Source organism: Halodesulfovibrio sp., assembly GCF_015482765.1.
In the GTDB taxonomy this organism is placed as follows: domain Bacteria; phylum Desulfobacterota; class Desulfovibrionia; order Desulfovibrionales; family Desulfovibrionaceae; genus Halodesulfovibrio.
In genome coordinates this window covers 1-57,671 of sequence record NZ_JADMLB010000039.1, presented here as the reverse complement: position 1 = coordinate 57,671, position 57,671 = coordinate 1, and the positions used below count along the sequence as shown (strand labels likewise).

Genomic DNA, 57,671 nt, shown 5'->3' with positions numbered 1-57,671 from the left:
CGATCCTGTGGCATGCGTTAACTGTGGCCAGTGTCTTGCAAACTGTCCATTCGGGGCAATTCATGAAGAGGTCTCCTTTGTGGGAGAGCTCCTTGAAAAGCTTAAAGATCCTGAAACTATTGTTGTTTCTATGCCAGCTCCAGCCGTACGCTATGCTCTTGGTGAATGTTTTGGCGGCTCCACAGGCACATATTCAGGTGGGAAAATGCACGCGGCTCTACGCCGTCTCGGTTTCGATCACATATGGGATACTGAGTTTGCAGCTGACGTAACAATCATGGAAGAAGGCACTGAGCTTATTGAACGCGTAAAGCACGGCAAAAAGCCACTTCCTCAGTTTACCTCCTGTTGTCCGGGATGGGTTAAATTTGCAGAAACTTTCTATCCGGACTTAAATGAACACCTTTCTACATGCCGTTCTCCTATCGGCATGCTTGGCTCTCTCGCAAAAACCTACGGTTCTCAGGAAACAGGCGTTCTTTCTAAAAAGATCTACACTGTTTCCATCATGCCTTGTATCGCAAAGAAATTTGAGGGACTGCGTCCTGAACTACAGTCCAGTGGATTTAAAGATATTGATGCTACAATCAACACCCGCGAACTGGCATGGCTCATCAAAGAAGCGGGCATCGACTTTAATGCCCTTCCAGATGAAGAAGCTGATCCTGCATTAGGCATGTCCACAGGTGCAGGCACCATCTTTGGAACTTCTGGCGGTGTTATGGAAGCAGCACTTCGTCTTGCATATGAAGAACTTTCCGGTGAAAAACTTGCTGATCCAGACATCAAAATGGTGCGCGCAAATAACGGCTTGAAAACAGCTGATATTCCGGTGCCGAATTTCGGTACGGTTAAAGTTGCTGTTGTCAGCGGATTAGAACAAGCCGCAGAATTGTGTGAACAAGTACGTGAAGGCAAATCCCCATACCACTTCATTGAAGTTATGACTTGTCCGGGCGGTTGCGTTAACGGTGGCGGTCAACCGTTGGAACCAGGTATTCTTGAAGCTTCTCTTTTCAAGTCTACCATCGCTAAAATTAACCGTCGCTTCACCAAACGCAAAATCGCTTAACGGGGGAAAGCATGAAGAAAAAAAGCATCGGCACAATCAGTCGTCGCGGTTTCATCAAACTTGCCGGTATCACATGTGGGTACGCTGTTCTCGGATTAAATGTAGCTAAAGAAGCAACCGCTGCCACACTGGAATTCATCGGTATACGTCAGGCTTCTGTCTACAATGCAGACAAAAACATCTACAAGCTACGTAAATCCCAAGATAACCCGATGATTAAAAAATTATACTCTCCTAAAGACGGCTTTCTTAAAGAAGGCCCTTGCAGCCATAAGTCTGAGACACTCCTGCATACACACTTTGCAGACCGCAGTGCGCGACTGGCAGCCTTAAAAGAAAAAGGCGTTGAACTGTCTTTGTAAGGTACACTTACTAAACAACCAAGAAGGCACCTCTGTAAAATACAGGGGTGCCTGTTCTCCATGAAACTTTCCGTACAAAACAGCAAACGGGACCCGTATGCGGCATGACACCTCAGAGCTCACAAATTTTATAGATGAACAAGCAATAAACAATACTCTGGCACTGGCTGCCAAACCGGAACGCGCCAACGTTCTGGATATCCTGAATAAAGCTCGTCTGGCTAAAGGGCTTACGCTTGAAGAAACGGCAACATTGCTTCAAGTTACAGATCCTGAACTTGATGAAAAACTTTTTGAAACAGCTCGCCATGTAAAAAAAGCAATCTACGGTAACAGGCTTGTACTATTTGCTCCAATGTACATCACAAACGAGTGCGGCAACAGTTGCTTGTATTGCGGCTTCAATGTAACCAATAAAGATCTTACACGCCGAACTCTCTCACATGAAGAGATCAAAAGTGATGTCATAGCACTTGAAGAACAAGGACATAAAAGACTTCTTCTTGTGTATGGTGAGCATCCAAAGCTTGATGCTGATTGGATTGCAGAAACTGTCCAGACTGTTTACGACACAGTTTCTGAAAAAAGTGGTGAAATTCGACGCGCCAACGTCAATTGTGCACCACTTTCTGTAGAGGGATTCCGAAAATTACAGGAAGTAGGTATTGGAACCTACCAATGTTTTCAGGAAACCTATCATCAAAAAACATACAGCTCAGTTCACACCGGCGGAGTAAAAAAAGATTTCCTGTGGCGTCTGCACGCACTGCACAGGGCAATGGAAGCTGGAATTGAAGATGTCGGTATGGGAGCGCTGTTCGGTTTATACGATTATAAATTCGAACTGCTGGCGCTGCTAACCCATGCACAGGAATTGGAAAAAGCATTCGGCGTAGGGCCGCATACAATTTCTTTCCCACGGCTTGAACCTGCGCTTAACGCAGAGATGGCGTACAATCCGCCATGCCCGATTGATGATACGACCTTCAAACGAATAGTTGCCATCCTGCGCCTTGCCGTGCCATACACGGGTTTGATCCTGAGTACCCGCGAATCAGCAACGTTACGCCGAGAATTACTTGATATCGGTGTATCGCAAATTAGTGCCGGTTCGCGCACCTATCCTGGCGCGTATAGTGATCCTGAATACGACCGTCCGGAAGTGCAACAATTTTGCATTAGTGACAACCGCAGTTTAGACGAAGTTATCCGAGACATTGTAGATGCCGGATATCTTCCTTCGTGGTGCACAGCATGCTATCGCCTTGGCAGAACTGGCGAGCACTTCATGGATTTGGCGAAAAAAGGATTTATTCAGCAATATTGTCTGCCGAATTCACTCTTTACCTTCCAGGAATATTTAGAGGACTACGCTTCAGAATCCACCAGAAAAGCAGGTAAACACTGCATCACCAACGAGGTGGAAAACTGTCCCGAGGACAGACGTTCTGTTGTCGAGTCCCGCCTAAAGCGCATTGAACAGGGAGAACGTGACCTCTACCTGTAGCTGATTCTACTGCCGTCATCCAACGTAAAGCACGGCACGTTATTGCTCTACGTACGCAGTATTTCAGTCACATGCTTTCGCCGTCACCTTACTCTTAAGGTGACGGCAATCCTAGCAGCGCGCAACTGCTATTCTTTAAGGAAGTTTTGTACATGTCTTTAACACGTAATGAGATTATTGAAGTTTTGAAAAGCCCTGTCGCTTATGAAGGCACATCCTTCAGCGACGCTGACAACTCCCTGTTTACAGCTGCAACAGCTACTGCTCGAGCGTTGTTCAATAACACCGTGTATCAACGGGGAGTCATTGAGTTTTCATCGCACTGCAGAAAAAATTGTCACTATTGCGGATTACGTAATAGCAACACCGATCTTCTGCGATATAGGCTGACCCATGATGAAATTATGCAAGCTGTAGAAATTGCAGCAGGAATGGGGATGGGCACAATTGTCCTGCAAGCCGGAGAAGATGAAGACGTTAACCCTCATTTTATCTACACAATTGTCCGCGCCATCAAAGAGAAATACAATCTGGCAGTTACACTTTCTCTTGGCGATCATCCGGACGATGTCTACAGGCTATGGCGCGACAGCGGTGCTGACAGATACCTCCTCAAGATAGAAACAACAGACACAGATCTGCACAGCCTCTATCGACCGGGGCAACATCTTTATGACAGGCTGAACCGCATTGAATCGCTACAAAGGCTGGGATATGAAACCGGCTCGGGAATAATTGTCGGGTTACCGGGGATGACAGAGGAAACTCTGACTGATGATTTACTGCTCCTCAGAACCATGGGATTGGATATGATAGCCTGCGGGCCGTTTATCCCTCACCCCCAGACGCCGTTACGACACGCTGCTCAAGGTACACTCGTGGAAAGCCTTCGCGTTACTGCTCTACTTCGTCTGCTCAATCCTGCTACAAATATTCCCGCGACAAGCGCTTTGGACTCTCTGCGCTCTGTCCGCAATAATGATGGTCGTATTCATGCTCTCAATGCTGGTGCAAACGTCATTATGCCTTCCATCACTCCTGATGAAGTCCGAAGCCAATACTCAATTTACCCCGGTAAAAATGATCCTGCTTTAACTCAAAATTCCGCCGTTAAACTGCTCCAATCTAAAGTCCAGCAAGCAGGTTTTACCCTCAGTTCTCAAGCTGGCTCCAGTATGCGACGCACATTCCGAGCTCAACCGGCTATTTAGTATGAATACAACAACTGCTCCAAGAGGCGTACGCCTCATTATTACACTCACCGGTCGTCGTAATGCCGGTAAGTCTTCTCTTATTAATGCATTAGTCGATCAGGAAGTGGCTATTGTTTCCGGTCATCCGGGAACCACCACCGACCCTGTCGGTAAACATTACGAACTGCATCCTATCGGCCCTGTAACTTTTTTTGATACAGCAGGGCTTGATGACTACGGAACCGTTGGCCTGCAACGTATGGCTGCAACACGCAAAGTGCTGCGTCGTACTGATATTGCTATGCTTGTTGTTACAGAACAGGGCATGCAGCAGGAAGAAAAACGTCTGCTTAAAGAACTTTCTGACATGAATCTTCCTGTCATTGTTGTCTTTAACAAAACCGATATCACAACGCCGTCTCAAGAAGATCTGGAGGCTTGTTCCGGTCATTCCATCGTTACTGTATCTGCTACAACAGGTGAAAATATCGAAGAACTTAAGCGCTTTATCATTGCAACTGCACCGAAAGAAATGATCGAAGATCCTCTTCTTGTCAGTGATATGGTTAAGCCGAAACAGACAGTTCTTCTTGTTGCACCTATTGACGGAGCCGCTCCCAAAGGGCGTCTTATTCTTCCACAAGTTCAAGTTTTACGGGATGTTCTGGACGCTAACGCCCTTGCATTAACCGTTAAAGAAACAGAACTTGAAGCTGCGCTCAGTGCGTTGAAAGAACCGCCGGCTCTGGTTGTGACAGATTCTCAGGTTATTCATCAGGTTGCTGAAATTGTGCCGGACTCAGTTCCGCTCACAACATTTTCCACCATTTTTGCAAGATATAAAGGCGACTTACCAAAACTTGTTCATGGTGCTTCTTCCATTGATGACCTTGAAGACGGCGACACTGTGCTGATGTACGAATCGTGTTCGCACCATGCGGTAGATGATGATATCGGTCGGGTAAAAATTCCGAACTGGATTAAAAAATACACAGGAAAAGACCTTACATTCGAACTGTTTGCAGGCCATGATCTTCCTGAACATCTTGAAAAATACAGCCTCGCTATTATGTGCGGCGGCTGCATGTCCAACAGGTCTGAAATGATGCGCCGCATCCGTGACCTGAACGCGCACAATGTTCCGGCAACCAACTATGGTGTTGCTATCTCAAAGGTTCAGGGTGTGCTTGATCGGGTAATTCAACCGTTGGGCATGTAAAAAACGCCCATAAAATCCCCTGTGATGTTTCTGCTTCACAGGGGATTTTCTTTTGTGCAAATTATGCTCTTTTTGATCATGATGCTGTCTGCATTTATTTGCATAAGACATCGTTTATGCCGCATCGCATCCTCATTTTTCCTTTTCCTACGCTTTTTTTCTGAATTGTTACGCAAAATGAATTGTGTACTGAGTTCCTCGTCTTTTCATCTCATCGTTTTTTAGCTTTTTTATGCCGAATGTGATATGTTCTGCCAAACTTCAACACAGCTGGAGAGTATTGCTCATTTTTTTGACGCAATACAACAGTTAGTGGTTTACCTAACTAATCGAACATCCTGCAAAGAGGAGCATTCATGAAAAAGGCGACTCTTATTAATTCGGAAGTGTCCTACGTCATCGCAAAACTGGGTCATTTTGATGCAGTGACAATTTGTGATGCCGGTTTACCCGTTCCTAAAAACGTTCAACGCATCGACCTTGCCCTGTCCGAAGGCATCCCTTCGTTTATGGACACCCTTGCTGCGGTCATTTCTGAAATGGAAATTGAATCCGTAGAACTTGCCGAAGAGTTCCCTAAAATCAGCCCTGCCCTGCACGCCACAACTACAGAATATCTTTCTATGATTGCAGCACAGCGTGAAAAAGAAATTTCGATCTCATACGTTCCTCACACAGAATATAAAGCCAACACGCAAAAAAGCGTTGCCATTATCCGCACTGGTGAGTTTACTCCTTATGCAAATATCACACTGAAATCCGGTGTTGTTTTTTAACGGAGCGAACATGGGTAACGAGCTGCTGAAACTGGAAGGAATCGAGAAAAGCTTCCCGGGGGTCAAAGCGCTGGACGGTGTTAATCTCACCGTTACAGCAGGACGTGTTATGGCTCTTGTGGGTGAAAACGGTGCAGGGAAATCGACCCTCATGAAAGTACTTACCGGAATCTACAAGCGTGATGCCGGAACCATGACCTACCTAGGGAAAAAAGTGACATTCAAAGGCCCTGCTCAATCTCAAAAAGCAGGAATTTCCATCATCCATCAAGAACTCAATCTCCTGCCCGAACTTTCCATTGCCGAGAACATCTTTCTTGGCAGAGAACAAGTGGGATCACTGGGGAATATTCTCTGGAACCGCATGTATACGGAAGCAGATAATTTGCTTAAGCGACTCGGTATTTCCCGTTCATCCAAGACACGACTTGGTGAATTAGGGATAGGCGAACAACAGATGGTCGAAATTGCCAAAGCCCTTTCGTTTGAATCCCGTGTCATTATTATGGATGAACCGACTGATGCCCTCACTGATACCGAAACGCAGGCATTGTTCACCGTTATCAATGAACTGCGTGATGCAGATTACGGCGTTGTCTACATCTCCCACAGACTGAAAGAAATTTTTGATATCTGTGATGACGTTACCATCCTTCGCGACGGCAAATTTATCGCAGAAATGCCTGTGGCGGAACTTACTGAAGAGACCATGATTGAACTGATGGTCGGACGCAAACTGGAGGAGCAGTATCCACGGATCGCTGTTGCCAAGGGTAATGTGCAACTTAAGACCGACAACCTGAGTGCCGACGGTGTGAACGAAGTATGTCTGGAAGTTTGTGAGGGCGAAATTGTCGGCGTTGCCGGATTAATGGGTGCCGGACGAACAGAGCTTATGAAGGCTATTTTCGGAGCCAACCCAGTTACTGGCGGATGCATTATTATTAACGGGAAAAAAGTTCACATCAGTACGCCGAAGGATGCACTTGAAGCCGGCATTGCCTTTATCAGTGAAGACCGTAAAGCCGACGGTCTGATTCTCGGACTTTCTGTCAAAGAAAACATGACATTGGCTGCACTCAAACATTTCAGTCATGCAGCCGGTCAAGTGTACCATGCTAAAGAACGGGATGCGGTGAACCAGTACATTGAAACGTTCAACATCAAAACTCCAAGCAGAAAACAGGCTGTAGGGAATCTCTCCGGCGGGAATCAGCAAAAAGTAGCCATTGCCAAGGGACTCATGACTCGCCCTAAAGTTCTGATTCTGGATGAACCGACACGCGGCGTTGATGTCGGGGCGAAAAAAGAAATTTACCAGCTTATTAACACATTCAAAAAGGAAGGCATGAGCATCATTCTTGTTTCTTCCGACATGCCGGAGATTCTGGGCATGAGTGATCGAATCGTTGTTATGCATGAAGGTCGCATCAGTGGCGAATTTACTGCTGCCGAAGCTGATCAGGAAACAATTATGGCCTGCGCTGTAGGCAAGACGCGTTAGGATGACACACCTATGACAATCCAGAAAAAATCTCTCTCCACCCGGCTGATTGAGCAGAAAACCCTTATCGCACTTCTTGCGATGATTCTTGTGGTATCACTGTTAAATCCCAACTTCTTTACCACCGGAAACATCCTGAATATTTTGCGGCAGACTGCGGTTAATGCTGTTATCGCCGTGGGCATGACCATGGTTATTCTGACCGCGGGAATCGACTTATCAGTCGGTTCAATCCTTGCTCTATGCGGTGCAATAGGTGCTTCGCTTATTGCCGCAGAACTGCCTGTTGCTGTGGCTGTGGGGACGTCTCTTGCCGCCGGTGCCATTGTGGGCGGCGTTACCGGCATCATTATCGCAAAAGGCAAGGTACAAGCCTTTATTGCCACCCTTGTTGCCATGACACTGGTACGCGGCCTGACGCTGGTCTACACAGACGGACGCCCTATCTCTACCGGCTTTACCGATGTGGCAGACAGCTTTGCGGTCATAGGTACCGGCTATCTCTTCGGTGTGCCTGTTCCGGTATGGATTATGGCTGTCACCTTTCTTGGTGCCTGGTACTTACTGAATCATACGCGGCTCGGACGGTACATATACGCCCTCGGAGGGAACGAAACAGCCACACGTCTGTCAGGCATCAACGTCGACCGCATTAAAATTTATGTCTACGCCATCTCCGGTGTTCTTTCAGCCCTTGCCGGACTCATTGTCACATCCCGCCTCTCCTCTGCCCAGCCTACTGCGGGTGCAGGATACGAACTGGATGCCATTGCGGCTGTTGTTCTCGGCGGCACCAGTCTTATGGGTGGTAAAGGGACAATTATCGGCACGCTGCTCGGAGCACTGATTATCGGGTTCCTTAACAATGCTTTAAACCTGCTTGATGTTTCATCCTACTACCAGATGATTGCCAAAGCTCTGGTTATTCTTCTGGCGGTGTTGATTGATACAAAAAGCAAATAAGATCCTCATTTCAAGGAGAAGTTACAATGAAAAGACTGTTGGGTTTAACTGCGACGTTGGTACTTACATTGGCTCTTTGTATTCCTGCTCAGGCAAAGGACACCATTGCACTGGTTGTATCCACGCTGAACAACCCGTTCTTTGTGTCCCTTAAAGACGGTGCAGTTGATAAGGCTAAAGAAATGGGACTGGAGCTGATTGTGCTCGATTCCCAGAATGACCCGAGCAAAGAACTTGCGAATGCTGAAGACCTTACTGTCCGAGGGGTAAAAGCTATTCTCATTAATCCGACTGATTCTGACGCTGTTTCCAATGCTATCCGTATGATTAACGGCGCGAACATTCCTGTCATCACTCTCGACCGCGGCGCAACACGCGGCAAGGTAGCCAGCCACATTGCTTCTGACAACGTTGCCGGCGGTAAAATGGCAGGCGATTACATGGCTTCGCTGCTGGGCAAAGGCGCAAAAGTTATTCAGCTTGAAGGCCTTGCAGGTACATCCGCTGCCCGTGATCGCGGTGCCGGATTTGCTGAAGCTGTTAAAGCAAACGATTTCAAAGTCCTTGCCAGTCAGCCGGCAGATTTTGACCGCACCAAGGGGCTGAACGTTATGGAAAACCTGCTTGCAGCTCAGCCGGAAGTTCAAGGCGTATTTGCCCAGAATGATGAGATGGCTCTCGGCGCTGTACAGGCTGTGAAGGCCGCAGGGAAAAAAGTAGTTATCATCGGTTTTGACGGAACCAAAGACGGCATCGCAGCAGTAAAACGCGGTGACATGGCTGCAACAATCGCGCAGCAGCCTGCTCTTATCGGCGCGCTTGGTGTTGAAACCGCTGCAAAAATTCTGAAAGGTGAAAAAGTAGAAGCAAACATTCCTGTTCCGCTTCAAGTTATTAAGTAGGCTGCTCATTTCCGGCGGCGGGCTGTTTTGCATTACCTCGCTGGCAAGAAGTCTGTCCGCCGGAAATCAGATACGGAGAGCATATGGCACACAAAAAACTTATTGTTCTCGGCAGTGTTAATGCCGACCATATTTTGCAGGTTGAAGCGTTTCCACGTCCGGGGGAAACCGTATCCGGTCACGGATACAAAGTTGTTTCCGGCGGCAAAGGAGCAAATCAGGCTGTTGCTGCGGGAAGATTAGGCGCTGATATTTCTCTTATTGCCTGCGTCGGTGATGATGCGTTCGGCAAAAAAAGCATCACCTCCTTTGAGGTAGACGGTATTCATACCGACGGCGTCACGATGATGCCGGACACTCCCACCGGAGTTGCTATCATTTATGTAAACGCTGAAGGCGAAAACACCATCGGTATTTCTCCTGAAGCAAACGCACGGTTGTTACCGGAAATAGTAGAGCCGCATCTTGGCCTGCTTGAAGAAGCAGATGCCCTACTGATGCAGTTGGAAACCCCGCTTATTACCATTGAATTAATGGCAAAAATTGCGCATCTTGCCGGAAAAAGAGTCATTTTGAATCCGGCTCCTGCCCACCCGCTTCCAGATTCTTTGTTGGCGCATGTCACCATGATTACACCGAACGAAACCGAAACAGAAGTGCTTACCGGTATTGCGGTAAACACAGAAGAAGATGCCCGCAAAGCTGCTGCTGTGTTCCATGAAAAAGGCGTAGAGCAAGTTGTTATTACTCTCGGCAGCAAAGGAGCCTTTATCAGCGACAGTTCAGGCATGCGAATTCTTGAAGGGTTCGTAGTTCGCCCGATCGATACAACTGCTGCCGGTGATGTATTTAACGGTGCTCTTGTTACGGCATTACTGGAGGGGAAAGAAATGGATGACGCTGTCCGCTTTGCTCACGGTGCAGCAGCAATCGCGGTAACGCGGTTAGGAGCGCAGCCCTCCATACCCACCAGAAAAGAAGTGGATCAATTTTTGAAAAAAGAATGATGTTTTGCAATACATCTGCGAGTATTACAGCAATTTCTTATGTAATTGCTATTTTACTGTCAGCGTTATGCATCAAAAAACTGTGCCTCATACAGTAACCACGGGCACAGTTTTTCTTTTTATGAACTACGCAATTGCCATATTCTTTCCTGCGCTATCACGTTGAAATAAATAGTAGTCAATATTCTTCCAGACGGCTTGCCAACGACGAAACTGTATGACAAAATCCGGCATATTTTGGTGTGAATAAAATGACCCTAACTCAAGCAGAGACTCTATGACCCGAGTATCAAATACCTTACGCACATTCCTGCTCTCCGCTGTGGCACTTTGCCTGCTGTGTGCAACCCTGCCTGCTCCTGCTTATGCTTCATCACAGGAAATGCGCCTTACATCTTTTCGTCTTTCTGAAACCGACGGCGCTCTGCTGCTCAACTTCGGTGTCGGCGTTACGCAACTTGATCAACTTCGTGTTCTGCTTACCGAAGGTGTTCAGGTTGAACTGACCTGCCGTGTGGATTTATCCCGACCGCGTTCGTACTGGTTCAGAAAAAACCTTGCTGAAACAACCCTGAACAGTCGCCTGTATTACGACACACTGACTAAAGATTTTTACATTACCATGCCGGACAACAAAGCTCCGCACAGGAACAAGAGTCTGCGCAAGCTGCTTGAAGGTACATGGAAAACCATGTCTATGCCTGTAGGCAGCACAACGCTTATGACCTCCGGTAATGACTACCGAGTGACACTGAATGTTGAGATGGTTAATACGGATATTCCGGAATGGCTTACGAAATCCTTCTTTTTCTGGTCATGGGATCCGGCTCCTCCGATTCAATACTCAACGGACTTTACGTACTGATAGTACGCAGGATTTTTTATGACCCCTAATGATCAGGGCACGATTATAGTAAACGCAATTGATGCTCACGAAAAAAAACGACGGAAACGCGAGCTGGTAGTCGCTGCTGTCATTTTTCTCGTTATCATCACCCTTACATGGATTGAGCTTAAGTACCTTGGTGTAGACTCGTACTTATTTCTTGCCCTGTTTAACTTAAACTTTATCCTCGTATTACTTATCCTGTTCATTGTTCTGCGTAACGGGATCAAGCTGATTCTTGAACGACGACGTAAAGTACTCGGTTCTCATCTGCGTACTCGCCTTGTTCTTGTCTTCATGTGTCTTTCGCTGATTCCTACAGCACTCATGTTTTTTATCAGCACCCAGTTTGTGCAGACCTCCGTGGATTACTGGTTTAAAAATCAGGTTGAAACGTCCATGGAAACCGCCCTTGATATCGGACAAACGTTCTATGCCGATTCTCTGAACGATCTTGAACACTTCAGCAAGAACATCATCGGCCAGATCCGCAAACGCAAATTTGCGTGGGGCGGTAAAGGCATGGACAGCTTCCTTGAAGAAAAACGTTCCGAATACAACCTGACAGTTGTCGGCGTAATGACGCCCAAGCGTACTGAGCAGAACTGGCACGGAGAAAAAAACATTGAGAAGGTTTGGGATGAAACCAAGAGCCGCATTAACTGGGGCAACCTTGAAAAAAATCCCCGCTTCTGGTCTCTCATCTGGCCTGGTGGTGCGTCTGACTATGCTGTAGGCGTTATGCCGGTTGATGAAGGCAAGACCGGTTATCTCGTGCTCGTGCGCAGTATCGGCAAGGATACCATGTTCAAGCTTGACCGCATTGTTCGCGGTCTTGATGAATACAAAAAGCTGCGTACCCTCAAGCGTCCGCTCAAAATTACGCTCTACTTCATTCTGGGCGTTGTGACCCTGCTTATTATTCTCGGTGCCATGTGGTTCGGCTTCCGACTTGCAAAAGAGCTTGTCGAACCTATTCTTGCGCTTGGAAAAGCGACTGAACGAATTTCCAAAGGCGACCTTTCTGTTCGTCTTGAAGACAGATCAACCGATGAACTGGGTGTTCTTGTAGGCTCCTTTAACCGCATGGCGGAAGATTTAGAGCAAAGCCGTAACAGCATTACTGATGCAAACACCAAACTTGAGAAGCAGAATCTCGAAAAAGAGCAACGTAACCGATACATTGAGGCTGTTCTTGATAACACGGCTGCGGGCGTGGTTTCGGTCGATTCTCTCGGCCAGATTTCTACTATCAACAAAGCTGCCGCCAGCATGTTCGGTGTTTCCGCACAATCTCTTATTGGCTGGAATGTACGCACACTTCTGCGCTCACGTGTTGAAGGTGAGCTGGTTGGAGAGCTGGTTACACATTTCCAGACCACCCCTGAATCACCTTGGAAGCGTGAAGTAGCTGTAAACATCGGCGGCAGAGAACTTAAGCTGTTACTCAGTGCCATCGGTCTGCCTGCTCACGACACCAACCAGTTCGGTTTTGTTGCAGTGATTGAAGATATTACTGAACTGGAAAAAATGCAGCGCATGGCTGCGTGGCGTGAAGTTGCCCGACGAATTGCACACGAAATCAAAAACCCGCTCACTCCGATCAAGCTTTCCGCACAGCGCTTGCAACGTAAATACGGCAAGCAGATTGATGAACCTGCGTTCAGCCAGTGCACAAACTTGATTGTTAAGGAAGTTGAAGAGTTACAGAACATGGTTCAGGAATTCTCTGCATTTGCAAAATTACCTGAAGTTATGCTTGCTCCGGGTGAAATTGATCCGTTGCTGCAGGAACTGGTTACGCTGTACAAAAACTCGCACAGTACCATCAGCTGGAACTACCAGCGTATGAACGATATTCCTACAATCCAGATGGACAGCTCTGCTCTGAAACGTGTGTTCATGAACATCATGTCCAACGCTGCTGAGATTCTGACAGGAAAAGACAATGCCACGGTAACCGTGACACTGGAATACAAACAAAGTCTCGGGCTTGTGCGTATTGATGTGGAAGACAATGGTCCGGGGCTGACTCAGGAAGAGCGTTCCCGTCTGTTTGAGCCATATTTCTCCCACAAAAAGGGCGGCACCGGACTGGGCTTGACCATCGTAAAATCTATCATCAGTGATCATCGGGGCTACGTGCGGGCGAACACTCCTGAACATGGAGGAACCATTGTCACAGTAGAGCTTCCTGTGGTATAACAATAGCGCACTAAATATAAAAAATGTTCCAACCCCAGAACAAGAGGGAGCCTGAAACTATGCGTGCTGTACTTCTTGGTGGTTCGGGTTTTATAGGTCGGGCGCTCACCAGCCGACTGCTTGAAAATGATGTTCACGTTGTCGTTACCTCGCGTAATCCGGAACATGGCCGCTTCCTTATTCCGGAAGGGCATTCTTTCCATGTGGATTTTGCGTTATGGGACGGGAAAAATCCTGAACAGCTGGCTACCCATTTAAAAGGTGCCGACGTTGTCATCAACCTTGTCGGTTCTAATATTGCCGCCGGACGCTGGACGGATGAACGCAAAGCCGACATACGTGATTCGCGTATTGTGGCAGGCACTGCCATGTGCAAGGCTATGGACATGGTTGAAGAAAAGCCGCGGGTTGTTATCCAAAGCTCTGCAATCGGTTTTTACGGTTCGCACCCTACATCCCCTGAAGAGAGTCATGTGACTGAAGACAGTCCGGCCGGTCAGGGGTTTCTTGCCTCTGTATGCAGAGAATGGGAAGCTTCCACAAGTTGTATGGATGTTACCGGAACCAGACGCGTTATCATTCGCACCGGAATGGTGCTCGGACACGGCGGTGCGCTGGACAAATTTCTTACGCCATTCCGCATGGGAGTCGGCGGTCCGCTTGGCAGCGGCAAGCAGGTGATGTCATGGATCCATATTCAGGATCAGGTGGATGCAATTATCCACATCATCAACACACCTACATGCACCGGAGAATTCAACCTTACGTCACCGTATCCTGAAACAATGGATGCTTTTTGCAATACGTTAGGAAAAGTACTTAACAAGCCTTCATGGCTTCGGGTTCCGGCTCCTGTTTTACGTATGGCACTTGGTGAAATGGCTGAAGAACTCATTCTGCAAGGCCAACGCGTACTGCCGGAAAAACTGCTGGAATCCGGATACTGCTTCTCGTATCCTTCTCTTGAAGATGCTCTGAACAATCTACTTCGCCCTTAGGCTGTTTATTTTCTATTCTGTTTAATCACCCCATGGAGCTGCTATGCCTCAGTCCAAGGCTCGTATATTAATTATTGATGATGAGGAAGGAATCCGCTTTTCGCTGCGCGGCATTCTAGAAGACGAAGACTACAGTGTTGAAGAGGCAGAAAGCGGCGAGCTTGGACTCAAAGCCGTTAAAGAACTTTCACCTGACCTCGTATTTCTTGATATTTGGCTCCCCGGTATGGACGGCATGGAAGTGCTGACCCAGATAAAACAGCACGACAAATCCTTGCCGGTTATCATGATTTCCGGTCACGGAAATATTGAGACTGCTGTTAACGCCATCAAATATGGTGCACATGACTTCATTGAAAAGCCGTTATCTCTTGAAAAGGTTGTGATTGCTGCGGACAAGGCGCTGGAGTTTCAAAATCTTCGCAAAGAGAACCTTGCGCTTAAATCACGCATCCGCACTGAACAGACCGTGGAAATCACAGGTGAATCTGCTCCTGTTGTTGAGTTACGCGAACAGATTGAACGGGTTGCGCCGACTGATGCATGGGTATTGATTACCGGTGAAAACGGAACCGGCAAAGAAATTGCCGCACGCTCTATTCATGCTCATTCACGCAGGGTAGACAACCCTCTTGTGGCGGTAAACTGCGCGGCTATTCCTGAAGAGTTGATCGAATCCGAATTATTCGGTCATGAAAAAGGGGCGTTTACCGGAGCAGACCAGCCAAAGACCGGTAAGTTTGAAATGGCAAACAACGGCACATTGTTCCTTGATGAAATCGGGGACATGAGCATGAAAACGCAAGCAAAGATTCTGCGTATTCTTCAGGAGCAGTCATTTGAACGTGTTGGCGGCAACAAAACCATCAAGGTTAATGTGCGTGTGATTGCTGCGACAAACAAGACGCTTGAAGATGAGATCCGCGAAGGCAATTTCAGAGAAGACTTGTATTACCGCTTACGCGTATTCCCTATCTACGTTCCGCCGCTTCGTGAGCGTGGTTCTGACGTCATCCTGCTTATTGAAAATTTTGTGAACATGCTTGTGGCTGAACATGGATTCAAGCCGCTGACATTTGATGATGATGCCACTAAAGCCTTGTTGCAATATGCATGGCCAGGCAACGTGCGTGAGTTGAAAAACTTTGTTGAACGCATGCTGATTATGTACGGCGGAAAGACTATTACCGCCAAAATGCTGCCGCCTGAATTCTCTCAATTCATGCCGCAGCCTGTTTCCGGTTCTGAACAGCTTATCTCCGGTGGTTCTGTAGACTTTAAAGAAGCGCGGAATCATTTTGAAGCTGCTTTTCTTGAAGCCAAGCTTAAAGAGTTTGACGGGAACATTACCAGACTTGCTGAAGCCATCGGCTTAGAGCGCAGCTATCTGTATCGTAAGCTCCGTTCATACAACATCCAGTCAGAATAAGAGACAGCACATAGAGGCTCTCTAAACGCTGTTTTATGCGTTCAGCGTCTGCATCACATTGCAAACAAAAAAGGGTGAAGTCCTAGGACTCCACCCTTTTTCATTTTCCTTTCAACTGTACGCTACAAAAGCTCTTTCACAGGATAGATACGCTGCAATAATGTGGTTTTGTTTTTGGTAATACTTACCTGAAGTGCATACGCTTCGTTCATCAGCATCGCTTCGGGTACCGCAAAGGTTGTTACGATACGTTTGAACCGGTTAATGCTGAAATCCATATCTTTCTCGTTGGCATCAATCGAAACAACCTTGCCTTCTTTTGTAATGAAAGAAAGAGCAATGGAACCGCGAATGTTGCCCTTGGCATTTTTGTTGTCCAACTTCAGAGACAAACGCAAGTTGCCGCCTGTCGCCTTTTGCAGTTTCAGGTTGGAAACTTCTACAAGGTCAGTATCAACAATTTTCAAAATGGAAGAAAGATCGATTGGTGGCGGCAATTCGGCAGATGCTGCCACGCTCATGGATGAAAACAATGCCTGTAATTCTTCAGGATCGTTCGATTGTAAAATTTGTTCTATATTTTCAAGGCGTTCAACATACACCTTGAGGTCGCGCAGTTCTTTTTGCACGCCATGCCGTTCATTCATTAAAGCAGTGTTCTTTTCCCACAGTGAAAAGCTGGTAAATATTCCGCATACAGCAACCAGCACTACGCAGAACAACACGACCAACAGCATCCTTAAGCTGGACGAACTCACCCTGTATCGTCGTACGTTCGTATCATCACGCATTATGAGGACACTATACTTTTCACTCATCTATCAGGATCTCCACTCTTCACTTACAATGACCCAATGGTCACCTTCAGGCAGCAAGACAAGTGTCTTCCGCCCTTGGTCTGTGTATCCGGTACTATCTCCATAGTATTGATTCATGCTTACTTCAAGCCCCCGACGGGACATAGACATCTTGATGTCAGAAAGCACAACTTCAACAGGTTTTTTTTGCTGCCACAGCTTTTTCTTGTGTGCTGCTATGGCATCAATACCCCGACGCGACCCCTGTACCGCATTGATCGCATACCTGCTGATGTACCCCTCCACTGAACCAGTCTTCCAATCAGTGACCCAATCATCAAGAAAGTTATGCACATTTGCTACCATAGCGTCAAGGTACGCCTGCTCCATGCCCAGACGCCTCTCTTTCCATTCCATACCGACAATGACAAATTCTCCGGCATCATTTTTTTGCCAATATAAACGCCGTACACCTTGTGTTACAAGGTTCGGAGCGCGATAGTACTGATCAAACCATGTTACCCAGTAGTCTGGTCCTTGAAGTACGTTGACCATATTTGTCCATGTGATAATCCATGGAAGTCTTGAAAAAAGACGCTCTTTATTTTTAGCAAATGCTGTAAATGACTCATTCATGCTTTTTGAATATGCCTCGGAAGAGAACATTTTCAAATATTCTGGAGAACGGTTCTGCCATGCAGTGAGCCATTGCTGTGTTTTTTCTTTCAATGCATTGAATTCTGCATTTGATTGAAAGTATGGTGCTACCTGTTCGGCCAAAATGACAGGAGTATTAATTGTTACTCGCTTATTGAGGTCAGCAATATCCGGATTGTTCATGGCAATGCACCCTTTTGTCTCTCTTGGAACAATAGGTGTGCCCCTGCCGTGAATCCAGATTCCGTGTCCGTCTTTTTCGCGGAGTTTATCTACGGGATTGGGATAATTGAGTGTATAGGCTTCTTTCCCGTACAACGAGTAATCAAGTCCGCTGGTGCGGCGGTTTTCGACAAAATAGATGCCTTCCGGAGTTTTTTTATCTCCTTCACGCTGCTTGTCGCCTTTAACCTGCCCTGAACTGCACGGAACCTGCTGAGAAGTCAGCTGTTCTGCTTTTTCCCCGAAAAAGCGGGCAGATTGCTTTGACTTATCAACCGTAACCAACATGGGAAGTTTTGTGGCTTCTTCGGCAACCACTGCCTGCCAACCGGCAAACGCAGGTACAGAAGCAGTGCAAACATGTAAACCGAGCAGAAAAAGTAACGAAAACAAGCGCATGAACATCCTTATTCCGGGAGAGCAAATCCCGCACGCAGAAACTGGTTTGAAGTCTAAAGCAATTGTAAATCCAATCTGACAAAGGACATGAGACAAGGGAAGTTGTCAAGAAATTGCAGCTCTATGTATCAGAAAAAAGTGTAAAAAAAGAGTGCCCCCATGCAGGAGCACTCTAAACTTTTACCTGGAAACCGCATTAGCTTGTTGCAAGCGCAACAAGTTCTTTACGATCAAAGATAGATACAAGGTTGTAGCCGCGCTCTGCAAGCGCTTCACGGCCACCTTCGTCGCGATCAAGAACAGCACACACGCAAGATACTTTAAGGCCGGATGCCTCAATGCGTTCAATTGCGGTAATAACTGATCCACCAGTGGTTACTACGTCTTCAAGCATAACAACCACATCACCTTCTGCAAAGTTTGCAAGACCTTCCACACCCTGGCCTGTTCCGTGACCTTTTGGCTGCTTACGAACGATAAGTGCCGGAAGGTGTCCGCCCTTTTCAAAAGAAATAACAGAAGTAGAGCTTACAAGCGGGTCTGCACCAAGTGTCATACCGCCTACGCCTTTTACTTCTCCTGCATTCTCAAGACCGGAGATGAGTTCGTAAAAAAGGTTGCCGATCAACCACGCACCTTCAGGGTGCAGAGCGGTCTGACGGCAGTCGAAGTAGTAATCACTCTTTTTGCCGGAAGCGAGAGTGAAATCACCTTCTTTGTAAGACTTCTCGTACAGAAGTTTTGCAAGTCGTTTTTTAAGTTCTGCCATTTTCCGCTCCATAATTTTGTTATCTATAAAATCTAAGAATTGAACACACGACCGAAAATCAAATCTTCATGGCGCAGGTAGTAGCTTGCGTCGAAGATTTCATCCATTTTCTCAGGAGCAATACGCGCGCTGATTTCTGGATCTTTTCGAACGAGGTCTTCAAAAAGTTGTTTTGTGTCCCAGCTTTCCATAGCACACTTCTGCACCATTACGTAAGCATCCTGACGACCCATGCCGGTTTCAACAAGGCCGAGGAGTACGCGCTGGGAGAAGAAGAGTCCCATTGAACCAACGAGGTTGCGATCCATGTTTTCAGGAATCACACGCAGGTTGGAAACAAGGTTGGACAGACGGTTCAGCATGTAGTTCATAAGGATGGTGGTATCCGGCATAATTACACGCTCAACAGAGGAATGGCTGATGTCACGTTCGTGCCAGAGCGCCTGGTTTTCCATAGCTGAAACAGAGTTAGTACGAACAAGACGAGAAAGACCTGTAAGGTTTTCTGCAGAAATAGGGTTCTTTTTGTGCGGCATTGCAGAAGAACCTTTCTGACCTTTACGGAAGCCTTCTTCAGCTTCAAGCACTTCGGTACGCTGCAGGTGACGCAGTTCTACGCAAAGACGCTCGATACCGCCTGCTGCTACAGCAAGAGCTGTAAAGTATGCAGCGTAACGGTCGCGGTTGATAACCTGTGTAGAGATAGGGTCTACAGCAAGACCGAGCACCTCACAGGTGATGGATTCAACTTCCGCAGGAATCATTGCCATTGTGCCTACTGCACCGGAAATTTTACCAACACGTACACCCTCTACAGCAGCTTTGAAACGTTCGTAGTGACGTTTGAACTCTGCGTAGAAGCCAGCCATTTTAAGACCGAAGCTTGTTGGTTCTGCATGAATACCGTGGGTACGTCCCATGCACAGACGACCTTTATTCTCATGCGCGATGGTTTTCAGGGTCTCAAGCATTTTTTCAAAGTCTTTGAGAATGATATCACCTGCGCGGGAAAGCAGAACGCCGTTAGCTGTGTCTACAATGTCGGAAGAAGTACAGCCAAGGTGGATGAAGCGGGCAGCCGGACCAACTTTTTCTTCTACAGCAGTGAGGAATGCAATCACGTCGTGACGTGTGGTTTCCTCAATCTCCAGAATACGGTCCACGTCAAAATCGGCCTTCTCACGAATCTGCTTCATACTTTCATCATCGATTTCGCCAAGGCGGTGCCAAGCCTCACAAACAGCGATTTCAACTTCGAGCCAGACGCGGAATTTATTTTCAAGCGTCCAGAGCTGACCCATTTCGGGGCGAGTATAACGATCGATCATTTTAGCGTTCTCTTACATAAGGTTGCGGTTAAAAGGTTGTTATGCATAAAAAAGGCAGCCAATACTGGCCGCCGAAAAATCTATCAAGATGCAGATGAAGATGAGGAGTTGGAACACCCGGAAGAACCGGATGGGATATCCTTTTTAGCGGGGTTCGATGCGGCACTGTTTTTTCCATATTCGGAAACATACCAGCCACCACCTTTAAGTACAAAAGTAGTGTTGGAAATAATACGTTCGGCTACTCCACCGCATACAGGACATTTAATGGACTCATCACCTTCTGAGCAGGAAGTGGTCCATTCTTCAAAAATTTGTTCGCACGCATTACAACGATATTCGTAAATGGGCATGCTACCCTCCATCAACAATACAAAACTTAGAAAAGCTAAACAGCGGCTTCACTGTTAATAAACATGAAACCGCTGCCAAGAAAAATGCCGTTCTCCAGCCTGCAGTGCAGCTGGAAAACATTATCGAGCTTTAAGGCAGCCGATAATTTATCGTAAAGAAACTTATGCGTTCTTAGCAGCAATAGCTTCTTTGATGCGAAGTTTCATTGCTTTTTTACGGCGATGACGACGACGATCGAGTTCTTTCTTACGTTCATGTTTTTTATGAGCCATTGTAATTCTCCTTAGCGGTCTTTTCGAAAGTCGGGATGATACAGAAGAAGGACACTGTTGTCCAGTAGTGCTATAGAATCACAAATGACCCTATTTACGATCGTAAAACCCGCTTACACGTTCGGAACAGTGTATTTTAAAGGAATCGAATCCGGCACTGCGCAGTGTATCTTCAATAGCTTCGTGATGCTTATGGAGCACACCTTTTTCATCAGAAGAAACTTGCAGCACCTGCGTGCCGTCATCAAGGATACGTACTCTGAAATTTTGCAGGCCGTACCGCTTAAGGGCAACTTCACATTCTTCCACCCGCTGCAGCAAATCTTCGTCCGGCGTTGTTCCATAAGAAAAACGGGTCAGCAAGCATGGTGTAGCAGGCTGGTCTGAGTGTTCCATATCTGTCGCTTCTGCCAATGCGCGCACTTCTTCTTTAGAAATATCACACAACGCAAGAGGACTGACCACGCCCAGCTCTTCTAACGCCTTCAAGCCCGGACGATATTCACCAAGGTCGGATGCGTTGGTTCCGTCGATAATTGTCGGCTGCTCACCCTCACCGTCATTGATCTCTACCATCTCTTTAATAGTAGAAAACAACAGACGCTTACAATGATAGCAACGGGCAGAGCCGTTTTCAGCGATTTCCGGCACAGACAGAGGAGAAAGACGAAGAGCCTGATATGGAATATCGTGTGTTTGCAGCCAATTGAGTGCTTTAGCAGATTCTGCACGCGGAACGTGTTCACCGGTAATATGCACAGCCGTGAATGTAATTCCGGCACGATACATGACATGCGCAAGAAAACGACTGTCCACACCGCCCGAAAAAGCCAGAACAGGAGAAAAAAAGCCCTTGAGTTTAGACTCAAGGGCTTCAAGTTTAGCAGTATTTACCATGCGGGTATTTTTTCCACTGGTTCGCTCAAAAGAAACTCGCCCTTTTGAATCCATTCTTTAAGTTTGTCTGCAATCTCGAGTGAAATCGGGTAACTGGTCATAGGTACTGTTTCTACCTTTTTGCCCATGATTTCAACTTCACCGGACTTCAGTTCCTCGTAGGTACAATGTTGCAGCACACGCGGTAATCCGTTCGGATAGTCATGCCCGTAATCTTTTACCGGCATCTGGATGTCGCTGTCTGCCACACCTGTGTACCACGCGATTTCTTCATTAAGGATAGGAATCGGAATACCGACACCTACACTCATGGTGTTACCGTACCCCAAGAAACTCAGACCACGCAAGTATCTTGCATCCATTTGTTTTAAATCACCTTTCAATTCAAGTGTACCGGCAGGTGATAATGGAAGTCCGCGTTCGTTTCGTTTCGGATTCGGTACATGCTGTGTACCTGCGCCGATTACATACCCGATACCGCCGCCCAGGAAGATACGTGTACCAAGACCGATGGTCTTAAAGAGCGGATCGTTAAACAATGGAGACAGACAACCGGCTGTTGCGAAGTTCACGTTACGCATGTTCGGTTTAAGCGGCCCCATGTATGTATAAACGATACGACTGGTAAGGTTCACCGCTGCATTGTAGTTCTGGTAGCAGTTACGCGGGTTGAACAACTCTGCATGCGGAAGATCCGCAAGAGTAATATCGCGTTCGTACAGTTTACGCGGGTAACAGTCCGTACCGTACGCCTCTGCACGCAGTGCTACTGAACGCCCTGCCACGAGATCTTCGATAACGTTACCGCCGCCGTATTTAAACTGACCCGGGTAGACTTTGTTAAGCGGATCATCTTCCCGCGGCTCAGTTGCGCCGATGTAACTGTCTACAGCAGCGAGCCCTGCATATGCTGGCACACCGTTGAGTGTTACTTTGGATGTTTTAATTGTCGGCGGTTCCTGCTGACCGATGTTGAAAAGAAGACCGGATGAGCACATCGGCGAAAATGTGCCGGTAGTCACAACGTCTACCTCTTTGGCAGCTTTTTCTTTACCCATTGTACGAACTGCATCAGTCATTTCTTCTGCGTTCAATACAACAGCTTTACCGGAACGAATTCGCTCATTAATCTCAGCAATAGTTTTGTTTACTTTAGTGTGTGCCACTTCCGCCCCTCCTCGAGGAAGATATACGTTTTTCTTGATGTGAATCGATCTATATCAATTTTTGCAGATAACCTCAAGTAGTCTGATTTCAAATCTGTGAGCAATGACTTTTTTCAGCTTTTTTTATCCTTTTCCTGTATTTTCAATACAAAAAAAGACAGCCCTTTTTGATTTCATTGCACTACGCTGTGGTAGATTGTGCAACAACTTTTGAAAAAAGGCTGTCTTTTTTTTGTTATGAAATATTTTTTTTACATAAGTGACAAAACTTTTTTTGCCCCTTGGTGATTTGGATCGAGACTCAGGCATATCTGCAAATGCACCTTTGCCATGTCGTGATCGACCGCCCTGAAAAATATCAATCCCATGTTATACGCAATAGCAGGTTCTGAACGCACAAAATCTTCATTAAGCTGGATAACTTTACGAAGATATTTTGACGCCTGCACAAACTCTTTACCTTCAGCGTGGGCAATAGCGATATTGTAGTACAGGTTCTCATCCCTGCGTGACACTTGCAATGCCCGCTTGTATTCCTGAACAGCCTGACGCCATTTCCCCTGTTTCCGCAACACAATGCCAAGGCTGTTAAAGGTGTCTACATCCGCTTTATCGAGATTATCACCTTTGGCTCGCAACGCCCTGCGTAAATACTGCTCCGCTCGCGCCGGATCCCGTTTTTCATACGCAGACGCAATTTGCTGTGACACATTCCCTACATAATCGATTGCTTCTTTATTCGCCTGACGAAGAGCGCCCTCAAAATACACATCCGCACTGACGTAGTTACCAAGCTCCACATGGATATGTCCGATATCCAGCTTACGCTCCACGTTAAGTGGACTCATTTTATCGAGCTTTGTCAGGCAATCCAGCTGCCGCTTTTTTACTCCGGCAACACCGTACAGATCTGCCAGCTTTTTCAACGGATCAAGAAACAACGGTGCTGAATCACCGGCACCAAGGTAACACTTGTGTGCCTGTTCATACTTCTTCAACCCTTTATACGCATCACCCATAACCAGCAGAGCAGAAGACATATCCGGCTTTGCATTCAGCACGGTACGCGCCACTTTTGCGGCATCTTCATACGCTCCCTGCTCAAGCATTGTCTTTGCAATATCAATAAGCTGCCCCAGCTTTCCCTGCGGCTTGATGCTATGTGCCACCTTCTCGATAAAGGTATTAATGGCGATGGGTTTTGTAATAAAATTATCCGCACCCAGTTCATGTAACAAAATGAACTGTTCCCGCGGTGCTTCTGTCATAGTGATAAAGACCTTACACTTGGCGAAATCCTTCTTAACCTTACGTACAAGAAACGCCATTTCTTTATCTCTATGGATACGTTCAATAAAAACGAGAAGTTTTTTCCCGCCTGCAAGCTCTTTTCGTATCTGCTTAATCGTATCTTCAACGGTACTGACTTGCGAAAAACACTTATTCCGCAATCCGAGATGCTTGTTGAGTGTTTGCCGCAAAAGTGCCGTAAAGTTGGTATCTTCAGTCAAGACAATCGCATAGCCATTCTTTTTGGAAAAGAAATCTACTATGCTAGCCTCGAACTTTCGAAACTCCATTTTAGCTAAAACACTTTCCATCGACATAAGAGCTCCAGCCCGGCTAGTTCTATCGACACACCGTCACACAAATACAACGGGTATTCTTAGTATTTAACAAGAAAAAAAATGATCATAGTCACAACAACACAGCTGCATACTTCATCTTCTATACGTACATAACTGTATTATAGCTTCATAGGAATGATGAGAGGCTTTACAACACTGTCGCCTCTGCGCGGCTCATACATAAAAAATATTGGATCATTGAAAAATAAAAACAAAATTCCAATAAACAAAGTAAGTGCATGGTAATATGTGTCAATTAAAGTATCAACACATAAAAACAAACACAGTTTACTGTACAAAACAGTGCTACAGTCGTGTGCCGCAATGCTTACAATACTGTGCATCATACGCATGGTCTGTCATTCCGCATCCACTGCATGCAATCTTGTTCACCTGTTTTTTCACATCAGCAAATTCTTGCGATATGACACCTGCAAGCACTACGATAATGCTATATCCAAGAAGCATGATTAAAGCCGCAACGGCTTTACCCAGTACCGTTTCCGGAACAACGTCTCCGTATCCCACGGTAGTCAGTGTGACTATTGCCCAGTAAATGGATGTAGGGATAGAGGTAAATCCGTGCTCCTGTCCTTCAATAACATACATAAGCGTACCGAAGATAACCACAAGCACCATAATCCACATTGCAAGCACCGCAATTCTACGTTTGCTGTTGCGCAAAACTTGAACCATTAAATGCGTATCGTTCAAATGCTGCAATAACTTTACTAGCCGGAGGATACGCAAGACTCGAAAAAGACGTAGGAGCGCCAAGGAAGGAAGAAGAGGAAAGATGATAGTCACCCATGTAGGTGCGATGGAAAGAAAGTCTATCACCCCGTAAGAACTGAAAATATACTTTTTAGGAAACGGAGAACACCACACTCTTAAAACATATTCAATGGTAAAAAGAACTGTGAAAAAAAATTCCAAATAATTTACCGCATACCAATATTCAGCCGCCACGGAAGGAATGGAATACGCCAGTACAACCAGTACAGACAGTACGATACACGTGATTAAAAGGACGTTAAAGATCTTCCCTGCAAGTGTGTCTTGCAGGTACATTGTATGATAGACTATTTGCTTCAACGATCTTCTCTTCATGTATTACACCATATTGTTGTATTTTTTCTTTTTCATACTACCTAATACGATATTTTTTCCAGTATTTCCTGAATATTATATAACCACAGGGATGTTCATACACCATCGCACGCACTCTCCAACATTGTGTTTCTTACAACCTTGTTGCAACAAAAAAGCGGATTACTTCTATACAAAGTAATCCGCTTTCATCATCTACGGTATAATGGGGAAGTAACCGAATAGATTCCGGTTCTCCTGTTATTTTCGTTTCTGCTCTTCCAGTCCGTATTTCTTAATTTTACTATGCAAGGTTGCACGGGTAATACCCAGCGCACTGGCAGCATCAACTTTCTTTTTATGTTTCTTCAACGCAGCCTGTACTGCACGTTTTTCAAGGCTTTCTAAAGAAACGTCACCCAATGGAAGGTCTGCCCCACCGGAAGTGCCGCCGGTCTGTTCCAGCATACTTTTTCGTAACGTAGCAGGAAGCTCTCTATCAGTAACATATTCGGTTGTGGCCATAATTACGGCACGTTCCATTGTATTTTCCAATTCCCGAATATTGCCCTGCCATGGGTTATTCACAAGAGCATCCATTGCCTGCGGAGAAAAGCCTACAATATTTTTGCCGTACTTCTGCGCATACATGTTCATAAAATGCTCTGCCAGCAAGGGAATATCCGCCTGCCGCTCTCTCAATGAAGGGACTTCGAGGCCAATTACGTTCAAGCGGTAGAATAAATCTTCCCTGAAGGTTTTCTTTGCGACCTCTTCCTGCAAATCCCTGTTTGTAGCGGCAATGACGCGTATATCTACATGCAGAATAGCATCGCTGCCTACACGTTGCAGCTCGCCCTGTTGTAGAACTCGAAGAAGTTTAGCCTGCAAGGAGAGGGGAATTTCCCCCACCTCATCCATAAAGATTGTGCCGCCGTCCGCCTGCCAGAACAATCCGTCACGGCGTTTATCTGCACCGGTAAACGCCCCTTTTTCGTGCCCGAATAATTCTGACTCCAAGAGGCTTTCGCTTAACGCCGCACAGTTAATTGTTACAAACGGTTTTGCGGCGCGCTCGCTTGCCTGATAAACGGCTTTAGCGACCAACTCCTTACCTGTGCCGGATTCTCCTGTAATCAGAACCGGTGCATGAGTTGGCGCAACTGTTGTTATGGTTTCGACCAGTTCGTGCATACGATCGCTGCTTCCGACCATGCCGAATTGGTTTTTCTCTGAATTCTGCTCTTTTAACGAGCGGTTCTCTTCTGCAAGACGTGTATGATCGAGCATGCGCTCTATGGTCAATTTAAGAACATCAAAATCGAGCGGTTTTATCAGATAGTCATATGCTCCCTGTTTCAGAGCAAGAACAGCCGTATTGATAGACGAATAGGCTGTCATAATAAGTACCGGTATCGAAGGATTATGCTTTGCTATCTGCTTCTGGGCTGTAATGCCGTCCATCCCGCTCATGCGGATATCCATAAGCACACTGTCATACGGTCGTTCCTGTGTCATTGCCACAGCTGTTTCCCCGTCAGGTGCCTCGGAAACCTGATAGCCCCAGTCTTCAATAATAGTGCGGAGTACCGTGCGGTGCGAACCGTCGTCATCAACAATTAGAATATGCGCTGGCATCATTACTCCTTATCCAAGCAAGGCAGCTGTATCACAAATCGTGTTCCCTTTCCTTTTTGTGAGAACACGCGAATAATTCCATTATGAGCTTCAATAATCTTATGAACTACGGAAAGTCCAAGCCCTGTTCCGTGGGACTTGGTTGTAAAATATGGTTCGAAAATCCGTTCTTTTGTCTCAGTATCCATGCCTTCACCGTCATCTTCTACAATCACACTTATCGACTGCGTTTCCGGCACAACACTGACCTGCAGGGAACCGCCATCGTCCATTGCATCCAGACTGTTCAAACATAAATTAAGAATAACCTGTGAAAACCTGTCCTTATCCAGCATAACTTCCGGTACATTTTCGGGAATTTCCACAGACAACGTAACATCACGCAATTCTGCTTCCTGCGAGATCAAGGCGGTACAGTGTTCCACAACACCTGCAACAGCTACCGGCTTCATAGCAAGATCGGACGGTTTGGAAAGGCCTATCAAGTCTGTGATTACACGGTTAAGACGTTCCACTTCATCAATAACAATGGCGGCTGTTTTTTCTCCGGCACTGCCTTGTGAGAACTGCGACTTCAAATAGGTTGCCCCGCCCTTGATAGAGCTGAGCGGATTTCGGATTTCATGCGCAACACCGGCTGCCAAAGAACCGATTGCGGCGAGCTTACCTTTCCGCTCAACCTCTGTCTGGAGGCTGTGCATTTCGCGCAGATCCCGCATAAGAAAAACAGTGCCGATAATGACTCCATGTTCGTCTTTTATGACTGAGCCGGTAACGCCCACAGGAACAAGCGGAAGAGCTTCTGTAGAAAGTTCAATAACCTCTTCACGACGCAGAGAACCTTCTTTCGCTTTAATATAGTATGGAACCAGATCCGGCAGCAGCACCTGTGCTGCATCCAGTCCGGCTACAATGTCTGATGTACAATGCAGAATGACGCGGCTCAGCTCGTTCATGTAAACAATCTGATCCTTACTGTCCGTGACAATCAGACCATCGGGCAGGTTGTACATTACTTCCTGCACCATTGCCTGGCTGCGTCCGGCATTCTGGCGGGAACGTTTGGCCCTTTGTGCCCAATACAAAGAAAGAAAGCCTACCAGCGCCAGCAACAGTACACTGCTGCTGACAATGACGTTCTGCACCGTACTTGCCCGCTGCAACTCCCGCAGTGGGCGTGCATCCAGTCCTACATAGATAACAGGCGGCTCTTTATCCTCGCCTGCTGTTTCAAGCAGTGCACTGACATCCTTGGCTAAGTTCTGGGTATCAACCTTCTTCTCCGGTCGCGTTGCTGCCGATAACGAGTTCTGCCCGTCTTTCTTTTTACGGAACAATTGCATGAAGCGCTCTAACGGTTTCAAGGTCGGCTCTTTCTGCAATTTTTGCCAAAGCTCTTTGCGGGTAAGCGGAGTAAACGCCCGATAAGCGAGGAATATCTGCCGCTCATTCGCGGTATATATTGTTGAACGCCCTTCTTCTCCTGACGGTAAATTTTTTATCCGCCGAAGAAACTGGGACTCCATTCGCTTTTGTCCCTCTTTGAAGCTGCTCTGCATGATGGTGCCGTCACTGAACGTGATGGCAATGAAGAAAATTTCCGGACGATCTGCCATTTCATCCAGAAGAAGTTTTAAACGGATTGTGGAATTTCTGCTGCGAAGGTCTGTTCGAACTCCGGCTTCTACAGAAGTGATCAGCGATGCGCCCTTATCTTCGTAAAGACGAACATACTCTTTCATATTCTGCTGAATAGCATTGTATGTGAGAAAGGCGACCCCTAATCCTACAAGTAAGACCACGCTTACTATGCAATACGGGGAAAGCAGTCTGCTCGGCGCAGTCTGTTTACGTGTATTTTTTGAACGCATAGCGCTCTTTACTCCAAACAGCTTAGGCATAAAATACTATAATTTTATGCTGTTACACAAAATAACGTTTAAAAATTAAACGTTTTTCGCAAAACGTAAAGATTTTATACATAGCGTCTCTACCCCGATCTACAGGAAATAGCACGACTTTTTTTATTCCCTTGTAATTCAAGGACAAAAAGAGAGTTGAATATTTTGGCACACCCGTTGCTTATAGGAAAACATAAGCAAGCTAGCTCCCCCGACTGGCTGCTGAAGCGTATAGAGCGCAGCGTCACGAATAATGAGTTCACCCTCTCATTGTATGGCAACAAAATTGTTTTCAGGATGTGACGCTGCGCCCTAAAAAAATACGGTGCAAAACCCTTTTACCTGCTCTTTTTCATACTTGTTTTGCATTTTTATATATGAGGTACTTATTTATGGCTCTGCGTCTTTTTATTGCTCTCATTCTCGTACTCTCAATTGCCAGCGGCACTATTGCCGACGCTACTGAAATTGCTGTTCCTAAAAAAGCTCTTGCTCCTAAAATAGAGCTGACGCTGACACAGCAACAGGATGTACACAGAATTACCAAGGCATATACAGAAAAGACCCGTCCCATTCGTGAAGAATTATGGGCTAAAAAAACTATGCTTCGGGCACTCACTAATAATCCGAATGCCGAAGTTTCCGATATTCAAAAGATCGTGAACGCCATGAAGGAACTCCGCGCCAAGCTGCATGCAGAGCGTGTTGAGTTCGAAGAGGGCATGATGAAAAAGTACGGCTTCATCCCCTCCAAAAACTGGATTGATTCGAATGATGCGTTCCGAACCGCTGACACTGATACTGATTCCGCAACAGAAGATTCTCAGAAAACAGATGACAGCACCCCAAAAGCGAAGAGCTTTTTCTCGAAGCTCTTCGACTAAAAAAACAGATGCGGCAACATGCGGGTAGAGCAACCAGCACGCTTGTTGCCGCACCTCTGTGGGCCTTGCGCCCCTTACTTTACCAATCTCACTGCAAAGTTGAGCAGGAGTTTTCGATAATACGGTTTGTTCTTCACTCATGCATGATCAATGCATCTCCCTGCCACGGTCTTGGTAATCGCACCGGAGCGGGGGGAGAGTGAAGGGCTAGATCAAAACGATTACCGTAATCCACTTTCCCCTATGCAACATACACAATTTCAGTGCCCCTGACTTACCCCGGTCAGGGGTTTTGTGCGTCTATGGACTGCTTCTGCCACACAAGCGATTCTTCCCCGCGCACCTATTCAGCTACAAAAACATCACTCCGCTTGCTCTGCGGGGAAAAATCACATTACCAACACCTTCTTACATGCTACAATAATGACGGATGCGGGAATACCCGCCTGTTTTTTCATCTGCACTACTCAACCGCACAACGCTTTTTGCAGATGCTTTGCAGTTCCGTTTTTATACAGCTTCAGGGAGTATCAGATGTTTCGTATCCTATGCTCGCTGCTTTGCAGCTTCATTATGCTTTGTATGATTACCCCTTTTGCACACGGTGCAAAAGAAAAGGAAAACCCCCTGCCGCCTCCGGTTACAAAAGAAATTTCTACCAGCTGGACGGTAGATCCCGACTGGCAGACTTCTACCTACAGTTTTTTTAAAGAGGAATTTATCAATCCGAAAATTGTTGAAGAAATGCAGGGCCCGCTCTCTGACAGCGGTTCACAGATTCTTTCGATCAACGTGCATAACGCTAACATCAGCAATCAGTTTTTCAGTGAAGTACATGTGCGGACGACTGAAGCGATGCCGTACGTCTACTACAAAGACGGCGATAGCGAGTTCGGCTATATCTATGTTGGAGCAACAACCGGAGGAATCAACATTGTTCATACGTTAAGCTTCGGAAGCGGCTCGGGGGTCTTTCACACCCTGCTCTTCTTTGTCTTCACGAAAACTGAATCAATGACATTCGGACTGGAAGTACGACCGGTGGAACAGCCGACGCTGACACTTATCGGCTCTCTCCCGCTAGGAGACCGTTTCGCCGGAACGATCAATCTGGAAAATGATGTTCTGAAGGTATTACCCTCGGATAAATTTCGACGTCCGCTTCCACTCTACAAGGGCGGTCTGATCTTACGTTTTACGAAGTAATGCGGAGCGATGAACGAAAGGCTAATAAAAGATGTTCCCTACACATCCTGACAGAAGATCAGCTGTTCAGAAGACGTGAGCATATTCAAGCAATGTGTTAAAAGATCTTTGCCTATGCCGTGCGTGCATAGAAAGATATCAGGCAAATGCCGTGTTACCTCGAGCCTTCATAGATTCGTGTCATTGAGTCTTTTGGAAAAGAAAAAAGGATGAGCAATTTGCTCATCCTTTTATAATTAGTTACTTGCGAAAAACAGCATCCCGTTTGTTACATCCGAGCTGTTATAGCCCGTGTCTGCAACTTTCTTGACCTGTTTGAACCCCACCTTTTCAAGCAGTGCCAGAAACTCCGTTTCCGGTATAGCGCCGCCTTGTCATTTAAACCAGCAGTCCATTGCCTGCTCGCTGCACATGGCGGCTCCCACGAGTATCTGGTCAGAGACATGCAATCTGCCTCCGCTTTTCAATACCCTGTATGCTTCTGTAAGTACGCTTTCTTTATCCACGGCAAGATTGAGCATGGCGTTTGTTGTCACCACATCAAATTGCTCATCTATAAACGGCAGTTCCGTTCCATCGACAACCTGAAACGAAACATTTTCTACACCAGCCAACTCTTTATTACTCTGCGCCCGACGAATCATATCTTCTGAAAAATCAACGCCGATGCTTGAGCCTTCAGGCTCTGCCAGCTTTGCTGCAATGAGAGTATCAATTCCTGCTCCGCAGCCCATATCCAAGACATGGTCTCCTGAACGGATTTCGCTCAATGAAAACGGATTTCCCACTCCGCAATACCATTGAGCAACCTCTTCCGGCAGCCATTCGATCAGCTCTTGAGGATACTGTAATCCCTGTAAGCCATCTTTTCCCGTCGGATACCGAAACTGGTGTTCCAACGACTCAGCAACGTTTTTGTACTTTCTTTTTACGACAGAAGTAATTTTCTGCGTAACATCCAAACTGGGTTTCAACATGCTCCACCGCACTCCAGTTTTTATGCGTTTATGCATTTTCATACACTACACTATGGTGCCCTCTCCATAAAAACTCAGAGCTACAATACCGTGCTGAAAACAAATATGTCCACAGTTCTCTATAAAAACCTACTGATAAGCACTCACTAACAAAAGTGCTCCTACAGTATTGCAGGAGCACTTTTAATAGTAACGCTATTATAATTAGGATTATCGTTATAGAATGTTTTTCACCTCATCTATAGAGTACAGGCACTTACGATAGATGCCGTATCCCATAAATCTTGAGTGCACAAATTTGACATCGAGAGAGTCACTCAGCAATCCGACTACGCTTTGCAGCTTTTTGGATTCAAGCAGTTCTGCCAGCTTTGAGCCTTCAGGCTCCTGATTTGCCAAATTGATAATGAGATGCGGTTTATTGCTGATAATCTCCCGCAGACCGCCTTTATGGCCTACCTGACTGCCGGGAAGCATAAGCTCCTTGCGTTGGTAGAAGACGTTTTCCACTTCTTCTGCAAGCTCTTGCAGAGCATGTGTTTCATCAACAAGCTTAAAAAGCTTATCGAGATACGGAATAAGACCATACGGCCCTGTAAGATTCATTGCTCCAAACCGCATTGCAAACACTGCAAGTGCCGGATTCGGATCAATCCGTGCACCGATCTCCGACGGTAAATATACGCCGAGCATATCAAAGCGCATAACAACACCGGTTGAAAACGAGCTTTGGCAATCGATGTCGGTAATATGATAATCAGTACGCGGAGCTACTGCAGAATAACTGTTTTCGCGCATGGTTGTCTGCAAGAAGTCTTTGACCACCACCTGTTCTTCACAGGAATACACAGTCTTTTCGTTGCAGGAAAGGTAGACGTCTATGCAGGTCTTTAATTCTGCAAAAATATCTATCCATCGTTCCGGTTCGTCCATCAGCGTATTATCAACGCTTGGCAGGTCGACCGGATAGCTTTTAGTCAGGTAATTTTGATTAAACAGCATGTCATACTTTCCAGCCCGTAAACGGACTATCAGCAGCGCAATGCCTCTATAATAAATATGCACCTCATCCGGACGAATCTGCATATCCAGAGATGTATCTTTTCGGACAAATTCCAGAAACGGGTACAGGGGACCGTTTTCGTGCAGATCATGTATAAATTTACTGCTCAGTTCTCGGGCCATGGCAAACTCCTTTTCATAAAAAAGCCTACTCATACTATCCCAATAACGGCAGATAAAACCTATGATAAGGCAATGTATTTGCGTGAAAAGCGATAAAAAAAGCCCCTTGTGCGAACACAAGAGGCTTATGAGCTTTTTATCTCTTGAAACTACGTATGCAAACTAGTGCATAAGGAATTTCAGAACAAACAGACCTACAAGAATGTATGCGAGAGTCGGAATCTCAACACGACGGCCTGTGAGGAATTTGAGAACAACGTAGGAGGTAAGACCGAAGATGATACCTTCTGCGATGCTGAATGTGTAAGGCATCATAACGATACACAGGAATGCAGGGATTGCTTCGGTGTAATCGTCAAGGTCGATCTCACGAATCGGGCTCATCATGAACATACCTACAGTAATCAAAGCCGGAGCAGTTGCCTGAGCTGGAATTACGAGGAAGATTGGAGCCACGAGCAGTGCCAGAGCAAACAAACCTGCTGTAGTCAGGGAAGTAAGACCGGTACGTCCACCTTCTGCTACACCTGCTGCACTTTCAACGAAGGTGGTAACAGTGGATGTACCGAGACATGCACCTGCAGTAGTTGCGATAGCATCAGCAAACAGAGCCTGTTTTGCATTCGGTACACGACCACGTTCGTCAAGCATGTTCGCTTTAGCAGTAACACCAATAAGAGTACCTACGGTATCGAACATATCAACAAACAGGAAAGTGAAGAGGATAATTGCCATATCCAGAGAGAACACATTGGAGAAATCCAACTGGAACATCAATGGAGAAAGGCTTGGAACGCTGAACAAGTGGTCTGTATTAAACGCACTCAGATCGGTTACGCCGAAAGGAATACCGATGATGGTAGCTGCAAGCATACCGATAAGCAGTGCGCCTTTAACTTTTTTAGAGAACAATACGCCGATGATAACAAGACCGATGATACAAACAAGCGGACCTGCTGAGGCAATGTTACCTACAGTTACGAGGGTTGCATCGGAACCGACAACAATACCGGCATTTTTAAAACCGATAAGCGCGATAAAGAAGCCGATACCTGCTGAGATAGCACGCTTCAGGTTAACAGGAATACTGTTAATGATTGCTTCACGAATGTTGGTACCGGTGAGAAGAATAAAAATTACACCTTCGAGGAAAACCGCTGTAAGTGCAGTCTGCCAAGAGTAGCCCATAGTAAGAACTACGGTGTAGGCGAAAAATGCGTTCAAGCCCATGCCAGGTGCAAGCGCAAACGGCAGGTTAGCAAAAAGCGCCATAATCAAAGTACCAACAACTGCGGACACTGCAGATGCAGTAAACACCGCAGCCGGGTCCATTCCTGCGGCTCCCAGAATAATAGGGTTAACAGCCAGAATGTACGCCATAGTCATAAAAGTAGTCAGGCCCGCAGTCACTTCTGTTTTTACAGTAGTGCCGTGCTCGGACAGCTTGAACATACGCTCAAGAAATCCCTTGTTCACAACAAGATCCTCCTTACGTAACATCACCGCATTTCCTCACCTCAACGCTCCGTACAGTCCCCGTACGGATTGCCGCACCTTGTCGAAGGTGCTCCCTAAAATGCGATTCTGCTCGTTAACAACAGCAAAGCCGACCATGGGTAGTCGGTCGGCTCGCACTCCATGCACCAAAACGTATGAGAGCGCAAGAAAAGAGCCAAGCTTGTCTCAAAGTGTTTCACACCTTGTGTCTCAACGTGTTTCACAAGAAACAAGAAGAAACGACTTACACCACTCTTCTGACGTAATAAATGCATATGCGAAAGCTTATGCGTCGCATAATAGAAGCATTACTCCCATACTGATACACGTTTCTGTTAGAATCTCTCTTAGAAAGTTTTTATTACTGATGTGCCCACTTTTGACTTAGCAGTACACACACCTGCATTGCTTTTTCCATATCCTGTATGCTTACCCATTCATATGGGCCGTGCACATTCTGCATTCCGCAAAAAATGTTCGGTGTTGGTATTCCTTTCTCAGTAAGTAACGATCCGTCTGTACCACCTCGAATAGGTTCTTCAACAACCTGCAGTCCCACTTCCTCAAACGCTTCCCGCGCAATCTCCACAGGACGCATATCATTTTCCAACCAGTAACGCATATTGCGATATTGTTCGGCAAACTCACAGGTAATCTTTGCTCGAGGTTCAGTTTTCCCGATGAGAACACACGCTTCTCTGATGAGTTCGCGCTGCTCTTCAAGACCGTCCAGTTCAAAATGACGCAGATTCATTTCTAAAGAACATTCAGCAGCATTACCGGAAAGTTCATCTGCAAAGATAAAGCCCTCATAGCCTGATGTGGTTTCCGGTGTGAGTCTGTTTTGTGGCAGGGTATTGATAAATTTTGCTGCCAGAAACAGCGCATTGACCAGTTTATCTTTGGCTGAACCGGTATGAATAGACACGCCTTCAAAGGTAATGATTGCTTTATCCGCCGAAAAACTTTCGTACGTCAGAGTCCCCGGATCTTCACCATCAATGGTGTATGCAAAATCACATGCAAGATCACGAACAAGCTCATCGGTAACGCCTTCGCCGATTTCTTCATCAGGGGTAAAACAGACGCGGATATCCCCGTGCGGAACATCCGGATGTTCACGAAGCCAGAGCACCACCCCCATGATAACAGCAATGCCTGCTTTATCATCTGCACCGAGCAACGTTGTACCGCTTGCAGTGACAATATCTTCACCTTGTTTTCCGGCAAGAAGAGGAAAAGCTTCGGCTGAAAGCACAAGCTCTGGATTATCAGGCAAGACGATATCCGCCCCATCCCATTCTTTATGCAGCAACGGCTTAACACCTGTTGCCTTGAACGACGGAGCAGTATCTACGTGAGCAACAAAAGCGATAGTCGGCACAGTATGCTTAACATTTGAAGGAATAGTTGCCAGAACAGCACCATACTCTGTCAGACAGGCATCCGTTATGCCGAGTTCGTGCAGTTCATCCACGAGCATGCGAAGCAAAACAAGTTGACATTCCGTGCTTGGGCGGGTGGTTGAAGCAGCATCGCTCTGTGTGTCCACAGCACAATAGCGAAGGAGCCGTTCTGTCAAAAAAGAAGTCATATCTTTTGTAGTCTGCATATATACTGCCTTGTTATTGGTAAAAATAGTGCGCAAAGCATACGCCGCTACCAAAGAAAGTAAACACCTTCCCCTTCCCTTTTTACACATCACAATTTTGTCCATACCGTGAATAATTTAAGGATCTTAATTATACACCACCTTCCTAACTATCGACTACATAAAGTAATTGCTTACATACTATTTCAGCCCAAAAATCATGCAACTTTCCATGTCAGAAAGAATTAACAATTTATTTTGCATGCAGTTATTCTAATCCGTTAAATATATACGATATAATCAACAAGCATTATCGATATCTTTTCTTGTCTTTATCTTTTGTTAGTAGTTCTTAAGAAAAATCAGCACTTACTTTTCAAAGTTGTATTTGAAATAAGTGTCTTGATATGAAAGTAAGGAAGGATAGTTACGTGGGGGGAACTGTTCTTTCTTCAGAGAACAGCCACTTCTATACTGCATACGCATGCAGATTTGCCATCATCATAATAGATACAAAAGAACTTTCTCTTGAATAGTAGTAAACTGAGTTTACATGCAGTGCATTTTTGCACGGTGTTTATTCATTTTTGAATTGTTCAAGCACTTTGTATCGTTCAAAATTCATTCTTTACGAATGATGAGATGGCGTGTGCAGCAAGCGCAGGCTCTCACAAAAGATATTCGGCAAACGAATCAGCCACGATTATATGGGGGATATAACGTTATGGCACCACATAAAAAGCTCAAAATTTCTGCTGTTGTCGGCACACGACCTGAAGCCATCAAAATGGCGCCTCTACTGCAATGCCTTACCGCAGTGCCTGATATTGAAACGCACCTTATCTCTACCGGTCAGCATCGTTCACAACTCGATCAGGTCTTTTCCTTTTTCAACATTACTCCGGACATTGATCTGGAATTAATGAAAGAAAATCAGAATCTGAACCAGCTTGCCGCCCGGGCACTCAACGGTATGGACGCGTTGCTTGAAGAGACATCTCCCGATCTGCTGCTGGTTCAAGGGGACACGACCACAGCGTTCGCCGGCGCCTTGGCTGCTTTTCATCGTGAGATCCCTGTTGGGCATGTTGAAGCAGGATTACGAAGCGGAGATTTGCAGAACCCATTTCCTGAAGAAGCCAACCGCAAGCTTATCAGCACATTTACGACATTAAATTTTGCTCCCACCTATGTGGCACGCAATCATTTACTGGCTGAAGGGGTAGATCCTTCTAGCATCATCACAACCGGCAACACGGTTGTTGATGCCTTGTACACAATTTCCAACAAAGTAACCGAACTCCCGAAAGATGTGGCACAGGCTGTCATTTCTAACCACAGGCTTATTCTTGTGACAGCACACCGCAGAGAATCGTGGGGAGAACCGCTCAAAAATATTTGCTCTGCCATCAATGAAATCGTGCGGCGGTTTGATGATGTAGAAATTGTGTTCCCGATACACAAAAATCCGAAAGTCCGCGATGTTGTGTTCAAAAGCATTCCTGAGCACAAGCGCATCCACATTATCGAGCCGCTTGATTACTTCGATTTTATTTCCACCATGAAGCATGCCTCTCTTGTGCTGAGTGATTCCGGTGGGGTGCAGGAAGAAGCACCGACCTTCGGCGTGCCTGTGCTGGTAATGCGCAAAACAACAGAACGCCCTGAGGCTGTAAACATCAACGTTTCCAAACTGGTGGGGACGGATACAGATGAAATTGTCACGCAGGCAACAGCAGCACTCAGTGATTCCAAATTTGCGGACAGAATTGCCCGAACCGGCAATCCGTTCGGAGACGGACATGCTTCCGAACGAATTGTCTCTGCAATTCTTACGTGGCACAGCGGCAAAACTCCGTATCTGAGCGAACGTGAATCGTTTGTTTTCAACAAACCGGAATAATACCGTCCACTGAACAACGCTTTTCTACGACTGCACACTTCGAACCTCACGTTAGCACGAGACCTCTATGCTTGATGAATGGGCTGTTACTCTTTTTCTTGGACTCAAAGGAGTCTTTTATGCGGTGGCATTTATTTTTGTAATAAGTGGCATCGACGAATTCTTTATCGACATTTGCTACTTCACGCGCAAAATCTACCGCATTCTTTTCATCCGCACACGACACAAGCGTTTGACTGAAGCACAGCTGCTTGCAAAGCCTGAACAGGCTATTGCTATGATGCTGCCCTGCTGGGATGAATCCGCAGTAATCCGGCGCATGCTTGAAAACACGCTGACAACGATGAACTATTCCAACTACGTTATCTTTGTCGGCACTTACCCTAATGATCCGGCAACACAGCGTGAAGTTGATCTTGTGCGGGAACGCTTCGATAACGTTGAACGTATTGTTACCCCGAAAGACGGCCCTACCAGTAAGGCGGACTGCTTAAACTGGCTATACAAAGGTATTCAGGTTTTCGAAGAAGACCACGGGAAAAAGTTTGATATTTTCCTTATGGAAGACTCGGAAGATATTCTTCATCCACTCCTGCTGAAACTGTGCAACTACGTTATTCCGACTCTGGATATGATTCAGCTTCCGGTTCATCCCATGGCGCGCAAATGGACTGATTTTACCGGCAATCACTACATGGATGAATTTGCAGAAACGCACACTCGTGACATTGTTGTGCGTGAAGCACTGACTGGTGCTATCCCTTCCGCAGGTGTCGGAACCGGCTTCAGCAGGCAGGGGCTGAAGAACATGGCGGCTGCGAAAAAACACCTTCTTTTCGATATTAACTCTCTTACGGAAGACTATGATTTCGGCCTGAAAGCGAAAGAGTTCGGGTTGAAACAGGGCTTTGTTCGCCAATGGATATGGCGTCCTAAAATGGTAAAAAGCATTTTCACAGGAAAACCCAAAGAAAAGCAGGTGCGAGAATACATCTCTATTAAAGAATTCTTTCCCAACACCATGAAAACAGCAATCCGCCAAAAAACACGATGGGTTATGGGGATTGCCCTTCAAGGCTGGACAACTGTCGGCTGGCGCGGAAATCTGGCCTTCCGGTACATGCTTGTCCGAGACAGAAAACCGATCATTACCAACCTTGCCAACTTCATCGGTAACATTCTGTTTCTTATTATTCTTTCTCTGTTTGCATATAACGTCATAACAGAGCAGTACCGTCTTCCGCCTCTGGTGGATGATACACCGCTTTCTATTGCGCTAGTTTCCGCATGCTTGTTCTTTCTCTTTCTGCGAATCTTCATGCGCATTATGGTCGTGTATATTACGTACGGCTGGTATCAAAGCTTACTGGCGGTTCCTCGCTTATTCTGGGCGAACGTTATCAACTTTATCGCCACGAACAGAGCAATTTTCATTTATACAAAAACGAAGATTACGGGGCAAAAAGCCACATGGGATAAAACCGCCCACGTGTATCCTTCTGAAGACGAGCTGCGTGCATATCGTCGAAAACTCGAAGACCTGCTGCTGGACAGACGCTTTTTGACTATTGAGCAGCTGGATAACGCCCTTGCCGCGCAGAAAAAATCTAAAAAACGCCTTGGTGAAATTCTTATTGAACAAGGGTTAATCACTGAAGACCAGCTTATTCAGGCTCTTGGGGTACAATTTACTGTCGCAACGCAGGAAATTGATCCATATCAAACGCCTATGCAAGTTCTTGAGCTCGTCCCTGTTTCACTTGCGTACAAATATACAGTGTATCCTCTGTCTCTAAGCAACGGGCAATTGACCGTTGCTTCCAACGAAATGCTTGACGAAAAGACGCTGCATGCACTGGAAAAAGAGATCAATCAGTCAATAACGCTTCGACTTGCGACAAAAAGCGACATCTCTTTTGCCATTCGAAAAGGATATGCGCGACAAAATGATCTGGAAGATGCAAGTCTGCTTGGGAAAAAGCTTGTTGAAGCCAATGAGATTACACTTGAACAGCTGCAAAGTGCATTAAAAGAACAGCGGAGCCGCTACACTTCTCTAGGGGATATTTTACTTCTTCAGAAGGCTATTACTAAGGAACAGCTTGTTGAAGCGGATAAAGAATATCTTGGACAGGAACAAGCTAAGAAAATTGGAGAATTTTTAGTCGATAAAGGGTATATTCGTTCTGAACAGTTAAGCGCTGCCCTTGAAGAACAGAAAAAACGCTCACCTATGCTGGGTGAGGTGCTTCTTGAACATGAGGCTATACAACAAGAGAACCTTAAACGCTTTCTCAGCGTTTAGGAGATCATATAATGTTTCGTGCTGTTACGTTCTTTTATCTCCTCGCTTGCCTATTTCTGCTGTTCGCAGTTCCGGCAACTTCTGTTGCGTCTGAACGGGGCTGGCTTGAAGAGGAGCGCATCAAAATTAAAGTCTTTCCCTTCAAAGACAAAGCATATGAGCATATTCGAAACGGGGATGATGAAAAAGCTGCTGTTGAATTTGGGAAAGTTTTAGAGATTGACCCGTTAGATATCGGATCACGGCTGGATTATGCACAGGTTCTTTTTAATCTGGGACGCTACAAGCAGGCAGCGGAACAGGCACAAAAAGTTCTCCAAAAGCAGCCTGCCAATCCTAACGGGCTGATGCTGGCTGTTACCTCGTTACAAAAACTTGATCGCAACAGCGAAGCATTACAGCTTTTGCTCACCAAGCTTGATAACAACGAGCTTTCATCTACCGATGCAACGAGTGCTTTTTCCAGCGCCGTGAATCTACTTCTGGCAGAAAAACGATATGAAGAGTTGCTCAACAGGTTGCAGGGAAACACCTATTCGTTTCCTGAAGTACAACACGCCTATGTTTCCGGCATTGCACTGAAAGGTTCCGGTAAACATCTTGAGGCTCGCAAAGCCTTCACAAAAGCACTCTCAGCCACAGGAGACGACGCCCTTTCTGTTCCCAACCGTCTTGTCGTACTCAGTGATCTGGCTGATATCCATCTTGAGTCTGATGAACTTGCTCAAGCTAAAAAACTTCTATTAGAAGCGTACATGCTTGATCCTGAACGCACGTCTGTATCTTACCGCCTTGCCACAATTGCGTATGAAGAAAAACGCTATAAGCACGCTCTTCAATGGATTGATATTTCAATACAAAAAAAATCCGGAACACCTCAACTCTTACTAAAAGCATTCATCCTTGAAAAATCAGGTAAGGGCACGCAAGCGCTTCAAATGCTCACTGAGTTGGAGAAGAGAAATACAGATCCAGCAATCAAGGCACAAATTTTACAGCAAATCGGGCACACGGCTGTTGCCCTTAAAAAGTATCCTGTTGCAATTCAATCTTTCAGCCAAGCAGCCGAGCTTACCCCTTCTTCTGAACTGCTGCTTTCTCTTGCAACTGCGCAGGCACTGAACGAGGAGTGGGAGGCTGCTGTCGCCACGTATGAATTGCTTTTTTCTCAAGAGACTGCGCCAGAAAAAAAAGCTCAGATCCAGCTTCAGCTTGGGACTGCGTATATGCGGTTCGGCAAAAAACAGAAAGCTATCGAAACCTTTTCCAAAGCACTTGCTTCTGATGCGCTTTCTGCAAAAGACCGAACAGATGCGCTGCAAGCTATTGGATTTTTGCAATACGGAAACAAAGATTACGCTGCAGCCAAACAGACGTTTCAATCTGCATTGTCTAAAGACTCCACAAATCGAAGCGTGTTGTTAGCATTGGGACGGGTTCAACTGCGACTTGATGAGTTGAACGCGGCTATATCCAATCTTGAACGACTTCAAGCGCATCATACTGGTTATGACATTTCCATGTTGCTCGCCAATGCCTACGAAAAAGACAATCAGCAGCAAAAAGCCATGGCACTCTATGCCGAGCTGCTTGCCGATAAATCGCTCACCTCCGGCAAAAAGCTTGCTGTTCTTGAGCGCATGGCTACGCTCGAAAGCCGCATGGGCAATCACAACAAAGCCGGAAAACTCTACCGGCAGGCATATGACTTGGATACCGCTAAGGCTGTTTTATTACTGCGTGCCGGTGAGGCGTTTTTTGCTGCTAAAAATAACACTGCGGCGTTGGAAAATCTTAAAAAATTCACTGCAACACAACATGGTTCTGATAGATTTGAAGCAATAAGTATGATGGCATTTATCTATGCAGAACAAAATAACAAGCCCGCCGCTATTGCCCTTTACAAAAAGGAAATGCCCCGCACTGATTTGACGTTAAACCAGCGATACACATTGCTGGTGAACCTTGGTTATCTGCTTCTGGATACTGATAGCGTCAAAGAAGGTGTAACGTACATGCATCAAGCCATCGCCTTGCGAGGAGATAATCAGAAACTCCGGTTCGACATGGGCATGGCTTTGTACAGAGTGAAAGAATACCGAAATTCAGTCACAGAGCTGCTGCGAGCTAAAGAGCTTGGGACATCCTACGAAGCGGATTCTGCCCTTGTGTATTGTTACGACAAGCTGAACAAACCCGGCATTGCTTTGTACTACAAAAAAGAAGCTCTGAAGTCTGCGCCGAAAGAAATTCTAGAAGAATCAGCCGAGTTTTATGACCAGTTTGCCTACCTGTACACGAGTGAAGAAAGCTATGCTGAAGCTGCCGAAAGTTATCGGAAAGCGTTAAGCATTACGCCTACTGCTCTTGATTACTACCAGCTGGGGAGAGTCCTACGGCTTTCTGGAGATTTTGAAGCAGCACAAGAAGCGCTTCAGGCTGTTACCGCTGCGGAATTACCGTCAGATGACGTGCGTGCACAGTTTTTTGAAGATACTGGTCGTGTCCATATGGCACTCGAAGATTACAAGCCTGCTCAGGACAATTATCAGAAAGCTATCGATATCAAGCCAACTTCTGAACGCAAATTTCTGCTTGGACAAGCACGAGGAGCGGCCGGCGACATTGACGGCGCTATTGAATCGTATCTCGGGGCATTGGAGACTGATTACTCCAACACGTACTTGATGGCACTGGGCTACGCTTATTACAAAGCCGGCAAGTTAGAAGAAGTTGATCCTATCTTTGAATATCTACAGGGGAAAGACCCTGACTACATTTCACTTGTGGAAGATTTGGCCTACATCAACAAACAACTATACCGAAATGACAAGTCTGTTCACTGGTTCAAAAAATCCATTGAAAACGCTCCGTTCTATACGGATCAGACCAAAGAATCGTTACGCCGTAAAATCTACGACTTCAAAGAAGAAGTGCGGAACATAACCAACCGTTGGAACATCATCGGTTTCTATTCATATGCTCCTGAAAATGGTGATTTTATCTCTGATTCACAAGGCGTGCAGATAGGTGTTCTGGACAATGCAGCTGGCATTGAAGTGGGCTACATCCCCAAAAGTTTCGGGTTTAGAAACGGAAAAATCTTTCAATTTATAGGACGGGCAAGTCTGACCCGTATGGATAACGGTGTTGTAGACTTTGAATCGGACAGTACTCAAGGAGCTGCGGGTATTCGTTACAAGCCTTTTACGGATGCAAACGTTGCTGTGGGGGTAGAACGCCTCTTTAAAATCGGTAAGCTGGCAGAAGAAAATACATTGCTTCGCCTTATGGGATCAATTGACGACGGGTGGGCCATGAAGGCTGCAGAATCCCATTGGAACTATAGCTTCCTGTTTGGAGAAATTGACAAATATCTTGATAACAGAAGCCGTGCGGTCTTCATCTTACATGGAAGGCAAGGACACACATGGAACGTCAATGACGCCTTGCTCGTTACACCGCATCTGTATTTCACACTTAAAAAAACTGATCCGGATAAAGACGACATAAGTTACATTGAAGGCGGCCCTGCCCTGTCACTTCGCTGGCTGGAGGGCGAAGATAAATTTATTTCATACAAACGTGAGTGGGAGCTTATTGTCCGGTACAGTTACAACAGGCAGCTTGCAGGCGATAACGAGACCCATTCAGGGCTTGGTGTAAATATTCGAGTGACATTTTAAAGGAGCAACATGAAACGCATCTTCTATTTTTCTCTATTCACAGTATGTTGCCTTTGCATGTTTCCCGCTAAGGGCTTCTCCTTACAAAGAGTATCCGGTACGTTTTTCCAAACAACAAAAGCTGTGCATGGCTGGACTGATGACGAATGGAATACGTTATTCAAAACATACAAGCAGCTTGGAATTCAAGAAATTATCGTCCAATGGACTATCTATGAAGACGCTTATGCGCAGACGGATACAGAAAACATTGAACCGAGTCTCGAAACATTCAAAGTTTTACTGAGTAATGCAGAAGCAAATGGAATACGTGTAACCGTTGGGGGATTATTCCTAAGCTCATACTGGGAGCGCATAAAAGCTGAGCCGGACCTTATCAAAGTGCATCTTTTGCGCATCCGGCGGGGGACAGTTGAGGCAATTACACAACTGGCTCCTGTACTTGCTAAATCTCCCTCTTTTGCAGGGTGGTATATATCACAGGAAATTGATGACAGAACCTGGTTGAACCCGACGAATCGTGAAATTCTCTGTGAGTTCATTGCTGGCCTGAGGCATGATCTGGATTCTCTTATTCCGGAAAAACCAATATCTATTTCCGCATTTTCAAACGGCTGGGCTTCCCCTGAAAAACTTGGAAAATTCTGGTGCACTGTTGCTGAAAAAACGGGGCTGGAACGCGTGCTGTTCCAAGATGGTGTCGGTGCAAAGAAACTGATGCCCTCAGAAGTTTCGCTCTACCTAAAAGGCATGCAGCAAGAGGTTGCCAGCACAGCATGTACTATTCAGCCTGTTGTAGAACTCTTTGCTCAACAGGAAGGGACTGACTTCAAGGCTGTTCCAGCACCACTCAAACGAATCAAGCAACAGTTGGCTGTAGAAGTGCCTTATGCGCCTCAAGGTGTCATCCTTTTCAGCGTGACAGAATACATGAGCCCGTTAGGGGGAGAAAAAGCGAGCAAACTTCTGCAAGAGGTGCTTGCATCGCAACCATAGCGTACTCTTTCCCATCTAAAAAATAAAACCTCGCGTACCGAACACAACTAATGGCGAATTGTGATCATACACGCGAGGTTTTAGTTTGCGTGGAGGTTGCTGATGATAAACGATCCCGTAGTACAAGGTAAGTTTGCATTACGCTTTCAAGTGCCTGAAAGAAAAGTTCGAATGGGAGACATCAGCAAAAATCCAAACGCAGTTAAAGGAGTTGCTGGGGTGTTCGGTCAGGGGAAATTTGAACGTTTTTTCAGCCTTCTTTCCTTTATGGCAAGATCTGGAAAGTTAACTGGTAGTATAAATTGCGCTCCCGCATGCAACAAGTACATGCGGGAACACGTCGCAGTCTTTATGAGAAGTATTAAGCGATAGGAGCACGCCAGTCATCAGAACCGGAAGTTCCAGCAACGGTGTGTTCCCAGTCAATTTTACGGTAAGAAAGAGATACTGCGATGAGCTGAGTAAATTCTTTGCTCAATGTATCCTGACAATGTGGCATGTTGCAGTCGATATCAACGATGGTTGCATCTGTCAGTGTGGTGGTGAAGAAGTGCTCCTGCTTGCCTTCAATGGAAGTACGGTACCATTTCAAGGTTACTGTCGGAAGCATTTCACCAGAAGCAAGGGCGTTGTAAAGAAGTGGTACAGCTTTGTTAAGCGCTACAGTGAAACGGAAAGGCTTGTGTACACGCTGACCGGAAGGCTGACCGGACTGAGGATCAGTAGGAACAGTTACGATATGTTTAAATTCCTGCACGAGCATTTCATCTTCGTGACCTTCAACGTAGATGTTACCTACAGAATCAGCAGTGAATGCGCCGGCAGTAATGTTGCCCTGGGTTTTACCTTCGATGGAAATATAACAAGGAGTTGGCATACTATATCCTTTTTAAAAAAGTTTTTGTGTTATGCCTTTCCTTATCAAGGTGTGTGCCAAAAATGATTTTGGCTCTATTCCTCACTTTTTTCTTTATTTCAAGCTACTGCGGGCAAGTTGTTGCTCAAAAAAAGAAGCAACTAGTTGCCAATTAGGCAAGTTGTTGCTTCACTTATCGGTTTCTATTCATATTTTTGGAAAATTACTTTGATATATAACAGTAAAGCTCTTATCACCTGACAATGCAGCTTAACTCTCCATGAAAAATACATTCGTATTTATTAATACACACTCATAGTACCTTCAGCTCTCTCAGTTCATAGTTTTCTATGCTCGTTACGTACCGCCTAATTTATTTACACTATGACTAAGACATTAAACTTTTCATGGTACTCCTATTTCAAAATTGCATTCCATTTGAATAACAGAGTAATTATAATAAAATCCCAGTATAATATTATGGCAACTTCTTGCCAAATTGGCAAAAAATTGCCTTTTTTTTAAGCAATAAGTTGCCCAAACCCATCTGTCCTCCATTTATGAACACCGAAACTAGGCTATTATAGCATTTGGCATATTCCTTGATAGAGTTTTAAAATTCAAAAACTTTTTTCCAAAAGGATATAGTATGCCAACTCCTTGTTATATTTCCATCGAAGGTAAAACTCAGGGCAACATTACTGCGGGTGCATTCACTGCTGACTCTGTAGGTAACATCTACGTTGAAGGTCACGAAGATGAAATGCTCGTGCAAGAATTCAAACATATCGTAACAGTTCCTACCGATCCACAGTCCGGTCAGCCTTCCGGTCAACGTGTGCATAAACCTTTTCGTTTTACTGTAGCACTGAACAAAGCAGTACCTCTTCTTTACAACGCTCTTGCTTCTGGTGAAATGCTGCCAACAGTAACATTAAAGTGGTACCGTACCTCCATTGAAGGAAAACAGGAGCATTTCTTCACCACCACTCTCACTGATGCAACCATTGTAGATATTGATTGCGGCATGCCGCATTGTCAGGATTCCATGAGCAAAGAGTTTACTCAGCTCATCGCTGTATCTCTTTCCTACCGTAAAATTGATTGGGAACACACCGTTGCTGGTACTTCCGGTTCTGATGACTGGCGCGCTCCTATCGCATAGCCTTCTTCAGCTTAAAACACTCCCCTGCATTCTAGCGTGCAGGGGAGATACAAAACTTTAAAAGACTGTTCCTTTTATACTGTAACCGCAGAACAAGAGCACACTCATGGCTAAACAGACTGGATTAGTATTCACATTTGAAATCAACGATCTTCCTGCTGACACTTTTGGAGTGTTAGAATTTTCAGGAGAGGAGCACCTCTCGCGCCCCTTCTTATTTACGATCAAGCTTATTAGCAGGTTAAAAAATATCCTACCTAAAAAGATTGTTGATGTAGCCGGTGTACTTAAGGTCAAGTACAACAACAATGACCTACAACTCTGGCATGGAATAGTCTCAGACTTCAAACAAGGAGATACAGGTCACAGGGGAACGGCGTATAGTGTTGAGTTCGTTCCAGCTGTTCATCGTCTTTCATTGTATGATAACAGTCGCTTCTTTTTAAAGAAAGATCCTCGTCAGATCATTCAAAAATTAATGAGTGAAAAAAAGATCGCAGTAAACCTTGATGCTCTCCCTGAGACATCGCCAAAACGTGAATACTGCGTTCAGTACCGAGAAGACACCCTGAGTTTCATTGACCGGTTAGCAGCAGAGGAAGGCTTTTTTTATTTCTTCGAGCACACAGAAGAAAATGATGTAGTGACTTTTTGTGACAACACATACAAGACACCTTCTCTGAAAAAAGAAATTGAATACAATGCAAAATCTGGCGGAAAGGCTTTACAGCCCTATATTCGCAGCTTTGCACAAAAAACAACCCTTGCTTCTTCACGAGTTGAACTACGCGACTATAGTTTTCTGACACCGAAAACAACTTTATCTGAAAAAGCAGAAGAAGAAAATCTTAGTTCACAAAAAGACCGATCATACGAACATTTTGACTTCCCAGGGCGCTTCAAAAAAAGTTGCATTGGGAAAGACTATACAAAAACTCGTCTCGAACATTTCCGTAAAGATTCCTACATCGCTTCGGGAATTAGTAACAATCCTTCCATTGTTGCTGGAACAAGATTTACTCTCAAAGAACACCCTATTCCTGAATTCAACAGCAAATGGCTTGTTACATCTGTAGTTCACTTCGGAACTCAACCACAGGCTACTGAAGAAACGGGAACATCCGGGGCTTCAACATATCAAAACGAATTTACTGTTATCCCCAATACTCGCCAATGGAAGCCTACTCCTACTCCTAAGCCGCGAGTAGATGGACCGCAAATCGCGAAAGTTGTTGGGCCAGAGGGAGAAGAAATTAACTGTGATAGCTATGGGCGTGTTAAAGTAGAATTCCCTTGGTATCTGGATGATAGAAATGACCAAATGCAAAGCTGCTGGGTTCGTTGTTCAGACGGCTGGGCTGGTGGGCACTATGGCTCAATTGCTATACCACGTATTGGCCATGAAGTTATTGTCAGCTTTTTAGAAGGGGATCCTGACCAACCCATCATAACAGGGCGCACCTATCATGAGACAAACAAGGTCCCCTACCTTCTTGACAGCAATAAAACACGAACCGTTCTTCGCACCCAATCACATAGAGCAGCTGGGCATAATGAAGTACGTTTTGAAGATGAAGATGACAAAGAAGAAATCTACATGCATGCGCAACGTGACACCCGCATGCTTGTTGAAAACACATACACCGACCATATAGAGCACAACTGGCACTCTCTCACAAAAAGAGATGAAATTGCCATGGTGCGCAAAAACAACCATACCATTGTTGATGGTGAACAACATATTGCCATCAACAAAATGAGTTCCCTCTTTGTTTCTGATTCACAACACATACGAAACAGTGATGGGCATTTTCTCGAAGCTGGTTCGCAAATACATCTTGAAGCTGGAGCGAAAGCCGTTATTAAAGCTTCAAATGAAATCACGGTGAAAGCCGGAGGAAGCTTTATTAAGATAACTCCATACGGCGTTACCATCAGCGGACCTGCAATTGATCTTAACGCCGGTGGAGCCGCGGGAGATGGATGCGGGTTCAGTGGTGTGCGTCCTGAGCTCCCTCCTGTCGTGCAACGTGCCCTCTGCGCTGATACAACCCTCACCCCAGAGGGGACTCCTATTCCTGCTACCAAACATGACCGTCAATCACTCCCTGTTTTTGTGCCTGAGGAAAAAGAAAAGCTCCTTGCGTTCCAGAAAAAAACAGAGCGTAAACTCTTCGTAGAAGTAACTGGTCATGATCATGCAGAAGATCAGTACCTTCAATTCTATTCTCTTGAAGAAGACAATAGGCTCAATGCATTAGAAGGAAAAAAAGAAACAGAAAAACTTGAAAGTTCCATGCTTCATTCTTGGGATTGGAATGACCAAGAAAAAAATATTGATATCAGGTTAGCTATCAAAGGAAGCGAGGGCGATATAATTCTTCCGCTCTACGAAAACGTTCCTCCACGAAACAGACGTCTTCGAGATCAAGCTCACGTCATCCAAGCCGTTGTTCCTACAACTAAATTACCGACTTATGAGAAAGGAATCGACGAACATAGACTTATAGCTCCACTTCGTGACGGGTATGTGTATGTGATTTACAAAGGAAAGTTATGGCGAGAAATTCACGTAACAGCTCCAAATGGTGAACCACAATTTGCTGACGTAAACCTTGAGGCATTCAAAGACGAAGAAGGGAAATTCATCAAAGGATACAGAAAACCAACAGGCAATCCTTTGAAAGAAATCTGGCTTCCTTACAAGAAAGATACCCGTCGCCCTTCTGTTGAACTTGCATACTCTGATGTTCAACTAAGTGCTGCTCGACTTAATTATTACATTGAGAACAATGAATTTTCAGCTCGTGCCAATACTGCCAAGTACACGATGCCTAAGAACATGGATAAAATGCGTCCACGTAATGCGTCTATAGAAATGAACCTTGCTGAACCATACAAGTACAGCAGAGATCTCTCTGGAGCTTACATTGACGAGACGCAATCTAAAATCAATAGTGATATCAAGACGTTTAGAGAAGGCGGGAAACCTGTTGAGGAATTAGTGGAAAAAGACTCTCCATACCAGTTAGAGTACGGCCTTAAGGCGTATTGTCTTCTTAAAAAACTAGGTGGGAAAGATAATAAAAATGTTAATTGGAATTCAGAAACATCTGAAGATTATTGTAAGGATTTAAAACAGAGAAAAATACGTACTTCCCACATTGATGACTATTTATTCATTCTTCGTCAAAAGGCTGAATGCGTGTACAATGCTAAAGATTACATATCCAACCTGCTAGAATTAATAGAAAAAGAGAAGTACTCTGAACCAGCAATCCTTATCAACAGCATAATCTGTTCACCAAAAATCGAGGGCAATCCAAACACACTACATTATTGTAAAAAACAAATCGATCTATCTTTAGGGGCATTATTCTCTAGTACACTCCACACAGCTGAACGAAAAATGTTTCACGAAGACATGCACCGTCTTCAATATTCCCTTAAAAGTGTTGTAAAAACCCCCCATAGTGAAAAATTCTTAGGAGATTACTCATCTCTTGATTCGCACAACTCTATTGCTACACATATCCTCGCCTTCAAAGCATTGAGAGCACTTAGCATTAATCATCCACAATTAGACTATTGCTATACTGACACATGCACAATAAATAAAGAAACTGTGTTAATCCCAATAAACAAAACAACAACTCTTAAACGAAACCTACCAGGCCCCTGCCACCACCTTGAATATGTTAGATCTATAATAGATAAAAATAGTTCTCATCCATGGCATAATCTCTTGTTTCCAACTAAAGAAAATATAAATCTATCAAAGGTACTACATAGTTTCTCTCCAGAAAATGACGGCAGTGGGGAGGCAAGTAGTCAAAACATTGCCCGGCTAGAGCAAACAACGCTTTCAAAATTTTCTTCCCTGGAAGATGAACCGCTTGTTCCTGAGCTTTCACCAATAGCAGCAGTAGATATTGGTCGAAAAACAATTACGGCCGTCAACACCATACTATCACAAGCATTTGACATTATTTGCGATTTATCAAACGATGTAAAAACATTCAAATTCGAAAGTTGTTACGAGTCTGTGTTTAATTTAGGTCGCCTGATTGATAATCGAAACATGGGAGAGCTCATCTATGTTACGAAAGATAACGTTCCCAAAAACTACATTATTATTGGCAAAGAAACGTTAGACGAGAAACTTGGTACAACCTCCCCTAAAAAAGTTATAAATTATAACTCAGGAGAAAAAGTACAGGCAAATTTAATTCTAACAAATGGAGTTGCTTGCCTTGAATCTGAAGTACCTTTGCCAACCCAAAGGTTTCGTAAAAATATTTCAACTAAAGTTACAGCTGTTCCACGTGATTCAAAATTTTATGCGACATACAAAAAATATAAATCTGTCATTGAACAAAATTCAACAAAAGCATCTATAAGTAACTATTATGCAAAGTTTAAGATTCCTTATGCCATGATTGCTGTTGAGCTTCTTAATTTCAAAATAATGTCAGATCAGCTACACAATAAAAAATCGTTTTTGAACAGACTTGCTTTTTTATCAGCAACGCTGGATGCAACCCTAATAGGATTTGAGACCTTTAACTTCGCTACTGGAAAAAATCTTTTAGGAGAACTCTTTTTAAAAGACTCCCTTCATTCTCCTCTTAGAAAGAAATTTATCTCAAATTTTACAAACGCAACAAGACTTCAGGCTTTATCAGCAGTCGCAGGGATGATATCTGCGGTATGCACCTCACTACAATCATATGAGTTATATAAAAAAAATGACATAGATGCTTCTATTGCTACGGGATTATCTGCAATTGGAATTTTTGGACAATCAATAACAATACTCACTGGATCTGCCTTTTTCTCACCAATAAGTATTGGTTTTTTCATTTTTATTATTGCAACAACAACGTATGGGGCTCTTACAACAGAAGATCGTCTCGAAAATTGGTTAAAGAATAGTCCGTTCGGAAATATGCCTCCATTACCTGAATACAAAAAATTCCACTCACCGGACATGGCTATCTACGGTTTTTTTGACTGCCTATTTCACTTTAACCCAATTTTATTAGAGACAGATAAGCTAAACTACCTCTCTAATGAAGCTAAAGAAAATTTAACTAAAAAAGGTTTTTCACACGCATTTTTTATTCAATACGCCCCATGGGCTGTTTTAGGAAAAAAGCAGCCTAAGCAAACGATTTATTACCAGCTAGCAAGAGCTGAAAGCTCTATTTTTACGAAGTTCACTAAACCTAAGACCGTCATTGCCCAAAACGGGATATCCTGCCCAAACGGAACGCTTTATTACATTAGGACTAGCGACTTTAAAAGCAATAATCAAAAAAAACAAAGAGTTAAGCTGATACTTACCATTCGTTCTCAAATTAAGGTTGATAATTGTACGTTTCCATTAACTATTGGTAGTAATGCTGCGTGTAAATCCCCAAGCTTTAAAAAAGATGAAAATGGATGGTACTCATCGGAACTATTAATCAAAAGGATCAGATAATGCCTACAGATTTTGCTTACAACTCAACAATACCGATAAAAAATTCTCGTTCAGTAACTAATGGTTTTATACTTACGCTCGCAAAAAAAATTGGAAAAAAACTTCCCTTCACAAAACCAACACCACTAATTAGCACAAGCTTAATCAAAGAACACTACCCATCAGAGCTAGATGATTTTACTTCTATTGATAATGAAAAATTAAAGTGTGAAGAATTTAACCGTAGAACTAAGATCATCTATCTGTGCGCCTCGTTTTCAAAATGCTATTGGCAAATGTGTTTTCCATTTCTATATCTAGCTGGAATATTATCTGACTTTATTGCATCACCAGATTCACCGAATTACTTCCTAACTCTTACCCCAAATGAATTAAATTCAAGCTTATTTGGTCTACTATTAATCTCATTTCTTCTCTATACTCCTTGGTTGATAATTGAATATACACCTAGAGGATTTCAGATAGTGGGTACCCAACCCGCTTTTGAATTTAATCGAAAAACTGGGATGATAACTAAATTTGAAAAAAATAACGTTCTGTATTCATTACCATTTACGCACTTCGATTGTTATCTAATGACAAGGTACACCAATAAAGGTTTTCCTCGTTACTCTCTTGAGCTATTCCCACGATACAAAAATACTCGAAAAAGCATTAATATTAGCAGCTTACTCTCAAAAGACTTTACTGACATCGGAGAATACCTTCGCCTATGGAATATGTTCCAGTGTTATATGGATACAAGTCAGCCTCTTCCGGACATTTCGGTTCTTGAGAAATACAGGAAAATAGATCCAGTTACTGCTGTTTTTGACAAAAAAACGGGTCGTAAAGAACGTTATTGGCGAGACATGAGCGATGGTGAGTACACAGAAAGGCTTACCCAGCTCGATGAAGAACAACAAAATGCAATCCCATTAGGAGAACCTGTGCCGTTAGAATACGCTGAGGATGTTGAAATTGAATAGTACCCCAAACTTACGGCGCAGCAATCATTAATAATATTTCATTATTGATGACTTTTAAGCCAATGTGCTATTAAAAAAAATTTAACGAGCTTCAATTTTCTAAGGCCGAAACATTTGGGGGGCAGTCTGTCCTCTATCCTTGAAACAGAACCACCTAAAATAAATAATTAAGCCGACTCTAGCTGCTTCACTTTGAAAATCAATTTTAGGACAAGCACAATGCACCCCACTTCCACTTATAATTCAAGAGACCTAATAGTACGCAGCGATACAAAAAAGAAAAAAAGCTTCTCTGAAGTATTAGATAGTAAGCTCCCTTTCACCTTCCCAACAAATAGTATCTGCATCGAGTGCATTGAAGGAATGCAAAATTTTGACTTTTGGAAAATCACTGCAACTCATGAGAAGATTGTTGCTTACCTGCCCAATAAATATACATCAATTTACCTTTATAGCTTGATGGGAGCACATTTTTATAGCCGCATTCTATTCCCATTTTTCATATGTTGTAACATAATTATCGCACTAGTGGGCTCAGACCCTCTTTGGGAGGAGTTAAAAAAAGCACTTTTCTCAACTTATATCCTACTTGGCGGACTCTGTCTTTCTATCCTACTCATCATCATATTCAAACTCCAAGAAAGGAGATACATACTCCTTCCTCATATTGGTTTCAAAAAAAATTTTGAATTAAATAGAAAAAACGGAACCGTAACTCGCTTCGAAAATAATAAAAAATTATTCACAACTCTCTTTACCGACTGTGATTGCCACTTACGCCCCAATATGACTAGAAACGGTATAACAATGTACTCGCTCCACCTTATTCCTATTTCAAATGATTGCACAAAGGATATCACATTAAGTAACCTATTCAATGGCGACTATTCTAATAAAAATATCTGCCTAAGACTATGGAACACTATTCAGTGGTATATGGACACAAATCGCCCATTACCTGATTTACCTATTCTAGAGACATATAGGTCTCTAGATAAATTAACAATACAACATGACAAGAAAAACAATAGACCCCAAAATTTTTGGGAAAAACTCTCATATGAAGAATATACTGAGTATGTTGCAGAACTAAAAAACAAACAGGAAAGTATTGCCCCACTAGGGAGCCCATTAGAGATTCGCTACACTAGTGGAAAAAATATCTGACGGTGACTCTACCTAAAAAAACAGTATAAATTAAAAACGCTTCTACTACCTGACTCCACTAACACCAACAAAGCAGTGAGTAAGAGAGAGCATACCAATGACAGCACATAGAGACTTACATTTTACCTTTAAAGCCAATGGGCTATCAGAAACAATATTTAACGTACTTCATTTTTCTGGAACCGAAACACTTTCTGAGCCGTATGTTTTCACTATTGAGCTGGAAAGTGCTAAAAAAGATATCCACCCTAAATTTCTGGTTGATAACACTGCGTCATTCTATATTATGCATAATGAAAAGATCTTGCGAGAATTTCATGGCATTATAAGTAGCTTCACCCGCGGTGATACAGGGCATCATCAGACTCTTTACACAGTGCAACTTGTGCCGCCCCTTATGCGTTCTTCATTGCGTCAAAACAGCAGGATGTTCCAAAAAGAAAATGCTCAAGAGATCATTACGCAACTGTTGGGTGAATTAGGTACGCTTGATAACAACTTTGACCTTAAGCGAACCCCAAGTCCACGCGAATACTGCGTTCAATATCGAGAAACTGACCTTGAATTTATTGAACGAATAGCTGCAGAAGAGGGTATTCTCTATTACTTCGTTAATGAAAAAGGAAAACACACTCTTCACTTTGTAGACAAAGTCTACGCAACTCCAATCCTTAAAGAAAAAATAGAATACAATACACTTACTGGTGGTATGGCCCCGACCACCTATATTAATTCATTCACTCGTTCTTCAAAAATGCGGCAAACTACTGTCACGCTCAAAGACTACTCATTCAAGAATCCTGCTCACAAATTTTTACAAGAAGCCAACGGGCTCCATATGGAATACCAACGGGGTGGTTATGAGCATTACGACTACCCTGGTCGCTACAAGGCTGATACAGAAGGATGTGCCTTTACTGCAAACCGCATTGACCATTTACGCAGTGATGCCATCACTGCAAGTGGTTCCGGCAATGTTCCCAACATGGCTTGCGGCCTAAGATTTACGTTAAGTGAGCACCCTGAGAAAGAATGCAACAGAGAGTGGTTGGCTGTATCTGTTAGCCACTTTGGGAAACAATCAAAGCCTTCTGAAGACGGTGCGACGACTTACAGCAATAATTTTTCCTTAGTGCCATCAAATGTTTCATGGAAACCTAAACCAAATCCAAAACCCCGAGTTGATGGACCACAGGTTGCTGTTGTTACAGGCCCTAATGATGAAGAAATTTATTGCGACTCTTATGGACGTGTTAAAGTTCAGTTTAAGTGGGATCGATACAACCAAGCTGATCAAGACTCTAGTTGTTGGATTCGCGTTTCTCAAGGATGGGCTGGTCGCGGATATGGCATGCTTGCTATTCCACGAATTGGACACGAAGTAATTGTCAGTTTTCTAGAAGGCGACCCAGATCAGCCAATTATCACAGGACGCACGTACAACGCTTCTAATATTGTTCCTTACAAACTCCCTGCAAACAAGACTCGTACTGTTTTGCGAACTGATACACACAAGGGAAGAGGAGCAAATGAAGTTCGATTTGAAGACGAAGCTACTAAAGAAGAAATCTACATTCATGCTGAAAAAGATATGAATGTTGTTGTCGAACATGACAGAACTGATCATATAAAAAATGATTCTCATATCTTTATTGAAAATGACTCCTTTAAGCAGGTCGATAACAACTGCCATCTTACCATCGGTGGTGAAAGCCGAACACAAATCTCTGATCAGCATTCGGTTTTCGTTGATGACTCTTCTCATATTAAGACCGGCAAGAATCACGTAATTCAAGCAGGCACAGAAATTCACCTTAATGCGGGTCAAAAAATAGTCGCAGAAGCCGGTGCTGAGCTAACATTAGCTGTGGGCGGAAGTTTTGTGAAAATTGATGGTGGCGGCGTCCACATTGTTGGATCAAAAATCAATATGAACTCTGGTGGTAGTGCCGGCAATGGCTCCGGTTTTGCTGGAGTACGCCCTGTTGAACCTGTTATTCCAGACACATCAAAATAATTTAAACCACTAGGTAAGGAGTAACAAATGGGGAATGCAGCAAAGTTAGGAGATATTGGAACTGAACACGATGGCTACCACAAAACCCCTATTATTGCTGGATCATCAACAATAAGGATTGATGGTAAACCAGCTGCGCGAAAAGGTGATCCGTTAGCACCGCATGATAAGCCAAGTTCCAGCAAACATAATCGTAATATCAAAAACGGTTCAGGTTCCGTTTTTTTTGATGGGAAACCAGCCGCCCGTACCGGAAATGATATCACTTGTGGCGGAGTCGTCATCGGGAGTGGAACAGTAACTGTCGGGTAACAACAGTCTACATAAACAAAAAAAGCTCTTACACTTTTGTGTAAGAGCTTAAATTGCTTGGCGTCCCCAGGGGGATTTGAACCCCCGTCGCCTGCGTGAAAGGCAGGTGTCCTGGGCCAGGCTAGACGATGGGGACGCTTGAAAACTTGTATTTTCTACTACAGCAGTTGAATACTGATGTGCTGTTTGGCCTACATACACATATTCATCTGTGCAAACAACAAAAAGTTGTTAAAGAAAATTTGGCTGGGCTACAAGGACTCGAACCTTGATTAACGGAGCCAGAACCCGTCGTCCTGCCAATTGAACGATAGCCCAGCAAGTTGTGAGA

44 protein-coding genes and 2 tRNA genes (1 of these 46 running past the window's edge) are annotated in these 57,671 nt (G+C 44.7%); 28 read left to right on the top strand and 18 right to left on the bottom strand.

Annotated features, from left to right (window positions below):
- From QZY95_RS05855 to QZY95_RS05790, 14 genes are all read left to right on the top strand, one after another.
- On the top strand, positions 1–1,072 hold the 3' portion of the coding sequence (locus QZY95_RS05855) for a [FeFe] hydrogenase, group A (RefSeq protein ID WP_290920518.1). It extends 242 nt beyond the left edge of the window; 1,072 of the gene's 1,314 nt are visible here — the last part of the coding sequence; its start codon lies off the left edge, out of view; its stop codon occupies positions 1,070–1,072.
- Positions 1,073–1,083: 11 nt separating this feature from the next.
- Positions 1,084–1,434 carry an iron hydrogenase small subunit gene (locus tag QZY95_RS05850; RefSeq protein ID WP_290920515.1) on the top strand — a complete coding sequence of 117 codons (351 nt, stop codon included), beginning with the start codon at positions 1,084–1,086 and terminating at the stop codon, positions 1,432–1,434.
- A gap of 97 nt (positions 1,435–1,531) precedes the next feature.
- On the top strand, positions 1,532–2,941 hold the full coding sequence (hydG, locus tag QZY95_RS05845) for a [FeFe] hydrogenase H-cluster radical SAM maturase HydG (RefSeq protein ID WP_290920512.1): 1,410 nt from the start codon (positions 1,532–1,534) through the stop codon (positions 2,939–2,941).
- A gap of 152 nt (positions 2,942–3,093) precedes the next feature.
- Complete coding sequence (gene hydE, locus QZY95_RS05840) at positions 3,094–4,152, top strand: [FeFe] hydrogenase H-cluster radical SAM maturase HydE (protein ID WP_290920509.1); 1,059 nt, start codon at positions 3,094–3,096, stop codon at positions 4,150–4,152.
- 1 nt (position 4,153) lies between these two features.
- Positions 4,154–5,353 (top strand): [FeFe] hydrogenase H-cluster maturation GTPase HydF, encoded by a 1,200-nt coding sequence (hydF, locus tag QZY95_RS05835; RefSeq protein WP_290920506.1) that lies wholly within the window; start codon positions 4,154–4,156, stop codon positions 5,351–5,353.
- Between the two features lie 356 nt (positions 5,354–5,709).
- Positions 5,710–6,129, top strand: a complete 420-nt coding sequence (rbsD, locus tag QZY95_RS05830) for a D-ribose pyranase (protein WP_290920503.1) — start codon at positions 5,710–5,712, stop codon at positions 6,127–6,129.
- Between the two features lie 10 nt (positions 6,130–6,139).
- Positions 6,140–7,633, top strand: coding sequence for a ribose ABC transporter ATP-binding protein RbsA (gene rbsA / locus QZY95_RS05825; RefSeq protein WP_290920500.1), 1,494 nt, complete (start codon positions 6,140–6,142; stop codon positions 7,631–7,633).
- A gap of 12 nt (positions 7,634–7,645) precedes the next feature.
- Positions 7,646–8,596 (top strand): ribose ABC transporter permease, encoded by a 951-nt coding sequence (gene rbsC / locus QZY95_RS05820; RefSeq protein WP_290920497.1) that lies wholly within the window; start codon positions 7,646–7,648, stop codon positions 8,594–8,596.
- Between the two features lie 26 nt (positions 8,597–8,622).
- Positions 8,623–9,498, top strand: coding sequence for a ribose ABC transporter substrate-binding protein RbsB (gene rbsB / locus QZY95_RS05815; protein ID WP_290920494.1), 876 nt, complete (start codon positions 8,623–8,625; stop codon positions 9,496–9,498).
- 83 nt (positions 9,499–9,581) lie between these two features.
- Entirely contained in the window at positions 9,582–10,505 is a 924-nt protein-coding gene (gene rbsK, locus QZY95_RS05810; protein WP_290920490.1) for a ribokinase, read from the top strand.
- Positions 10,506–10,782: 277 nt separating this feature from the next.
- Complete coding sequence (locus QZY95_RS05805; protein ID WP_290920487.1) at positions 10,783–11,370, top strand: DUF4390 domain-containing protein; 588 nt, start codon at positions 10,783–10,785, stop codon at positions 11,368–11,370.
- A gap of 18 nt (positions 11,371–11,388) precedes the next feature.
- Entirely contained in the window at positions 11,389–13,596 is a 2,208-nt protein-coding gene (locus tag QZY95_RS05800; RefSeq protein WP_290920485.1) for an ATP-binding protein, read from the top strand.
- A gap of 59 nt (positions 13,597–13,655) precedes the next feature.
- The gene (locus QZY95_RS05795; RefSeq protein WP_290920483.1) at positions 13,656–14,594 is read left to right on the top strand and encodes a TIGR01777 family oxidoreductase; all 939 of its coding nucleotides are present in this window, start codon (positions 13,656–13,658) and stop codon (positions 14,592–14,594) included.
- Between the two features lie 43 nt (positions 14,595–14,637).
- On the top strand, positions 14,638–16,023 hold the full coding sequence (locus QZY95_RS05790) for a sigma-54 dependent transcriptional regulator (RefSeq protein WP_290920480.1): 1,386 nt from the start codon (positions 14,638–14,640) through the stop codon (positions 16,021–16,023).
- Positions 16,024–16,145: 122 nt separating this feature from the next.
- Here the strand turns inward: QZY95_RS05790 and QZY95_RS05785 are convergent, their stop codons facing one another.
- The 11 genes from QZY95_RS05785 to QZY95_RS05735 all read right to left on the bottom strand — a co-directional run bounded on the left by QZY95_RS05785 (position 16,146) and on the right by QZY95_RS05735 (position 29,110).
- Complete coding sequence (locus tag QZY95_RS05785) at positions 16,146–16,841, bottom strand: hypothetical protein (RefSeq protein WP_290920477.1); 696 nt, start codon at positions 16,839–16,841, stop codon at positions 16,146–16,148.
- A 3-nt stretch (positions 16,842–16,844) separates the two neighbouring features.
- Positions 16,845–18,098 (bottom strand): L,D-transpeptidase family protein, encoded by a 1,254-nt coding sequence (locus QZY95_RS05780; RefSeq protein ID WP_290920474.1) that lies wholly within the window; start codon positions 18,096–18,098, stop codon positions 16,845–16,847.
- 196 nt (positions 18,099–18,294) lie between these two features.
- The gene (gene pyrE / locus QZY95_RS05775; RefSeq protein WP_290920471.1) at positions 18,295–18,867 is read right to left on the bottom strand and encodes an orotate phosphoribosyltransferase; all 573 of its coding nucleotides are present in this window, start codon (positions 18,865–18,867) and stop codon (positions 18,295–18,297) included.
- Positions 18,868–18,899: 32 nt separating this feature from the next.
- Entirely contained in the window at positions 18,900–20,195 is a 1,296-nt protein-coding gene (purB, locus tag QZY95_RS05770) for an adenylosuccinate lyase (RefSeq protein ID WP_290920468.1), read from the bottom strand.
- Between the two features lie 83 nt (positions 20,196–20,278).
- Positions 20,279–20,548 carry a zinc ribbon domain-containing protein gene (locus QZY95_RS05765; protein WP_290920465.1) on the bottom strand — a complete coding sequence of 90 codons (270 nt, stop codon included), beginning with the start codon at positions 20,546–20,548 and terminating at the stop codon, positions 20,279–20,281.
- 363 nt (positions 20,549–20,911) lie between these two features.
- Positions 20,912–21,718, bottom strand: coding sequence for an ATP-dependent sacrificial sulfur transferase LarE (gene larE / locus QZY95_RS05760; RefSeq protein WP_290920462.1), 807 nt, complete (start codon positions 21,716–21,718; stop codon positions 20,912–20,914).
- Positions 21,712–22,884 carry a homocysteine biosynthesis protein gene (locus QZY95_RS05755; protein WP_290920459.1) on the bottom strand — a complete coding sequence of 391 codons (1,173 nt, stop codon included), beginning with the start codon at positions 22,882–22,884 and terminating at the stop codon, positions 21,712–21,714. Before QZY95_RS05755 ends, larE begins: the two co-directional genes overlap by 7 nt.
- 251 nt (positions 22,885–23,135) lie before the next feature.
- Positions 23,136–24,491 carry a tetratricopeptide repeat protein gene (locus QZY95_RS05750; protein ID WP_290920455.1) on the bottom strand — a complete coding sequence of 452 codons (1,356 nt, stop codon included), beginning with the start codon at positions 24,489–24,491 and terminating at the stop codon, positions 23,136–23,138.
- Between the two features lie 327 nt (positions 24,492–24,818).
- Positions 24,819–25,583 carry an ion transporter gene (locus QZY95_RS05745; protein WP_290920526.1) on the bottom strand — a complete coding sequence of 255 codons (765 nt, stop codon included), beginning with the start codon at positions 25,581–25,583 and terminating at the stop codon, positions 24,819–24,821.
- Positions 25,584–25,862: 279 nt separating this feature from the next.
- Positions 25,863–27,242 (bottom strand): sigma-54 dependent transcriptional regulator, encoded by a 1,380-nt coding sequence (locus tag QZY95_RS05740; protein WP_290920452.1) that lies wholly within the window; start codon positions 27,240–27,242, stop codon positions 25,863–25,865.
- Entirely contained in the window at positions 27,242–29,110 is a 1,869-nt protein-coding gene (locus QZY95_RS05735; RefSeq protein ID WP_290920449.1) for an ATP-binding protein, read from the bottom strand. Before QZY95_RS05735 ends, QZY95_RS05740 begins: the two co-directional genes overlap by 1 nt.
- Positions 29,111–29,532: 422 nt before the next feature.
- Here QZY95_RS05735 and QZY95_RS05730 point away from each other — a divergent pair, with 422 nt between their 5' ends.
- Both QZY95_RS05730 and QZY95_RS05725 read left to right on the top strand, forming a co-directional pair.
- Positions 29,533–30,024, top strand: a complete 492-nt coding sequence (locus tag QZY95_RS05730; RefSeq protein ID WP_290920446.1) for a hypothetical protein — start codon at positions 29,533–29,535, stop codon at positions 30,022–30,024.
- Positions 30,025–30,558: 534 nt separating this feature from the next.
- Positions 30,559–31,230, top strand: a complete 672-nt coding sequence (locus QZY95_RS05725; RefSeq protein ID WP_290920443.1) for a hypothetical protein — start codon at positions 30,559–30,561, stop codon at positions 31,228–31,230.
- A 374-nt stretch (positions 31,231–31,604) separates the two neighbouring features.
- Here the strand turns inward: QZY95_RS05725 and QZY95_RS05720 are convergent, their stop codons facing one another.
- The 4 genes from QZY95_RS05720 to pepT all read right to left on the bottom strand — a co-directional run bounded on the left by QZY95_RS05720 (position 31,605) and on the right by pepT (position 36,501).
- A complete protein-coding gene (locus QZY95_RS05720; RefSeq protein WP_290920441.1) occupies positions 31,605–32,207 on the bottom strand; it encodes a methyltransferase domain-containing protein in 603 nt (200 codons plus the stop codon).
- Positions 32,208–32,423: 216 nt separating this feature from the next.
- The gene (locus QZY95_RS05715) at positions 32,424–33,392 is read right to left on the bottom strand and encodes a hypothetical protein (protein ID WP_290920438.1); all 969 of its coding nucleotides are present in this window, start codon (positions 33,390–33,392) and stop codon (positions 32,424–32,426) included.
- Positions 33,393–33,554: 162 nt separating this feature from the next.
- The gene (locus QZY95_RS05710; protein WP_290920435.1) at positions 33,555–34,868 is read right to left on the bottom strand and encodes an NCS2 family permease; all 1,314 of its coding nucleotides are present in this window, start codon (positions 34,866–34,868) and stop codon (positions 33,555–33,557) included.
- Between the two features lie 382 nt (positions 34,869–35,250).
- Positions 35,251–36,501 (bottom strand): peptidase T, encoded by a 1,251-nt coding sequence (pepT, locus tag QZY95_RS05705; protein ID WP_290920432.1) that lies wholly within the window; start codon positions 36,499–36,501, stop codon positions 35,251–35,253.
- A gap of 386 nt (positions 36,502–36,887) precedes the next feature.
- Between pepT and QZY95_RS05700 the strand changes: the two genes are divergently transcribed.
- From QZY95_RS05700 to QZY95_RS05675, 6 genes are all read left to right on the top strand, one after another.
- A complete protein-coding gene (locus QZY95_RS05700) occupies positions 36,888–37,016 on the top strand; it encodes a hypothetical protein (RefSeq protein WP_290920429.1) in 129 nt (42 codons plus the stop codon).
- 188 nt (positions 37,017–37,204) lie between these two features.
- Positions 37,205–38,383: a UDP-N-acetylglucosamine 2-epimerase (non-hydrolyzing) gene (wecB, locus tag QZY95_RS05695; protein WP_290920426.1), complete on the top strand. Its 1,179-nt coding sequence runs from the start codon at positions 37,205–37,207 to the stop codon at positions 38,381–38,383.
- Positions 38,384–38,450: 67 nt separating this feature from the next.
- Entirely contained in the window at positions 38,451–40,688 is a 2,238-nt protein-coding gene (locus tag QZY95_RS05690) for a glycosyl transferase family protein (RefSeq protein WP_290920424.1), read from the top strand.
- An 11-nt stretch (positions 40,689–40,699) separates the two neighbouring features.
- Positions 40,700–44,374: a tetratricopeptide repeat protein gene (locus tag QZY95_RS05685; protein ID WP_290920421.1), complete on the top strand. Its 3,675-nt coding sequence runs from the start codon at positions 40,700–40,702 to the stop codon at positions 44,372–44,374.
- 9 nt (positions 44,375–44,383) lie between these two features.
- Positions 44,384–45,370 (top strand): DUF4434 domain-containing protein, encoded by a 987-nt coding sequence (locus QZY95_RS05680; protein ID WP_290920419.1) that lies wholly within the window; start codon positions 44,384–44,386, stop codon positions 45,368–45,370.
- Positions 45,371–45,472: 102 nt separating this feature from the next.
- On the top strand, positions 45,473–45,742 hold the full coding sequence (locus QZY95_RS05675; protein WP_290920416.1) for a hypothetical protein: 270 nt from the start codon (positions 45,473–45,475) through the stop codon (positions 45,740–45,742).
- On the opposite strand, the gene QZY95_RS05670 is transcribed toward QZY95_RS05675, so the two are convergent.
- Entirely contained in the window at positions 45,732–46,247 is a 516-nt protein-coding gene (locus tag QZY95_RS05670) for an Hcp family type VI secretion system effector (protein WP_290920413.1), read from the bottom strand. The genes QZY95_RS05675 and QZY95_RS05670 overlap by 11 nt on opposite strands.
- Positions 46,248–46,875: 628 nt before the next feature.
- Between QZY95_RS05670 and QZY95_RS05665 the strand changes: the two genes are divergently transcribed.
- The 6 genes from QZY95_RS05665 to QZY95_RS05640 all read left to right on the top strand — a co-directional run bounded on the left by QZY95_RS05665 (position 46,876) and on the right by QZY95_RS05640 (position 57,340).
- Positions 46,876–47,391, top strand: coding sequence for an Hcp family type VI secretion system effector (locus QZY95_RS05665; protein ID WP_290920410.1), 516 nt, complete (start codon positions 46,876–46,878; stop codon positions 47,389–47,391).
- A gap of 106 nt (positions 47,392–47,497) precedes the next feature.
- A complete protein-coding gene (gene tssI, locus QZY95_RS05660; protein WP_290920407.1) occupies positions 47,498–52,876 on the top strand; it encodes a type VI secretion system tip protein TssI/VgrG in 5,379 nt (1,792 codons plus the stop codon).
- Positions 52,876–53,844 carry a hypothetical protein gene (locus tag QZY95_RS05655; protein WP_290920405.1) on the top strand — a complete coding sequence of 323 codons (969 nt, stop codon included), beginning with the start codon at positions 52,876–52,878 and terminating at the stop codon, positions 53,842–53,844. Before tssI (QZY95_RS05660) ends, QZY95_RS05655 begins: the two co-directional genes overlap by 1 nt.
- A gap of 219 nt (positions 53,845–54,063) precedes the next feature.
- A complete protein-coding gene (locus tag QZY95_RS05650) occupies positions 54,064–55,011 on the top strand; it encodes a hypothetical protein (RefSeq protein ID WP_290920403.1) in 948 nt (315 codons plus the stop codon).
- Between the two features lie 97 nt (positions 55,012–55,108).
- The gene (gene tssI, locus QZY95_RS05645; protein WP_290920401.1) at positions 55,109–57,028 is read left to right on the top strand and encodes a type VI secretion system tip protein TssI/VgrG; all 1,920 of its coding nucleotides are present in this window, start codon (positions 55,109–55,111) and stop codon (positions 57,026–57,028) included.
- A gap of 27 nt (positions 57,029–57,055) precedes the next feature.
- A complete protein-coding gene (locus tag QZY95_RS05640) occupies positions 57,056–57,340 on the top strand; it encodes a type VI secretion system PAAR protein (protein ID WP_290920399.1) in 285 nt (94 codons plus the stop codon).
- Positions 57,341–57,398: 58 nt separating this feature from the next.
- Here the strand turns inward: QZY95_RS05640 and QZY95_RS05635 are convergent.
- A tRNA-Glu gene (locus QZY95_RS05635) sits at positions 57,399–57,476 on the bottom strand.
- A 107-nt stretch (positions 57,477–57,583) separates the two neighbouring features.
- A tRNA-Gln gene (locus QZY95_RS05630) sits at positions 57,584–57,658 on the bottom strand.
- Between the last annotated feature and the right edge of the window lie 13 nt (positions 57,659–57,671).

What these genes read in the sequence shown, in the direction of transcription:
- QZY95_RS05670 (WP_290920413.1), bottom strand. Translation starts at nt 46,247, where the DNA reads ATGCCAACTCCTTGTTATATTTCCATCGAAGGTAAAACCCAGGGCAAC.
- QZY95_RS05685 (WP_290920421.1), top strand. Translation starts at nt 40,700, where the DNA reads ATGTTTCGTGCTGTTACGTTCTTTTATCTCCTCGCTTGCCTATTTCTG.
- QZY95_RS05665 (WP_290920410.1), top strand. Translation starts at nt 46,876, where the DNA reads ATGCCAACTCCTTGTTATATTTCCATCGAAGGTAAAACTCAGGGCAAC.
- QZY95_RS05790 (WP_290920480.1), top strand. Translation starts at nt 14,638, where the DNA reads ATGCCTCAGTCCAAGGCTCGTATATTAATTATTGATGATGAGGAAGGA.
- tssI (WP_290920407.1), top strand. Translation starts at nt 47,498, where the DNA reads ATGGCTAAACAGACTGGATTAGTATTCACATTTGAAATCAACGATCTT.
- QZY95_RS05750 (WP_290920455.1), bottom strand. Translation starts at nt 24,491, where the DNA reads ATGTCGATGGAAAGTGTTTTAGCTAAAATGGAGTTTCGAAAGTTCGAG.
- wecB (WP_290920426.1), top strand. Translation starts at nt 37,205, where the DNA reads ATGGCACCACATAAAAAGCTCAAAATTTCTGCTGTTGTCGGCACACGA.
- QZY95_RS05795 (WP_290920483.1), top strand. Translation starts at nt 13,656, where the DNA reads ATGCGTGCTGTACTTCTTGGTGGTTCGGGTTTTATAGGTCGGGCGCTC.
- QZY95_RS05680 (WP_290920419.1), top strand. Translation starts at nt 44,384, where the DNA reads ATGAAACGCATCTTCTATTTTTCTCTATTCACAGTATGTTGCCTTTGC.
- pepT (WP_290920432.1), bottom strand. Translation starts at nt 36,501, where the DNA reads ATGCAGACTACAAAAGATATGACTTCTTTTTTGACAGAACGGCTCCTT.
- larE (WP_290920462.1), bottom strand. Translation starts at nt 21,718, where the DNA reads ATGGTAAATACTGCTAAACTTGAAGCCCTTGAGTCTAAACTCAAGGGC.
- QZY95_RS05725 (WP_290920443.1), top strand. Translation starts at nt 30,559, where the DNA reads ATGTTTCGTATCCTATGCTCGCTGCTTTGCAGCTTCATTATGCTTTGT.
- rbsC (WP_290920497.1), top strand. Translation starts at nt 7,646, where the DNA reads ATGACAATCCAGAAAAAATCTCTCTCCACCCGGCTGATTGAGCAGAAA.
- QZY95_RS05850 (WP_290920515.1), top strand. Translation starts at nt 1,084, where the DNA reads ATGAAGAAAAAAAGCATCGGCACAATCAGTCGTCGCGGTTTCATCAAA.
- QZY95_RS05720 (WP_290920441.1), bottom strand. Translation starts at nt 32,207, where the DNA reads ATGTTGAAACCCAGTTTGGATGTTACGCAGAAAATTACTTCTGTCGTA.
- QZY95_RS05805 (WP_290920487.1), top strand. Translation starts at nt 10,783, where the DNA reads ATGACCCGAGTATCAAATACCTTACGCACATTCCTGCTCTCCGCTGTG.
- QZY95_RS05735 (WP_290920449.1), bottom strand. Translation starts at nt 29,110, where the DNA reads ATGCGTTCAAAAAATACACGTAAACAGACTGCGCCGAGCAGACTGCTT.
- purB (WP_290920468.1), bottom strand. Translation starts at nt 20,195, where the DNA reads ATGATCGATCGTTATACTCGCCCCGAAATGGGTCAGCTCTGGACGCTT.
- QZY95_RS05675 (WP_290920416.1), top strand. Translation starts at nt 45,473, where the DNA reads ATGATAAACGATCCCGTAGTACAAGGTAAGTTTGCATTACGCTTTCAA.
- pyrE (WP_290920471.1), bottom strand. Translation starts at nt 18,867, where the DNA reads ATGGCAGAACTTAAAAAACGACTTGCAAAACTTCTGTACGAGAAGTCT.
- hydG (WP_290920512.1), top strand. Translation starts at nt 1,532, where the DNA reads ATGCGGCATGACACCTCAGAGCTCACAAATTTTATAGATGAACAAGCA.
- hydE (WP_290920509.1), top strand. Translation starts at nt 3,094, where the DNA reads ATGTCTTTAACACGTAATGAGATTATTGAAGTTTTGAAAAGCCCTGTC.
- tssI (WP_290920401.1), top strand. Translation starts at nt 55,109, where the DNA reads ATGACAGCACATAGAGACTTACATTTTACCTTTAAAGCCAATGGGCTA.
- rbsD (WP_290920503.1), top strand. Translation starts at nt 5,710, where the DNA reads ATGAAAAAGGCGACTCTTATTAATTCGGAAGTGTCCTACGTCATCGCA.
- QZY95_RS05745 (WP_290920526.1), bottom strand. Translation starts at nt 25,583, where the DNA reads ATGTACCTGCAAGACACACTTGCAGGGAAGATCTTTAACGTCCTTTTA.
- hydF (WP_290920506.1), top strand. Translation starts at nt 4,154, where the DNA reads ATGAATACAACAACTGCTCCAAGAGGCGTACGCCTCATTATTACACTC.
- QZY95_RS05740 (WP_290920452.1), bottom strand. Translation starts at nt 27,242, where the DNA reads ATGATGCCAGCGCATATTCTAATTGTTGATGACGACGGTTCGCACCGC.
- QZY95_RS05700 (WP_290920429.1), top strand. Translation starts at nt 36,888, where the DNA reads ATGAAAGTAAGGAAGGATAGTTACGTGGGGGGAACTGTTCTTTCTTCA.
- rbsK (WP_290920490.1), top strand. Translation starts at nt 9,582, where the DNA reads ATGGCACACAAAAAACTTATTGTTCTCGGCAGTGTTAATGCCGACCAT.
- QZY95_RS05650 (WP_290920403.1), top strand. Translation starts at nt 54,064, where the DNA reads ATGCACCCCACTTCCACTTATAATTCAAGAGACCTAATAGTACGCAGC.
- QZY95_RS05715 (WP_290920438.1), bottom strand. Translation starts at nt 33,392, where the DNA reads ATGGCCCGAGAACTGAGCAGTAAATTTATACATGATCTGCACGAAAAC.
- rbsB (WP_290920494.1), top strand. Translation starts at nt 8,623, where the DNA reads ATGAAAAGACTGTTGGGTTTAACTGCGACGTTGGTACTTACATTGGCT.
- QZY95_RS05730 (WP_290920446.1), top strand. Translation starts at nt 29,533, where the DNA reads ATGGCTCTGCGTCTTTTTATTGCTCTCATTCTCGTACTCTCAATTGCC.
- QZY95_RS05800 (WP_290920485.1), top strand. Translation starts at nt 11,389, where the DNA reads ATGACCCCTAATGATCAGGGCACGATTATAGTAAACGCAATTGATGCT.
- QZY95_RS05690 (WP_290920424.1), top strand. Translation starts at nt 38,451, where the DNA reads ATGCTTGATGAATGGGCTGTTACTCTTTTTCTTGGACTCAAAGGAGTC.
- QZY95_RS05765 (WP_290920465.1), bottom strand. Translation starts at nt 20,548, where the DNA reads ATGCCCATTTACGAATATCGTTGTAATGCGTGCGAACAAATTTTTGAA.
- rbsA (WP_290920500.1), top strand. Translation starts at nt 6,140, where the DNA reads ATGGGTAACGAGCTGCTGAAACTGGAAGGAATCGAGAAAAGCTTCCCG.
- QZY95_RS05780 (WP_290920474.1), bottom strand. Translation starts at nt 18,098, where the DNA reads ATGCGCTTGTTTTCGTTACTTTTTCTGCTCGGTTTACATGTTTGCACT.
- QZY95_RS05785 (WP_290920477.1), bottom strand. Translation starts at nt 16,841, where the DNA reads ATGAGTGAAAAGTATAGTGTCCTCATAATGCGTGATGATACGAACGTA.
- QZY95_RS05655 (WP_290920405.1), top strand. Translation starts at nt 52,876, where the DNA reads ATGCCTACAGATTTTGCTTACAACTCAACAATACCGATAAAAAATTCT.
- QZY95_RS05640 (WP_290920399.1), top strand. Translation starts at nt 57,056, where the DNA reads ATGGGGAATGCAGCAAAGTTAGGAGATATTGGAACTGAACACGATGGC.